The sequence below is a fragment of the Sinimarinibacterium thermocellulolyticum genome (assembly GCF_040327995.1).
Taxonomy (GTDB): domain Bacteria; phylum Pseudomonadota; class Gammaproteobacteria; order Nevskiales; family Nevskiaceae; genus Solimonas; species Solimonas thermocellulolyticum.
On the sequence record NZ_JBEPIJ010000004.1, the window covers coordinates 167,093 to 222,935 of the forward strand.

General features: G+C 67.2%; 57 protein-coding genes and 3 tRNA genes (2 of these 60 cut by a window edge). 50 read left to right on the top strand and 10 right to left on the bottom strand.

Annotated features, from left to right (window positions below; all coding sequences use genetic code 11):
• The 3 genes in view from ileS to ispH are tightly spaced (each overlapping or abutting the next) and all read left to right on the top strand, a layout consistent with a single transcriptional unit that may run on beyond the window.
• Nucleotides 1-305, top strand: the end of a protein-coding gene (ileS, locus tag ABSH63_RS05300) for an isoleucine--tRNA ligase (RefSeq protein ID WP_352888078.1). The gene continues 2,509 nt to the left of window position 1, outside the view; the window shows 305 of its 2,814 coding nt (coding positions 2,510-2,814); its start codon lies off the left edge, out of view; it ends in the stop codon at nt 303-305.
• Nucleotides 305-805, top strand: coding sequence for a signal peptidase II (gene lspA / locus ABSH63_RS05305; protein WP_352888080.1), 501 nt, complete (start codon nt 305-307; stop codon nt 803-805). The genes ileS and lspA overlap by 1 nt, the downstream gene beginning before the upstream one ends.
• Nucleotides 805-1,767, top strand: a complete 963-nt coding sequence (ispH, locus tag ABSH63_RS05310; protein ID WP_352888081.1) for a 4-hydroxy-3-methylbut-2-enyl diphosphate reductase — start codon at nt 805-807, stop codon at nt 1,765-1,767. Before lspA ends, ispH begins: the two co-directional genes overlap by 1 nt.
• 81 nt (nt 1,768-1,848) lie before the next feature.
• Here ispH and ABSH63_RS05315 read toward each other — a convergent pair.
• The 3 genes from ABSH63_RS05315 to ABSH63_RS05325 all read right to left on the bottom strand — a co-directional run bounded on the left by ABSH63_RS05315 (nt 1,849) and on the right by ABSH63_RS05325 (nt 5,052).
• Nucleotides 1,849-1,924: transfer RNA gene (locus tag ABSH63_RS05315), tRNA-Thr, on the bottom strand.
• A 70-nt stretch (nt 1,925-1,994) separates the two neighbouring features.
• Nucleotides 1,995-2,636: a response regulator gene (locus ABSH63_RS05320; protein ID WP_352888082.1), complete on the bottom strand. Its 642-nt coding sequence runs from the start codon at nt 2,634-2,636 to the stop codon at nt 1,995-1,997.
• Between the two features lie 334 nt (nt 2,637-2,970).
• Nucleotides 2,971-5,052, bottom strand: coding sequence for a hypothetical protein (locus tag ABSH63_RS05325; RefSeq protein ID WP_352888084.1), 2,082 nt, complete (start codon nt 5,050-5,052; stop codon nt 2,971-2,973).
• Between the two features lie 217 nt (nt 5,053-5,269).
• Here ABSH63_RS05325 and ABSH63_RS05330 point away from each other — a divergent pair, with 217 nt between their 5' ends.
• From ABSH63_RS05330 to ABSH63_RS05340, 3 genes are all read left to right on the top strand, one after another.
• Nucleotides 5,270-7,426 (top strand): dihydrolipoyl dehydrogenase family protein, encoded by a 2,157-nt coding sequence (locus ABSH63_RS05330; protein WP_352888087.1) that lies wholly within the window; start codon nt 5,270-5,272, stop codon nt 7,424-7,426.
• Between the two features lie 122 nt (nt 7,427-7,548).
• A complete protein-coding gene (locus ABSH63_RS05335; RefSeq protein WP_434223250.1) occupies nt 7,549-8,193 on the top strand; it encodes a TIGR04283 family arsenosugar biosynthesis glycosyltransferase in 645 nt (214 codons plus the stop codon).
• On the top strand, nt 8,130-8,804 hold the full coding sequence (locus tag ABSH63_RS05340; RefSeq protein ID WP_352888088.1) for a TIGR04282 family arsenosugar biosynthesis glycosyltransferase: 675 nt from the start codon (nt 8,130-8,132) through the stop codon (nt 8,802-8,804). Before ABSH63_RS05335 ends, ABSH63_RS05340 begins: the two co-directional genes overlap by 64 nt.
• A 138-nt stretch (nt 8,805-8,942) precedes the next feature.
• Here ABSH63_RS05340 and folD read toward each other — a convergent pair whose 3' ends face one another.
• Nucleotides 8,943-9,800 (bottom strand): bifunctional methylenetetrahydrofolate dehydrogenase/methenyltetrahydrofolate cyclohydrolase FolD, encoded by an 858-nt coding sequence (folD, locus tag ABSH63_RS05345; protein WP_352888090.1) that lies wholly within the window; start codon nt 9,798-9,800, stop codon nt 8,943-8,945.
• 112 nt (nt 9,801-9,912) lie between these two features.
• Here folD and ccmA point away from each other — a divergent pair, with 112 nt between their 5' ends.
• The 33 genes from ccmA (at nt 9,913) to ABSH63_RS05510 (ending at nt 37,554) form a co-directional block, all read left to right on the top strand.
• Nucleotides 9,913-10,512: a heme ABC exporter ATP-binding protein CcmA gene (gene ccmA, locus ABSH63_RS05350; protein WP_352888092.1), complete on the top strand. Its 600-nt coding sequence runs from the start codon at nt 9,913-9,915 to the stop codon at nt 10,510-10,512.
• Nucleotides 10,509-11,174 (top strand): heme exporter protein CcmB, encoded by a 666-nt coding sequence (gene ccmB, locus ABSH63_RS05355; protein WP_352888095.1) that lies wholly within the window; start codon nt 10,509-10,511, stop codon nt 11,172-11,174. Before ccmA ends, ccmB begins: the two co-directional genes overlap by 4 nt.
• Before the next feature lie 15 nt (nt 11,175-11,189).
• Complete coding sequence (gene ccmC, locus ABSH63_RS05360) at nt 11,190-11,921, top strand: heme ABC transporter permease CcmC (protein WP_352888097.1); 732 nt, start codon at nt 11,190-11,192, stop codon at nt 11,919-11,921.
• Nucleotides 11,922-11,966: 45 nt separating this feature from the next.
• Nucleotides 11,967-12,122, top strand: a complete 156-nt coding sequence (gene ccmD, locus ABSH63_RS05365; protein WP_352888099.1) for a heme exporter protein CcmD — start codon at nt 11,967-11,969, stop codon at nt 12,120-12,122.
• On the top strand, nt 12,119-12,592 hold the full coding sequence (gene ccmE / locus ABSH63_RS05370) for a cytochrome c maturation protein CcmE (protein WP_352888102.1): 474 nt from the start codon (nt 12,119-12,121) through the stop codon (nt 12,590-12,592). The genes ccmD and ccmE overlap by 4 nt, the downstream gene beginning before the upstream one ends.
• Nucleotides 12,589-14,556: a heme lyase CcmF/NrfE family subunit gene (locus ABSH63_RS05375; protein WP_352888103.1), complete on the top strand. Its 1,968-nt coding sequence runs from the start codon at nt 12,589-12,591 to the stop codon at nt 14,554-14,556. The genes ccmE and ABSH63_RS05375 overlap by 4 nt, the downstream gene beginning before the upstream one ends.
• Nucleotides 14,553-15,077, top strand: a complete 525-nt coding sequence (locus ABSH63_RS05380; protein ID WP_434223251.1) for a DsbE family thiol:disulfide interchange protein — start codon at nt 14,553-14,555, stop codon at nt 15,075-15,077. Before ABSH63_RS05375 ends, ABSH63_RS05380 begins: the two co-directional genes overlap by 4 nt.
• A gap of 5 nt (nt 15,078-15,082) precedes the next feature.
• The gene (locus ABSH63_RS05385; RefSeq protein ID WP_352888108.1) at nt 15,083-15,529 is read left to right on the top strand and encodes a cytochrome c-type biogenesis protein; all 447 of its coding nucleotides are present in this window, start codon (nt 15,083-15,085) and stop codon (nt 15,527-15,529) included.
• Nucleotides 15,530-15,551: 22 nt separating this feature from the next.
• Complete coding sequence (ccmI, locus tag ABSH63_RS05390) at nt 15,552-16,787, top strand: c-type cytochrome biogenesis protein CcmI (RefSeq protein ID WP_352888111.1); 1,236 nt, start codon at nt 15,552-15,554, stop codon at nt 16,785-16,787.
• Between the two features lie 44 nt (nt 16,788-16,831).
• The gene (locus ABSH63_RS05395; protein WP_352888114.1) at nt 16,832-17,680 is read left to right on the top strand and encodes a MaoC/PaaZ C-terminal domain-containing protein; all 849 of its coding nucleotides are present in this window, start codon (nt 16,832-16,834) and stop codon (nt 17,678-17,680) included.
• 36 nt (nt 17,681-17,716) lie between these two features.
• Entirely contained in the window at nt 17,717-18,619 is a 903-nt protein-coding gene (galU, locus tag ABSH63_RS05400; protein WP_352888117.1) for a UTP--glucose-1-phosphate uridylyltransferase GalU, read from the top strand.
• A gap of 106 nt (nt 18,620-18,725) precedes the next feature.
• Entirely contained in the window at nt 18,726-21,578 is a 2,853-nt protein-coding gene (locus tag ABSH63_RS05405) for a 2-oxoglutarate dehydrogenase E1 component (RefSeq protein ID WP_352888119.1), read from the top strand.
• A gap of 93 nt (nt 21,579-21,671) precedes the next feature.
• Nucleotides 21,672-22,898 carry a 2-oxoglutarate dehydrogenase complex dihydrolipoyllysine-residue succinyltransferase gene (odhB, locus tag ABSH63_RS05410; protein WP_352888122.1) on the top strand — a complete coding sequence of 409 codons (1,227 nt, stop codon included), beginning with the start codon at nt 21,672-21,674 and terminating at the stop codon, nt 22,896-22,898.
• A gap of 88 nt (nt 22,899-22,986) precedes the next feature.
• Nucleotides 22,987-23,154 (top strand): hypothetical protein, encoded by a 168-nt coding sequence (locus tag ABSH63_RS05415; RefSeq protein ID WP_352888124.1) that lies wholly within the window; start codon nt 22,987-22,989, stop codon nt 23,152-23,154.
• A 20-nt stretch (nt 23,155-23,174) separates the two neighbouring features.
• Nucleotides 23,175-24,197 (top strand): AraC family transcriptional regulator ligand-binding domain-containing protein, encoded by a 1,023-nt coding sequence (locus tag ABSH63_RS05420; protein ID WP_352888127.1) that lies wholly within the window; start codon nt 23,175-23,177, stop codon nt 24,195-24,197.
• 186 nt (nt 24,198-24,383) lie between these two features.
• On the top strand, nt 24,384-25,259 hold the full coding sequence (locus ABSH63_RS05425) for a metal-dependent hydrolase (RefSeq protein WP_352888130.1): 876 nt from the start codon (nt 24,384-24,386) through the stop codon (nt 25,257-25,259).
• Nucleotides 25,260-25,366: 107 nt separating this feature from the next.
• A complete protein-coding gene (lpdA, locus tag ABSH63_RS05430; protein WP_352888133.1) occupies nt 25,367-26,803 on the top strand; it encodes a dihydrolipoyl dehydrogenase in 1,437 nt (478 codons plus the stop codon).
• Between the two features lie 36 nt (nt 26,804-26,839).
• Nucleotides 26,840-27,418 (top strand): YfaZ family outer membrane protein, encoded by a 579-nt coding sequence (locus ABSH63_RS05435; RefSeq protein ID WP_352888136.1) that lies wholly within the window; start codon nt 26,840-26,842, stop codon nt 27,416-27,418.
• A gap of 7 nt (nt 27,419-27,425) precedes the next feature.
• Nucleotides 27,426-28,151: a YebC/PmpR family DNA-binding transcriptional regulator gene (locus ABSH63_RS05440; RefSeq protein WP_352888138.1), complete on the top strand. Its 726-nt coding sequence runs from the start codon at nt 27,426-27,428 to the stop codon at nt 28,149-28,151.
• Nucleotides 28,148-28,666, top strand: coding sequence for a crossover junction endodeoxyribonuclease RuvC (gene ruvC / locus ABSH63_RS05445; protein ID WP_352888141.1), 519 nt, complete (start codon nt 28,148-28,150; stop codon nt 28,664-28,666). Before ABSH63_RS05440 ends, ruvC begins: the two co-directional genes overlap by 4 nt.
• Complete coding sequence (gene ruvA / locus ABSH63_RS05450) at nt 28,663-29,256, top strand: Holliday junction branch migration protein RuvA (RefSeq protein WP_352888143.1); 594 nt, start codon at nt 28,663-28,665, stop codon at nt 29,254-29,256. Before ruvC ends, ruvA begins: the two co-directional genes overlap by 4 nt.
• The gene (gene ruvB, locus ABSH63_RS05455; protein ID WP_352888145.1) at nt 29,253-30,287 is read left to right on the top strand and encodes a Holliday junction branch migration DNA helicase RuvB; all 1,035 of its coding nucleotides are present in this window, start codon (nt 29,253-29,255) and stop codon (nt 30,285-30,287) included. The genes ruvA and ruvB overlap by 4 nt, the downstream gene beginning before the upstream one ends.
• The gene (gene ybgC / locus ABSH63_RS05460; RefSeq protein WP_352888148.1) at nt 30,284-30,709 is read left to right on the top strand and encodes a tol-pal system-associated acyl-CoA thioesterase; all 426 of its coding nucleotides are present in this window, start codon (nt 30,284-30,286) and stop codon (nt 30,707-30,709) included. Before ruvB ends, ybgC begins: the two co-directional genes overlap by 4 nt.
• Nucleotides 30,710-30,905: 196 nt before the next feature.
• Nucleotides 30,906-31,595: a protein TolQ gene (tolQ, locus tag ABSH63_RS05465; protein ID WP_352888149.1), complete on the top strand. Its 690-nt coding sequence runs from the start codon at nt 30,906-30,908 to the stop codon at nt 31,593-31,595.
• A gap of 12 nt (nt 31,596-31,607) precedes the next feature.
• Nucleotides 31,608-32,024 (top strand): protein TolR, encoded by a 417-nt coding sequence (gene tolR, locus ABSH63_RS05470; protein ID WP_352888151.1) that lies wholly within the window; start codon nt 31,608-31,610, stop codon nt 32,022-32,024.
• A 6-nt stretch (nt 32,025-32,030) separates the two neighbouring features.
• Complete coding sequence (gene tolA, locus ABSH63_RS05475) at nt 32,031-32,999, top strand: cell envelope integrity protein TolA (RefSeq protein WP_352888153.1); 969 nt, start codon at nt 32,031-32,033, stop codon at nt 32,997-32,999.
• A 66-nt stretch (nt 33,000-33,065) separates the two neighbouring features.
• Nucleotides 33,066-34,349 (top strand): Tol-Pal system beta propeller repeat protein TolB, encoded by a 1,284-nt coding sequence (gene tolB, locus ABSH63_RS05480; protein WP_352888156.1) that lies wholly within the window; start codon nt 33,066-33,068, stop codon nt 34,347-34,349.
• Between the two features lie 57 nt (nt 34,350-34,406).
• Nucleotides 34,407-34,940 carry a peptidoglycan-associated lipoprotein Pal gene (gene pal, locus ABSH63_RS05485; protein WP_352888159.1) on the top strand — a complete coding sequence of 178 codons (534 nt, stop codon included), beginning with the start codon at nt 34,407-34,409 and terminating at the stop codon, nt 34,938-34,940.
• Nucleotides 34,941-34,982: 42 nt separating this feature from the next.
• The gene (ybgF, locus tag ABSH63_RS05490; RefSeq protein ID WP_352888161.1) at nt 34,983-35,876 is read left to right on the top strand and encodes a tol-pal system protein YbgF; all 894 of its coding nucleotides are present in this window, start codon (nt 34,983-34,985) and stop codon (nt 35,874-35,876) included.
• The gene (gene queE, locus ABSH63_RS05495; protein WP_352888163.1) at nt 35,873-36,565 is read left to right on the top strand and encodes a 7-carboxy-7-deazaguanine synthase QueE; all 693 of its coding nucleotides are present in this window, start codon (nt 35,873-35,875) and stop codon (nt 36,563-36,565) included. The genes ybgF and queE overlap by 4 nt, the downstream gene beginning before the upstream one ends.
• A gap of 4 nt (nt 36,566-36,569) precedes the next feature.
• Nucleotides 36,570-37,262 carry a 7-cyano-7-deazaguanine synthase QueC gene (queC, locus tag ABSH63_RS05500; RefSeq protein WP_352888165.1) on the top strand — a complete coding sequence of 231 codons (693 nt, stop codon included), beginning with the start codon at nt 36,570-36,572 and terminating at the stop codon, nt 37,260-37,262.
• A 113-nt stretch (nt 37,263-37,375) separates the two neighbouring features.
• Nucleotides 37,376-37,451 (top strand) — tRNA-Lys (locus tag ABSH63_RS05505).
• A 26-nt stretch (nt 37,452-37,477) separates the two neighbouring features.
• Nucleotides 37,478-37,554 (top strand) — tRNA-Pro (locus ABSH63_RS05510).
• 185 nt (nt 37,555-37,739) lie between these two features.
• Here ABSH63_RS05510 and ABSH63_RS05515 read toward each other — a convergent pair.
• Nucleotides 37,740-39,611, bottom strand: coding sequence for an ATP-binding cassette domain-containing protein (locus ABSH63_RS05515; RefSeq protein ID WP_352888168.1), 1,872 nt, complete (start codon nt 39,609-39,611; stop codon nt 37,740-37,742).
• A 96-nt stretch (nt 39,612-39,707) separates the two neighbouring features.
• On the opposite strand from ABSH63_RS05515, the gene ABSH63_RS05520 reads away from it, so the two are divergent.
• On the top strand, nt 39,708-40,991 hold the full coding sequence (locus ABSH63_RS05520; RefSeq protein ID WP_352888170.1) for an adenylate/guanylate cyclase domain-containing protein: 1,284 nt from the start codon (nt 39,708-39,710) through the stop codon (nt 40,989-40,991).
• Here the strand turns inward: ABSH63_RS05520 and ABSH63_RS05525 are convergent.
• The 3 genes from ABSH63_RS05525 to ABSH63_RS05535 all read right to left on the bottom strand — a co-directional run bounded on the left by ABSH63_RS05525 (nt 40,967) and on the right by ABSH63_RS05535 (nt 42,844).
• A complete protein-coding gene (locus tag ABSH63_RS05525) occupies nt 40,967-41,140 on the bottom strand; it encodes a hypothetical protein (protein WP_352888234.1) in 174 nt (57 codons plus the stop codon). The genes ABSH63_RS05520 and ABSH63_RS05525 overlap by 25 nt on opposite strands.
• Nucleotides 41,124-41,888: an SDR family oxidoreductase gene (locus ABSH63_RS05530; RefSeq protein ID WP_352888173.1), complete on the bottom strand. Its 765-nt coding sequence runs from the start codon at nt 41,886-41,888 to the stop codon at nt 41,124-41,126. Before ABSH63_RS05530 ends, ABSH63_RS05525 begins: the two co-directional genes overlap by 17 nt.
• Before the next feature lie 137 nt (nt 41,889-42,025).
• A complete protein-coding gene (locus ABSH63_RS05535; protein WP_352888176.1) occupies nt 42,026-42,844 on the bottom strand; it encodes a hypothetical protein in 819 nt (272 codons plus the stop codon).
• Nucleotides 42,845-43,149: 305 nt separating this feature from the next.
• On the opposite strand from ABSH63_RS05535, the gene ABSH63_RS05540 reads away from it, so the two are divergent.
• The 7 genes from ABSH63_RS05540 to ABSH63_RS05570 all read left to right on the top strand — a co-directional run bounded on the left by ABSH63_RS05540 (nt 43,150) and on the right by ABSH63_RS05570 (nt 50,354).
• The gene (locus tag ABSH63_RS05540; protein ID WP_352888178.1) at nt 43,150-44,559 is read left to right on the top strand and encodes a 3-oxoacyl-ACP reductase; all 1,410 of its coding nucleotides are present in this window, start codon (nt 43,150-43,152) and stop codon (nt 44,557-44,559) included.
• A gap of 109 nt (nt 44,560-44,668) precedes the next feature.
• Nucleotides 44,669-45,283 carry a GTP cyclohydrolase II gene (gene ribA, locus ABSH63_RS05545; RefSeq protein WP_434223248.1) on the top strand — a complete coding sequence of 205 codons (615 nt, stop codon included), beginning with the start codon at nt 44,669-44,671 and terminating at the stop codon, nt 45,281-45,283.
• A 2-nt stretch (nt 45,284-45,285) separates the two neighbouring features.
• Nucleotides 45,286-47,256, top strand: a complete 1,971-nt coding sequence (locus ABSH63_RS05550; protein ID WP_352888181.1) for an ABC1 kinase family protein — start codon at nt 45,286-45,288, stop codon at nt 47,254-47,256.
• A 4-nt stretch (nt 47,257-47,260) separates the two neighbouring features.
• Nucleotides 47,261-48,280: a quinone-dependent dihydroorotate dehydrogenase gene (locus ABSH63_RS05555; RefSeq protein ID WP_352888183.1), complete on the top strand. Its 1,020-nt coding sequence runs from the start codon at nt 47,261-47,263 to the stop codon at nt 48,278-48,280.
• A 76-nt stretch (nt 48,281-48,356) separates the two neighbouring features.
• Complete coding sequence (locus ABSH63_RS05560; RefSeq protein WP_352888186.1) at nt 48,357-49,571, top strand: OmpA family protein; 1,215 nt, start codon at nt 48,357-48,359, stop codon at nt 49,569-49,571.
• A gap of 67 nt (nt 49,572-49,638) precedes the next feature.
• Nucleotides 49,639-49,884, top strand: a complete 246-nt coding sequence (locus ABSH63_RS05565; protein ID WP_352888189.1) for a DUF1289 domain-containing protein — start codon at nt 49,639-49,641, stop codon at nt 49,882-49,884.
• Between the two features lie 26 nt (nt 49,885-49,910).
• Nucleotides 49,911-50,354, top strand: coding sequence for an acyl-CoA thioesterase (locus tag ABSH63_RS05570; protein ID WP_352888192.1), 444 nt, complete (start codon nt 49,911-49,913; stop codon nt 50,352-50,354).
• Here the strand turns inward: ABSH63_RS05570 and ABSH63_RS05575 are convergent.
• Nucleotides 50,351-50,824, bottom strand: a complete 474-nt coding sequence (locus tag ABSH63_RS05575) for a DUF7931 domain-containing protein (protein WP_352888195.1) — start codon at nt 50,822-50,824, stop codon at nt 50,351-50,353. The two genes, ABSH63_RS05570 and ABSH63_RS05575, sit on opposite strands and share 4 nt — an antisense overlap.
• A 22-nt stretch (nt 50,825-50,846) precedes the next feature.
• Nucleotides 50,847-52,214 carry an adenylosuccinate lyase gene (purB, locus tag ABSH63_RS05580; RefSeq protein ID WP_352888197.1) on the bottom strand — a complete coding sequence of 456 codons (1,368 nt, stop codon included), beginning with the start codon at nt 52,212-52,214 and terminating at the stop codon, nt 50,847-50,849.
• 93 nt (nt 52,215-52,307) lie between these two features.
• Between purB and ABSH63_RS05585 the strand changes: the two genes are divergently transcribed.
• The 3 genes from ABSH63_RS05585 to ABSH63_RS05595 form a co-directional block, all read left to right on the top strand.
• On the top strand, nt 52,308-53,741 hold the full coding sequence (locus ABSH63_RS05585) for a class II fumarate hydratase (protein WP_352888199.1): 1,434 nt from the start codon (nt 52,308-52,310) through the stop codon (nt 53,739-53,741).
• Nucleotides 53,742-53,838: 97 nt separating this feature from the next.
• On the top strand, nt 53,839-55,200 hold the full coding sequence (locus ABSH63_RS05590; RefSeq protein WP_352888201.1) for a sigma 54-interacting transcriptional regulator: 1,362 nt from the start codon (nt 53,839-53,841) through the stop codon (nt 55,198-55,200).
• Between the two features lie 79 nt (nt 55,201-55,279).
• Nucleotides 55,280-55,843 carry the 5' portion of a fumarate hydratase gene (locus tag ABSH63_RS05595; RefSeq protein ID WP_352888203.1) on the top strand. It continues 969 nt past the right edge of the window, so only the first 564 of its 1,533 coding nucleotides appear in the window; the start codon lies at nt 55,280-55,282; its stop codon lies off the right edge, out of view.

Genomic DNA, 55,843 nt, shown 5'->3' on the forward strand with positions numbered 1-55,843 from the left:
CCCTCTATGCGGACGGCGAACTTGCCGAACTGCTCGCGCGCATCGGCGACGAGCTGCGCTTCTGGTTCATCACCTCCGACGTCCAGGTTCTGGCCGCCGCGCGCAAGAGCCCCGCCGCTGCTGGCTTCAAACTGCGTGACGGCGTTGATCTCGCAGTCGAGGCCGCGCCGAGTCCGCATGCGCGTTGCGAGCGCTGCTGGCACCAGCGGCCGGAAGTCGGGCAGCGCGATGCGCATCCGACGCTGTGCGACCGCTGCATCGACAACATCTCGGCCGAAGGCGGCGAGACCCGGGTCTACATCTGATGTCCTTCCAGTACAAGAACGTTTACCTGTTGTGGCTGTCGGTGGTCGTCATCGTGCTCGACCAGGTCACCAAGCAGCTGATCGTCCGCCATCTCGACTGGTACGACGTGGTCCCGGTGGTGCCGCACTTGAATCTCGTGCACATGAAGAACACCGGCGCAGCGTTCTCGATGCTGTCCAACGCGCCGCCGGCCTTCTTCGTGCTGCTGGGCACGGCGGTGAGCATCGGCATCCTCTGGTGGCTGCGGCGCAACCCGCGCGGGCAGACCCTGCTGGCGACCGCGCTGTCGCTCGTCATGGGCGGCGCGATGGGTAACGTGATCGACCGCGTCACCCGCGGGCACGTGGTCGACTTCATCGACTTCTACGTCGGTGGCTGGCATTTCGCGGCGTTCAACGTCGCCGACATCGCGATCTCGATCGGCACCGCCTTGCTGATCCTCGACATGCTGCTCGACTGGCGACACGAGCGTAACGCCGGCAAGGCAGGGACGAGCTGATGGAGATTCTGCTCGCCAATCCACGCGGCTTTTGCGCCGGCGTCGATCGCGCGATCGAGATCGTCGAGCGCGCGCTCGAGGCCCTGGGCGCGCCGATCTACGTGCGCCACGAAGTCGTGCACAACCGCTTCGTCGTCGACGATCTGCGCGCCAAGGGCGCGGTCTTCGTCGAGGAAGTCGACGAGATTCCGGACGGCGCCACCTGCATCTTCTCCGCGCACGGTGTTTCCAAGGCGGTGCGGCAGGCGGCGCTCGCGCGCGGCCTGACGGTGTTCGACGCGACCTGTCCGCTGGTCACCAAAGTCCACATCGAAGTGCAGCGCTACTCGCGCGAAGGGCGCGAGGTGGTGCTCATCGGCCACGCCGGACATCCCGAGGTCGAGGGGACGATGGGACAGTTCGACCCCTCGCACGGCGGCGCGATCTACCTGGTGGAGACACCCGAGGATGTGGCGCGCCTGCCGATCCGCGATCCGAGCCGTCTGGCCTTCGTCACCCAGACCACGCTGTCGATGGACGACACCGCGCGGGTCATCGACGCCCTGCGCGCGCGCTTCTCCGAAATCCACGGCCCGCGCAAGGACGACATCTGCTACGCCACCCAGAACCGTCAGGATGCCGTCAAGGACCTCGCCAGCCGCTGCGACGTGGTGCTCGTCGTCGGTTCGCGCAACAGCTCCAACTCCAACCGGCTACGCGAACTCGCCGAGCAGCGCGGCGTCCATGCGTACCTGATCGATGGTCCAGACGACATCCGCGAGGAATGGATCGCCGGCAAGTCGCGCGTCGGCGTGACCGCCGGGGCCTCGGCGCCCGAGGTGCTCGTGCGTGCAGTGGTGCGGCGACTGCAGGCGCTCGGCGGCACCGTGGTGCGCGAGCTGCCCGGACGGGCGGAAAACGTCGTGTTCTCCCTGCCGCCTGCGCTGCGACGCATCATGCAGTCGTCCCGAGATGGGCTCTGAGCGTTTCGGCAGGGCATGACCCTGGCTCGATCACCAGCACCGATTGCTGGGCCGGAGATTTCGAGACGTGGCGGGATGTCGTGGTGCCGGGAACAGGAATCGAACCTGCGACCTACTGATTACGAATCAGTCGCTCTACCGACTGAGCTATCCCGGCGTCGGGGCGCGCATTATAGGGTGAGGTCTGGATCGCGACAATCAAACACGGCGAGCGCCGCATAGCTGCCTCATCGGTGCGGATCGACCAGACCCATACGCGCCGCCTCGAGCGTGGCTTCGGCGCGGCTGGAGATGTCGAGCTTGCGATAGATGGCCTTGATGAAGCCGGCCGCCGTGTTGCGACTGACGCCGAGCTGACTGGCGACTTCGGGCAGGCGATAGCCCTTGGCGATCAGCACCAGGGTCTCGCGTTCGCGATTCGAGAGTTTGGCGCTCCCGTCGTCCGCACCGCCGACGGCACCCCCGAAGAAGCGCAACAGCCGCTGGGCGATCACCGGCGACAGCGGCGGTTCGCCGGAAACGATGCCGCGCAGCGCTCGAACCACCTTGTCCGTCGGCTGGTCCTTGAGCAGATAGCCGCTGGCACCCGCACGCAGCGCCGGGAATAGGTGTCGGTCGTCTGCATAGATGGTGGTGACGACGCACTGGCATTGATGCGGCGTCAGTTCGCGGATCAGTTCCACGCCCGAGCCGTCGGGCAGGCCCAGATCGATCAACGCGATGTCGGGCACGTATGCGCGCAGGAGCCCGCGCGCCGCAGCCAGCGAGCCGGCATGGTGAACCGTAAGCCCCGGAAATGCCGCGGCCAGAATGTCCTGCAGCCACTGCGCCGGCGCGCTCAGATCCTCGACTACCCAACCGATGCGCACGTCGGTTCGCCCACTCAGCTCAGCTGTAGCAGCCTAACGCAAATCCGCCGCCGCGGTCGATCGTCGCGCAGCCTGCTCGATTCGCCCGCAGTGCTCTCGGATGGATCGAGCGATGGTCCTTTGTCGAGGATGGTTAGCGGCACGTAGATGGATGGTAAGAAACCGGTCAATATTGCATCGGTTGAGGCAGGCCCGAGCCGATGACATCGCGGACAGGGCAGCGCCGCTCCGCTTCTCGATCTGCGTGATCCCTCGTGTTGCGGACCATCGTGAACCTCTCGACTCACGCCGGCACGAGCTCGAGGATCGAAGGCGACCCAGTCTGACCTGTGGGTCAGTCACAGGTCGGTTCGATTAGCAGCAGGTCGAGTCTGAGATCGAGCCTATGCGGCGGTTCGTAGGTCACGACCAGCGCGCAATCGAGTCCTTGGGCACGTTGTTGCAGCGCGTGCAGGGTGAGCTCGGCGGCGACGACGGCCGGAGTCAGACGTGCCTCGACGCACAGTCGGCCGTTGGCAGCGGTGAGTTGGACGCTGAGTGTGCCTTGCGCCTCGCCGGCGAGGGTGACCAGCTCGCGCAGGCAGCGATGCAGCAGCAGGGCCTGATGGCCTTCCAGGCTCGCCATCGGCAGCGGCTCGACCGGATGCCAGTGCAAGGTCACGTCGGCTGCATCCGCGTGTTCACGCAAATCGCCGCGACACCAGCCGAGGATGTCGTCGAGCCTTTGGCCATGCGCCGCCAGCCCCTGTAACACGAGGCGCAGCTCCGCGAGGGCATGCCGGGCCAGGTCCTGAGTCGGGCCGCTGCTTCGGTGGAGCAGGTCGAGCACGGCCGCACCGACGTCGTCGTGCAGTGCGCGCGCGATCCGTTCGCGTTCTCGCTGCGCGCCTTGCTCGATCGCGTGGCGCCACGCGTGCATGCGCTCGACGATGCGGTGCGCAGCGCGGGCATTGCGCAAGTCATCGTTGCAGAACAAACGTCGGCCGTGGTCGGGGAACTCCAACCGTAGCCCCGCCTTGCCACCGACGTCGGGCAGCAACAGGGTGGCGCCGTCATTCGACAGTGTCGGTTGCGCGGGGGGCGTTGGCAGTTCGTGGATTTGCAGCGGCGTAAAAAGGGCGCTCGCGGCCTGGCGCCAGACGGCGCCGGCGCTTGCAGGGTTTGCGGTACCCAGTACCGAAAGCACCGAGTCGAGGCACGCCCGACGGCCCCGGCTGTGTTGCCACAGCCAGGTCCGAAGCGGTAGATACAGCCAGGAAACGATCAGCAGCGAGGCCAGCATCGCATCCTCGTAGGCCATGCCGAGCCAATGCAAAATGCAGAGATCGATGAGGATAAAAAGCGGGCCGCCGGTGGCCACGGTCCAGGCCGTAAACCACCAGCGGTCGAGATCGAACAGGCGGTAGCGCAGCACGCCGAGCGCAAGACCGCCGTAGATTATTAGGAACAAGGCGAAGGCGTATGCTTGATGGGCGCCGGCGTCATGCCCGAGCAGCGCTGGAACGAAGATCACCGCGAGAAAGGTGCCGCCGCCGCCGAGCCAGGCCAACAGAAACCAGGTCAGCGCGGCACGCTCGAGTGGACGGCCGCGCGAGCGCCGCCATTGCAGTGCGGCGAAGACGGCCGTCAAAAAAAAGCCGGCCAGTACTGGCAGGCGCAGGGCGATATCGAAGTCGGACAGAACGCCGGCCGCGTATAGGGCGACGATCGAGCCATAGACGAGCAGCAGCAAGCGTCCGGCCGGTGCTCGACCGAGCCGCTGCGGGTAATGCCACAGCGTCGCCGTGAACGCCGCGCAAAACAGCAGTGTGCAGGCACCGTTGAGCAGGTGCAGGCTGCGGAACCATGCGCCGTCCAGCGCCAGTTCGCGGCTGCTGTAGACCGCGGCCGTCCCTGCGCTGGCCAACAGCGCCAGTCCGGACAGGCCGACGTGGGCGGCCGCCCGGTCGGAGCGCCGAAACGCCCACACGCCGGCGCCGACGAGCGCCCCGGCGCCGCCCACCAGCAGCTGTAACCAGAATGTCACCGGTAGTGTCGACAGCGGGCGCCGCGGGGCCGGCGTCAGACACCAGCGCTGGCCGTCCACGCTCTGGATGCATACACAGGTGCTGGCGAGCCGCTTCGCCAGCGCATCCTGACGCTGCAGGAAGCGATCGAAGTCGGCGCGTTCGACGAAACGCGTGTCGGGTTCGGGCGTCAGGTCGGCTGCCTCGAGCGGCAGCCAGTGCCGACCGCAGCCGATGCGATCCACCCGCGTGCCGGCCGGAATCTGCGCCGCAGGTCCGCGGGCACGTTCCACGACGAGACCGGGGCCGCTGCCGTCGCCGCGCAGTTGAAGACCGGTCCAGGGCGTCTGCCGCGCGATGGTGATCAAGCCCAGGATCACGATCAGCACGAGCACGAGCGCTGCCGTCATCCACGGCATCGGGGCCCGGGGCGGTGTGTATCGGTGATCGTCGGAATGTGCCACGATCCCAGCATAGCCCGCCGCTGCCGTCGCCGCGCCCCCGAATCAGGGTGGGGCTCGGGTCACAATCGCGCAGGGGCCACCGACGCGCGGGGATTTGCCCGCCGTGGACGGCACGGCGTCGTCGGAGCGGGACACTCATGTCGATCCCAGCGCCGGTGCCAAGGTGAAACCGTCCAAGATTCTGCTGTTCATCGCGACCGCGACCGCGATCGGCCTGTTCTTTTACGTCGACGGGGGGCGGTGGTTGAGTTTCGCGGCGCTGAAGACGCAGCTGACCGAGATCCAGGCCTGGCGGGCATCGCAACCGCTTTTGGCGACGGCCGTGTTCTTCATGGTCTACGTCTTGGTGACGGCGCTGTCCTTGCCGGGTGCGGCGGCGATGACCCTGGCAGCCGGGGCGGTGTTCGGACTGGTCTGGGGCAGCGTGCTCGTCTCGTTCGCCTCCAGCATCGGGGCGCTGCTGGCTTTCTTGCTGGCGCGCTACTTGTTCCGGGATGTCATCGAGGCGCGGTGGTCGCAGCGGCTCGGCACGATCAACGAGGGGCTCGATCGTGACGGCGCTTTCTATCTGTTCACGCTGCGGCTGGTCCCGGTCATCCCGTTTTTCCTGATCAACCTCTTGCTCGGGTTGACCAGGATGCCGGCGCGCACGTTCTACTGGGTCAGCCAGGCGGGCATGCTGCCGGGCACGTTGGTGTACGTGAACGCGGGTACCCGGCTCGCCGAGATCGACGCTCCACTGGACCTGCTCTCCGTGACCGTGCTCGGCGCGTTCGCATTGCTGGCCGCGTTTCCGTGGATCACCCGCATCGCGCTGCGCGGGTTGGATCGGCGCCGGCGGTACGCGCGCTGGCGAAGGCCGGCGCGCTCCGATCGCAATCTGATCGTGATCGGTGCCGGTGCCGCCGGTCTGGTTACCGCGTACATCGCCGCCGCAGTCAAGGCCAGGGTCACCTTGATCGAGTCCCACGCGATGGGCGGCGACTGCCTCAACTCCGGCTGTGTGCCGAGCAAGGCGCTGATCCAATGCGCAAAGCTCGCGCATCGGATGCGGCAGGCGGGCCGCTGGGGACTGGACCCGGTGACGCCGTCGTTCTCGTTCAAAGCGGTGATGGCGCGGGTTCATGCCGTGATCGCCGCCATCGCCCCCCACGACAGCGTCGAGCGCTATACCGCGCTCGGCGTCGAGGTCCGCCGTGGGCACGCACGCCTGGTGGATCCGTGGACGGTCGAAGTCCGCGATGCGCAAGGCAACCGCGAGCGCCTGAGCGCCCGCAGCATCGTGCTGGCCACTGGCGCGCGTCCTAGCGTGCCGGCGTTACCGGGACTCGAAAGCGTGGACTACCTCACTTCGGAGAATCTATGGGATCGGCTCAAGGATCGGGAGCAAGCGCCGCAGCGGCTCCTCGTGCTCGGCGGCGGGCCGATCGGCTGTGAGCTCGCGCAGGGCTTCGCCCGCCTGGGCGTGCAGGTGACGCAGGTCGAGATGATGCCGCAACTGATGGGGCGCGAGGACGAGGAAGTCTGCGACTTCGTCCGTCGCACCTTGGAGGCGGAGGGCGTGCAGGTGCTCGTCGGCCAGCGCGCGGTGCGGGTCGAGCGTGACGGGGAGCGCAAGTGGCTGGTCGTCGCCGGATCGGCCGGCGAGCAGCGCCTTTTGTTCGACGAGATCCTGGTCGCGGTCGGCCGGCAGGCGCGGCTGGAAGGCTATGGCCTGGAGGAGCTCGGCATTCCGGCGCAACGCACGATCCAGACCAACGACTACCTGGAGACCGTCTACCCGAACATCTACGTGGCCGGGGACGCGGCGGGACCCTACCAGTTCACCCACGCCGCCGCGCACCAGGCCTGGTATGCCGCCGTCAACGCGCTGTTCGGTCGCTTCAAGCGCTTCAAGGTGGACCATTCGCTGATCCCCGCGGTGACCTTCGTCGATCCCGAAGTGGCCCGCGTCGGCGTCAACGAGCGAGAGGCCCGAGAACGGGGGCTGGCGTACGAAGTCACCCGCTATGACCTCCGTGACCTCGATCGCGCGATCGCCGAAGGTCACGCCGAAGGCTGGATCAAGCTGCTCACCGTGCCGGGCAGGGATCGCATTCTGGGCGTGACCATCGTTGGCGAACGCGCAGGCGACATGCTCGCCGAGTTCGTGCTGGCCATGAAGCACGGCCTGGGGCTAAAGAAGATCCTGGCGACGATCCACCCGTACCCGACCTGGGCCGAGGCGAACAAGCTTGCATCGGGGGCGTGGCAGCGCACGCGCATGCCGCCCGCCCTGCTGCGCTGGCTGCGGGTCTATCACGACTGGATGAGGACGTGATGTCGAGAAGGGGGGGACGGAACTCGGCGCCACTGGCGCGCGAAGGGCGCATCGGCCTTCACCGTGTATCCGGCCCACAGGGCGACGGCAAAGGGACGGTGACGCTCGGCATCGTCATTCCAATGTTGAACGAGGCCGCGCAATTGCCGAGCTTGCTGGAGCATCTCTTGCCTTTCGTGCGTCGGGGCACCGAGGTGGTGCTGGTCGATGGCGGCAGTGACGATGACTCCGTTGCGCTGGCGCGCGCGGCCGGTTTCACGGTGCTGGAGAGCGCGCCGGGGCGGGCGCGGCAGATGAACCTCGGTGCGCGCGCGAGCCGCGGCGAGGCGCTGCTGTTCTTGCACGCCGACACCCGCTTGCCAGCGGATGCGCTGGCCGCCGTCGACACCGCCTTGCGTCATCACGTGTGGGGGCGCTTCGACGTCAGCATCGCCGGTCGATCACCGCTGTTGCCGATGGTGGCCATGCTGATGAACCTGCGCTCGCGCCTGAGCGGCATCGCCACCGGCGACCAGGCGATCTTCATGACACGCCGGGCCTTCGACGCGGTGGGCGGCTTTCCCGACCAGCCGCTGATGGAAGACCTGGCCATCTGCCAGTCGCTCAAGCGCCTGGGTCGGCCGGCCTGTCTGAAGCTGCGCGTGACCACGTCGGGACGCCGCTGGGACACGCGCGGCGTATGGCGCACCATCGCGCTGATGTGGTGGCTGCGCTGGCGGTATTGGCGCGGCGCATCTCCCGAAGCGCTGGCCAAAGCCTATCGATGATCTCCGTGCGCACCATCGTGTTCGCCAAGGCCCCGCAGCCGGGTCTGGTCAAGACCCGGCTCATTCCGGCCCTCGGCGCCGAGGGCGCGGCGCGTTTGGCCGCGCGCATGCTCCGGCACACCGTGACCCAGGCACTGGCGGCGAATGCCGGAGCGGTCGAGCTGTGCGTGGCGCCGGAGCCGGACGCGCCGATCTGGCGCCCCTACCACGCGCACGCGTGGCGCGTCGATTGGCGATCGCAAGGCGAGGGCGATCTCGGCGTGCGGCTCGCGCGTGCCGCCCGACGCGCCATCGATGCCGGCGAACCCGTACTGCTCATCGGCACGGATTGTCCGGCACTCGATGCGATACGGCTGCGCGAGGCCGCGCGACGACTGGCCCGCCACGACGCGGTGATCGTCCCCAGCGCCGACGGTGGTTACGTTCTGCTGGGCTTGCGGCGTTTCCACGACAGTCTGTTTCACGCCATGGCATGGAGTACGGACCGCGTGGCCTGCGAAACCCTGAAGCGGCTGCGCGCGCTCGGCTGGTCGGTCGCACGACGGCCAGGGCTGCGGGACATCGACACACCGGCGGACCTCGTGGCCTTGCCGGGCGACTGGCGGGAGTGATGCGCAAGGGCATCGGCCCGGCGAGCCGGTGTTCGAGGGTGTCGATGTTCGAGGCGGCGGGCGCGCTCGATGACCGATCGACGCCGGGCGTATGGCGTGACGCGTTCCGACCAGTTGCGCTACTGCACCGGACCCTGCCTATTGATCGACCCGATCGTCCGCGGCCTGCAACGTGTTGTGCATCAACATCGCGACGGTCATCGGGCCGACGCCGCCGGGTACCGGCGTGATCGCACGTGCGCGCGTGCGCGCCACATCGAACTCCACATCGCCGACCAGGCGGCCGTCGGCGAGGCGGTTGATGCCGACGTCGATGACGATCGCGCCGGGCTTGATCCACTCGCCCTTGACCATCGCCGGCTTGCCGACGGCGACGACGAGAATGTCGGCGCGCGCGACCTCGGCGGCGACGTCGGCGGTGAAGCGGTGGCAGCACACGGCGGTGGCACCGGCGAGCATCAGTTCGAGCATCATCGGCCGGCCGACGTGGTTGCTGGCGCCGACGACCACCGCGGTGCGGCCCTTGAAGGTCTCGCCGGCGCTGCGCAGAAGCTCCATCACGCCAAATGGCGTGCATGGCCGCAGCGCCGGGCGCCGCTGCGCGAGGCGGCCGATGTTGTACGGATGAAAGCCGTCCACATCCTTGCCCGGCAGGATGCGTTCGGTGATCGCGGTGGCGTCGAGCTGCGCCGGCAGCGGCAGTTGCACGAGGATGCCGTCGATGTCGGCATCGGCATTGAGCGCGTCGACCGCGGCCAGCAATTCGGCCTGAGTGACGGTGGCATCGAAGTGCAGCGGTACCGAGCGGATGCCGAGCTTCTCGCAGGTCAGGCGCTTGTTGCGCACGTAGACCTCGGAAGCCGGGTCGTTGCCGACCAGCACCGTGGCCAGCGCCGGCGGACGCAGGCCGCGCGCCAGACGCGCCTGGATCCTGCGGCGCACGCGGTCATGCACGAGGGCGGCGACGGCCTTGCCGTCGATCAGTTGAGCGCTCAAGGCGGCGGACATCCAGCGGCGGGCGGGCGCGCATTGTAAGCCGTCGGCGCGAGGCGCCACGCCGACGATGGCGTAAACTCCGCGCCTCGTGAAGCCGCCTGCGCCCAAGTCCGTGCTAAAGATCGACCGCCTCTCGCTAAGCCGCGGCGATCGCGTGCTGTTCAGCGGCCTGAGCCTGAGTCTGAGTGCCGGCGAACTGCTGCACGTGCGCGGCGCCAACGGCTGTGGCAAGACCAGTCTGCTCGAAGCGCTCGCCGGTTTGCGCCGCGTCGCATCGGGCGTGATCCGCACGCAGCCCGATCCGCTGCCGCTGCACTGGATCGGCCATCGCAATGCGCTGTCTGCGTCCTTGTCGCCGCTGCAGAACCTTGAATTCTGGGCCGGACTCCATGGCGCGGATGCCGCCGCGGCCGATGCGGCGCTCGCAGCGGTCGGGCTCAAGCCGGCGGTGCGCAAACGCGCCGTGCGCAGCTTGTCGGCCGGGCAGAAGCGGCGCTGCGCGCTGGCGCGCCTGCTGCTGCAGGTACGCGCGCTGTGGCTGCTCGACGAGCCGCTCGACGGCCTCGACGCGGACGGCATCGCGCTGATGGCGGACCTGCTGCGCGCGCACCTCGACGGCGGCGGGTTGGTCGTGATGACCAGCCACCAGATGCTGCCGGCAGCGTTGCCCGGCGTGCGCGAGCTGGCGCTCGACCGGCTGGGGTCGTCATGAGGGCGCTGGTCGCAGTGATGTGCCGCGAACTGCGCCTGGCCGCGCGTGCGCGCAGCGACTGGCTGATGCCGCCGTTCTTCCTGCTCGTGGTCGTGACCGTCTTTGGCTTTGGCGCCGAACCGAATGACCCGCGCCTGTCCGCGTTCGCGCCGGCGATCCTCTGGGTCGCGAGTCTGCTCGCGGCACTGCTGACGCTCGAACGCCTGTTCCGCGCCGACTACGAGGACGGCACGCTCGAACAGATGATGCTCGCGCCGCTGCCGCTGTACCTGTCGGCTGCCGGCAAGCTGATCGCGCACTGGGTATTGACCGGCCTGCCGCTGGTGCTGCTGTCGGCGCCGCTCGGTGTGGCGCTCGGACTCGACGGCGCGGACGTGCGCGTGCTGGTCGCCGGTCTGGCGCTGGGCACGCCGTGCATCAGCGCGATCGGCGGCTTCGTCGCCGCGCTGACCGTCGGCCTGCCGCGTGCCGGCCTGCTGCTGCCGGTGCTGGTGCTGCCGCTGATCGTGCCGGTGGTGATCTTCGGTGCCGGCGCGGTGCGCAGCGCACAGCAGGGTCTGCCGGTGGATGCTCCGTTATACTTTCTGGCCGCGATACTCGCCGTGTGCCTGACCCTCGTGCCCTGGGTCTTGAGCGCAGCCTTACGCAACGCCGTCGACTGACCCGCGAACGATCCGATGTGGACCTGGTTCCATCGTCTTGCCTCGCCGCCGCATTTCTTCCGGCTGGCCGAGCGTTGGCTGCCGTGGGTCGGTGTCACTGCGCTGGCCTTGCTGGCCTGGGGCTGGATCGGTGGCCTGGTGTTCGCGCCGCCGGATTATCAGCAGAAGGACGCTTTTCGCATCATCTACGTGCACGTGCCGACGGCGGCGGCGTCGCTGTCGCTGTACACGCTGATGGCGGTCGCCGGGGCGGTCGCGCTGATCTGGCGCATGAAGCTCGCCGAGTGTGTGCTCGTCGCCACCGCGCCGGTCGGCGCCGGCATGACCGTGGTCGCGCTGGTCACCGGCATGCTCTGGGGCAAACCGATGTGGGGCACTTACTGGGTCTGGGATGCGCGCCTGACCTCCGAGCTGGTGCTGCTGTTTCTCTATCTGGGCGTGATCGGTCTGCAACAGGCTTTCGAAGACGCGCGCGCCGCGGCGCGCGCCTGCGCGCTGCTGGCGATCGTCGGCGTGATCAACGTGCCGATCGTGAAGTACTCGGTGGAGTGGTGGAACTCGTTGCACCAGACTTCGACGATCCTCAAGCTCGGCAAGCCGACGATCACGATGGACATGGCCGTGCCGCTGTACGCCGCGCTCGTGGGCACCTTTTTGCTGTGCGCCTACGCGATCCTGCGCCGCGTGCAGAACGAGCTGCTGTGGCGCGAACGCCGCAGCGGCTGGGTCGCGGAACTGCTGCGCTGAAGCGGGGTCTGCGCATGAATCCACTGCAGCCGGCGAGCTGATTCGATGGACACGCACTTCTGGCAGATGAGTGGTTACGCGGTCTACGTCTGGGGCAGCTTCGGCGTGGCGGCGCTGGTCTTCGCCTGGGCCTGGCTCGCACCGCTGCGGCGGCGGCGTGCGCTGCTGGACGCGATCCGCGAAGCCGCGGAGGACGCATGACCCGGCGACAGCAGCGCATGGTGGCGGTCGGCGCCCTGGTGATCGGCCTGGGTCTGGCGGCGGCGCTCGGCTTCACCGCGATGCGCAAGAACATGATGTACTTCTACACGCCCAGCGATGTCGCCGCCGAGCCGCCGTCGGCGGACGCCTTGATCCGTCTCGGCGGGCTGGTCGTCGCCGGCAGCGTCGAGCGCGGCGAGGGTCTCAAAGTCCGCTTCACCCTCGCCGACTGCGAGTCCGAGCTGCCGGTGCGCTACGAGGGCATCCTGCCCGACCTGTTCCGCGAAGGGCAGGGCATCGTCGCCACCGGGCGTGTCGGCAGCGACGGCGTGTTCACTGCGCAGGAAGTGCTCGCCAAGCACGACGAGCAATACATGCCGCCGGAACTCGCCGAGAAGCTGACCGATGACAGCGGCAAGCATTCCTGCGCCGAGTTCAAGCCCGTGTACGGCGCAAAGCAGACCTCATGATCCCCGAGCTCGGTCATTTCGCGATGCTCGCGGCCTTGGCGGTCGCGCTGATCCAGTTCGTCGTGCCGTTCGTCGGTGCCTGGAAGCGCGAGCCGCGCTGGATGGCGGTGGGCGCATCCGCGGCGCAGACCCAGTTTGTGCTGATCCTCATCGCCTACGCCTGCCTGACCTGGGCCTTCGTCGAGCGCGACTGGTCGGTGGTCTATGTGGCCGCCAACGCGCATTCGCAGTTGCCGCTGATGTATCGCATCAGCGCCGTCTGGGGCGCACACGAGGGCTCGATGTTGCTGTGGATGCTGATGCTCACCGGCTGGGGCGCGGCGGTGTCGGTGTTCAGCCGCAGCCTGCCGCGCGAGGTGCAGGCGCAGGTGCTCGCGGTGATGGGCGCGCTGTGCGTCGGCTTTCTGCTGTTCATGCTGCTGACCTCGAACCCCTTCGAGCGTCACTTCCCGGTGCCCGAGGACGGACGCGATCTCAATCCGCTGCTGCAGGACCCGGGCCTGATCGTGCATCCGCCGCTGCTGTACATGGGCTATGTCGGCTTCTCGGTGGCTTTTGCGTTCGCGATTGCGGCGCTGATCGGCGGGCGGCTCGACGCGGCCTGGGCGCGCTGGACGCGGCCGTGGACGACCTCGGCCTGGCTGTTCCTGACGCTGGGCATCACCCTCGGGTCCTGGTGGGCCTACCACGAACTCGGCTGGGGCGGCTGGTGGTTCTGGGACCCGGTGGAGAACGCCTCGTTCCTGCCGTGGTTGGTCGGCACCGCACTGATCCATTCGCTGGCGGTCAGCGAGAAGCGCGGTCTGCTCAAGTCGTGGACGGTGCTGCTCGCGATCCTCGCGTTCGCGCTGTCGCTGCTCGGCACCTTTCTCGTGCGCTCCGGCATCCTCGTGTCCGTGCACGCTTTCGCCACCGATCCGGCGCGTGGCGTGTTCATCCTCGCCTTTCTCGGCGTCGTGCTCGGTGTCGCTTTTGCGCTGTATGCCTGGCGCGCGCAGCGTTTCGTCGCGGACGGCGAGCTCGCGCTGTTCTCGCGTGAGGGCTTGTTGCTGCTGAACAATGTCTTTCTGGTGATCGCGGCGGCAGCGGTGCTGATCGGTACGCTGTATCCGCTGATCGTCGACGCCCTCGGCCTCGGCAAGATCTCGGTCGGCCCGCCGTACTTCAATGCCGTGTTCTTGCCGCTGACGGCGCCGCTGGTGGTGCTGATCGGCCTGGCGTCGGTGATCGGCTGGAAGCGCGCGAACGCGGCGGACGCGCTGCGCCGCCTGCGCTGGCCGGCGCTGATCGCCTTCGTCGGTGGCCTCGCGCTGCCGTGGCTGATACAGCAAAAGCTGCTGCTGATCAGTGTCGGCGGCAGCATGCTGGCGCTCTGGACCATGATCATGGCCCTTGAAGAACCGTGGCGGCGCTGGCGCACGCGCGGCCTTGGCGGTCTGACGCAGATCTCGCGCAGCGTCTGGGGCATGACGCTGGCGCACTTGGGCATCGGCATCTGGGTGCTCGGCGTGAGCTTCGTCAGCCTGTACAGCATCGAGCGGGACGTGCGCCTCGGCCCGGGGCAGGCCACCGAGTTGGCCGGCTACCGCTTCGAGCTCGAACGCATCGAGCACTTTGCCGGCCCGAACTACGATGCCGACCGCGCCATCGTCACGGTCACTCATAACGACGAGCCCATCGCCGAGCTGTATCCGCAGAGGCGGCTATACCGCGCACAGGGCAGCGTTATGACCGAAGCCAGCGTCGATCACAATCCGCTGCGCGATCTGTACGTCGCACTCGCCGAGCCGCTCGATAACGGCGAATGGGCGATGCGCGTCTACGTCAAGCCGATGATGCGGCTGGTGTGGTTCGGCGGCGTGCTGATGGCGCTCGGCGGCGCGCTCGCGGCGAGCGATCGCCGCTACCGCCTGGCGCGGATGCTGCGGGAGAAGGCACCGATTCCCGGCGGAGTGACCGCCTGATGCGTCTGCGCTATCTGCTGCCCGCGGCGGTGCTGGTGGTGCTGATCGTGCTGTTCGCATTCGGCCTGCAACACGATCCACGCGCGGTGCCGTCGCCGCTGATCGGCAAGCCGGCGCCGGATTTTTCGCTGCGCGTGGTCGGCGCGGACACACCATTCACCCGCGACGATCTACTCGGTCGCCCGCTGCTGGTGAACTTCTGGGCGAGCTGGTGCGTGGCCTGCCGCGTCGAGCATCCGCTGCTGATGGAGCTGGCGCGTCAGGGCGTCGAGATCGTCGGCATCGACTACAAGGACACCGATGCCGAAGGCCTGCGCTGGCTACAGCGCCACGGCAATCCGTACCGCCACGTCGTCGCCGACACGCAGGGCACGGCCGGACTCGACTGGGGGGTCTACGGCGTGCCCGAGACCTTCGTGCTCGACGCCAAGGGCATCATCGTCCACAAGCACATCGGCCCGCTCGACGAAGACGCCTGGCGCAGCACGATCGCACCACTGCTGGCGGGTACCCAGGGTTGACGACGATGCGGATATCCTTGCTGCCGTGCGCCCTGCTGCTCACCGCCATCACGCTGCGTGCAGCGGCGCAGCCCGGCGAGCTCACGCCGCAGCAGGCCGCGCGCTATCAGGCGCTGGTGAGCGAGCTGCGCTGCCTGGTGTGCCAGAACCAGTCGATCGCCGACTCGAATGCGCCGCTCGCCGCCGACCTGCGCGAGCAGGTCCGCAGCCAGATCCTCGCCGGCCGCAGCGACGAGGCGATCCGCGACTACGTCACCGCGCGCTACGGCGATTTCGTGCTGTACCGGCCGCCGTTCAAGCCGTCGACGTGGATGCTCTGGGTCGGACCGTTCCTGCTGCTGGCGGCCGCGCTGGCGTTCACGCTGCGCTTCGTGCGCCGCAGCCCGCGTGCATCTGCCGCGCCGGTCGATCCGAACCGACTACAGCGTCTGCTCGACGAGGAATCGAAGTGAAGGCCGTGACGCGGGTGACCCCATGATCGGGGTATGGATGGCGGCGATCGTGCTGATCGCGGTGGGGCTCGCGCTGTGGCCACTGTGGGCCGGCCGGCCCGGCCTGGGGCCGCGGCGGCGCACGCTCAACGTCGCCGGTTATCGCGGTCGGCTCACCGAAATCGACGCCGAGCTGGCCGCCGGGACCATCACCGCGGAAGCGGCGCAGGCGCTGCGCGAGGAAGCCGCGGCACGCCTTTTGGCGGACGCCGAGGAAGCCGCCGAGCCGAGGCACGACGCGGGTTCCGACGCCCGCGCCTGGGGGCTGTTCGCCGCCGCGGCGCTGCTGATCGTGCTGGTCAGCGGCCTCGGCTACTGGTTCGGTGACAGCCGCGAACTGGCGCAATGGATCGAACAGTCGCGCCGCGATCCCGCCGGCGCGCAGCGGCTGTCGATCGAGAGCATGGTGGCGCGGATGGAACGGCGCCTCGAGGACGAGCCGCAGGACGCCGAGGGCTGGGCCATGCTCGGGCGCTCGTACTTCGTCATCGGCCGGCACGAGGACGCGGCGGTCGCCTTCGATCGCGCCAACCGCCTGACCGCCGCCGCGCCGCGCGCCGACTGGCTGGCCAGCGAAGCCGAGGTGCACGTGATGCTGCAGGGCCACGATTTCCGCGGACTGCCGCGGCAGTTGTTCGAGCGCGCGCTGGCGATCGAGCCGGGCCATCCGAAAGCGCTGTGGTACGCCGGCCTTGCCGCCGCACAGGCCGGCGAGTTCGCGCTGGCCGTCGAGCGTTGGCAAGCGCTGCGCGAGGGCGAGCTGCCGGATGAGTTCCGGGCGGTGCTCGACGAGCGGCTGCAGGAGCTGGCACAGCTCGCGGCAAAGCCGGCGCCGGTCGCCTCCGCAGCGGCGAGCGCCGATCCGGCGCCCGAGCCGCGTCTGGTGCTCGAGATCGAGCTCGCCGACGAGCTTGCCAACAGTGTCGGCGCCAGCGACGTACTGTTCGTGATTGCGCGCCGCCCGGATGCTCCGGGCCCGCCGCTCGCCGTGCGTCGGCTGTCGGCCGGCATGCTGCCGACCCGCGTCGTGCTGGACGACAGCCACGCGATGGCACCGGGCATGAAGCTTTCGCTCGCCGACGAATGGGAAGTCGTCGCCCGCATCAGCCGCGACGGTACGCCGCAGGCCAAGTCCGGCGATTTCGAGGGCCGTCTGCGTCTCGGCCGCGGCGATGCCGGCAAGCCGGTCGCGCTGCGCATCGACCGCCGGCTACCGTGAGCGGCGGCCGCACCCAAATTGCTTAGTCACCCGAGGTTCGATTCATGACCGAAGTGCTCAGAGAGATTCCAGATGCCTCGCGGCTATATCTCAAGGCCGCCGGTACGCTGACCAAGAAGCCCAAGGACACGCCGACGCTGCCGACGTCGTCGGTGCGGGTCGAGCGCGTCAGCGCCGACGCCGGGCACCTGGCCGAGTACGCGGCGATCTGCGGCTTCGAAGAAACCACGCATCTGCCGATCACCTTTCCGCACGTGATGGCCGGTGCCTTACATCTTTACCTGATGACGCAGAAGCCGTTTCCGTTTCCGCTCCTGGGTCTCGTGCACATCCGCAACGAGATTCGCCAGCACCAGGCGCTGACGGCGGACGGTGTGTTCGACTTGCAGGTGCGCATCGGCGAGGCGCGTTCGGTGCGCCAGGGCATTGAATTCGATCTGTTGACCGAGGCCCTGCGCGACGGCGAGGCGCTGTGGAGCGAAACCAGCACCATCCTGCATCGCCGGCCGGCGCCCAAGTCGGCAGTGGCGCCGCGCCCACAGCCGCCGGCGTCGTTGGCCGAATATCGCAGCTTCAGTGCGCCCGCCGACATCGGCCGGCGTTACGCCAAGGTCGGCCGTGACTACAACCCGATCCATCTGGCGCCGTGGACCGCGAGACTGTTCGGCTTCAAGCGCCACATCGCCCACGGCATGTGGTCGGCGGCGCGCTGCGCGGCCGTGCTCGAGCGTGAGCTCGGCCGCGCGCCCAAGGAGCTGTCCGTGCAGTTCAAGCAGCCGCTGTTCCTGCCGGGCAAGGTCGCACTCAAGTTCGTCCGCGGACGAGACGGTATCGACTTCTCGCTGCTGTCGGCACGCTCGGACAAGACCCATCTGACGGGGGTGCTGCGTTAGACTAAGCATCCGCCGAAGAACGAGAAGGAACGCCTCATGCGCATCCGCAAAGCGGTCTTTCCGGTGGCTGGACTGGGGACGCGGTTTCTGCCCGCGACCAAGGCCAGCGCCAAGGAAATGCTGCCCGTCGTCGACAAGCCGCTGATCCAGTATGCCGTGCAGGAGGCGATCAGCGCGGGCGCCCAGGAGCTGATCTTCATCACCGGCCGCTCGAAGAACTCCATCATGGATCACTTCGACAAGGCCTACGAACTCGAAGCCGAGCTGCAGGGCCGCGGCAAGGAAAAGCTGCTCGCGGCAGTGCAGGACATCGTGCCGCCGGGCGTGACCTGCATCTTCATCCGCCAGGCCGAAGCCTTAGGTCTGGGCCACGCCGTGCTGTGCGCATGGCCGGCCGTCGGCGACGAGGACTTCTACGTGATCCTTGCCGACGACCTGATCGACGGCCGCCTGCAACCGGCGCTGGCACAGATGCATCGCGTGTATCAGCAGTACGGCACCAGCGTACTCGCGGTGCAGCGCGTGCCCAAGGACGAGGTCAGCAGCTACGGCATCGTCGACACCCAGCCGGTGGGGCCGGGGCTCTCGGAGATCCGGCGCATGGTCGAAAAACCCAAGCCCGAGGACGCGCCGAGCAATCTCGCCGTGGTCGGTCGCTATATTCTCACGCCGCGCATCTTCAAGTTGCTCGAACGCACCCAGCGCGGCGCCGGCGGCGAGATCCAGCTCACCGATGCGATCAGCGCGATGCTGCAGGAGCAGACCGTGCTGGCCTACGAGTTCGAGGGCACGCGCTACGACTGCGGCTCCAAGCTCGGCTACCTGCGCGCGAACGTCGAGTATGGACTCAAGCACCCCGAACTGGCCGACGAGTTTCGCGCCTACCTCGAAGCACTGACCGCCGACTGGAAGCCCGGCGCGAAGAAGGCACGAGCCTAGCCGGCATGTGTCGAGCATGACGGATCAGACCGAACAGCCCTCGCGGAGACTGCCCCCGCAGCGGCGCCACCCGCAGCGGACCTAGGCCTGCACAGGACCTTGGCAAATGACGACGAGCAAGTATCGTAGCTTCATCGAGTCTTCCTCCATCCAGGGCGCCAATGCGTCCTACGTCGAAGCGTATTACGAACGGTTTCTGGAGGACCCGGACTCGGTCGATCCGGCGTGGCGGGCTTACTTCAGGCTGATCCAGGATCAGAACGCGCCGCGCGAGACGGCGCATAGCGAGGTCGTCGCCCGCTTCGAGCGGCTGGCGCGTGAGCCGCGCCGGGTCGTCGCCGCAGAGGCCGGCTTCGATGCGCGCGCCGCGGAGAAGCAGGCCGGCGTGCTGCGCCTGATCAACTACTACCGTGTGCGCGGCCATCAGGCGGCCAAACTCGATCCGCTGGGGCTGGCGCCGATCACGCGCGTACCGGATCTCGATCCGGACTTTCATGGCCTCGGGCCACAGGACATGGACACGGTGTTCAACACCGGTTCGCTGGCGGTGGGCCAGGACCGCCTGCCGCTCAAGGACATCATCCGCATCCTCAAAAGCGTGTACACCGACACCATCGGTGCGGAGTACATGTACCTGACCGAGACCGAGGAGAAACGCTGGATCCAGCGCAGACTCGAAGGCATGGCCTTCCAGCCCAGACTGACGAGCGAGCGCAAACTCGAAGTGCTGCGCCAGCTCGTCGCCGCCGAAGGTCTGGAACGCTATCTGCACAAGAAGTACGTCGGCCAGAAACGCTTTTCGCTCGAAGGCGGCGATGCGCTGATCCCGGCGCTCGACGAGGTGCTGCACGCCTGCGCTGCGCGCGACGTCGAAGAAATCGTCATCGGCATGGCCCATCGCGGCCGCCTCAACGTGCTGGTCAACATCCTCGGCAAGTCACCCAAGGAGCTGTTCGCCGAGTTCGAGGGCAAGTACAGCGCCGAGGACCTGAAGAAGGCAGGCGACGTGAAGTACCACATGGGCTTCTCCACCGACGTCGAGGTCGGCGGCAAGCGTCTGCACCTGGTGCTGGCGTTCAATCCCTCGCACCTGGAGATCGTCAATCCGGTGGTCGAGGGGTCGGTCAAGGCACGCCAGGTCCTGCGCGACGACGCCGTCGGTCAGCGCATAGTGCCGGTGCTGATCCACGGCGACGCCGCCTTCGCCGGCCAGGGCGTGGTCATGGAAACGCTGCAACTCTCCGAGGCGGCCGGCTACAGTACCGGCGGCACGGTGCACGTCATCGTTAACAACCAGATCGGCTTTACCACGCCCAACCCGATCGAAGCCAAGCCGGGCCGCGAGGCGCGCACCTCGCGCTACTGCACGGATCTGGCGAAGATGCTCGAAGCGCCGGTGTTCCACGTCAACGGCGACGATCCCGAGGCCGTGGTCTTCGTCACCCGTCTGGCGATGGACTTCCGCAACGAGTTCCACAAGGACGTCATCGTCGATATCTGCTGCTATCGACGTTGGGGCCACAACGAGGCCGACGAGCCTTCGGTGACCTCGCCGCTGATGTACGAGGCGATCAAGCAGCACCCGTCGACGCTGACGCTGTACGCGCGCAAGCTCGAGGAAGAAGGGGTGCTGCCCAAAGGCGAGGTCGAGGGCTTGACGCAACAATATCGCGAAGGCCTGGACCGCGGCGAGAACATCGCGCGCACGACGCTCGGCCTGGTCGGCAACAAGCATACGGTGGACTGGCGCAAGTACCAGCACGGCGAGTGGGATAGCCCAGTCGACACCACGATCACCGCCGAGGCCGTGCGCAACCTCAGCGCGAAGCTGCTCGCCATCCCCGAAGGCTTTACCCTGCATCCGCGCGTGCAAAAGATTTTCGAAGACCGCGCGAAGATGGCCACCGGCGAGCTGCCGATGGACTGGGGTTTTGCCGAGACGATGGCCTATGCGGCCCTGATCAACGAGGGCTTCTCCGTGCGCCTGTCCGGCCAGGATTCGCGGCGCGGCACGTTTTTTCATCGTCACGCCACCGTGCACGACGTCAAGACCGGTACGCGCTACACCCCCCTGGAGCAGGTGGGTCGGGGACGCGCGCGCTTTACCGTCAACGATACGCTGCTGTCGGAGGCCGGTGTGCTCGGCTTCGAGTACGGCTATTCGACGACGGATCCCGAGACCCTGGTGATCTGGGAGGCGCAGTTCGGGGATTTCGCCAACGGAGCGCAGGTTCTGTTCGACCAGTTCATCTCCTCCGGCCAGGCCAAGTGGGGCCGGCTCTGCGGATTGACGGTGTTTCTGCCGCACGGCTACGAAGGGCAGGGGCCGGAGCACTCCTCGGCGCGCTTGGAGCGCTATCTGCAGCTGTGCGCCGAGAACAATCAGCAGGTCTGCGTGCCGTCGACACCGGCACAGATGTTCCACATGCTGCGTCGGCAGATGAAGCGCGCCGGACGTCTGCCGCTGATCGTGATGACGCCCAAGTCGCTGTTGCGTCATCCACTGTCGGTTTCCGACGTCGGCGAGCTCACCTCTGGCCGTTTCCAACCGGTGATCGGCGAGATCGATCCCATCGATCCGGCGCAAGTGACGCGCGTCGTGTTCTGCGCCGGCAAGGTCTATTTCGATTTGTATCAGGCGCGGCAAAAGCAGGGGCTGAACCACGTCGCGCTGGTGCGCATCGAGCAGCTCTATCCCTTCCCGCGGCAAGGCTACGAGGCGGCGCTGGATGCCTTCCCCAAGGCCACGGAGATCGTCTGGTGCCAAGAGGAGCCCGAGAACCAGGGCGCGTGGTATCAGATCAAGCACCGTCTGCACGCCTACCTGCGCCCACGGCACCAGATGCTCTACGCCACGCGCAAGGGCTCGGCAACCACCGCCGTCGGCTACCTCAAGGTGCACCAGGTGCAGCAGGAGCAAGTCGTGCAGGCCGGCCTGACCGGCGGTGTGCGCACGTGAGCGGGCGTGCCGTGTGCCGACGTCCCGACAAACCCCAATAACGACCCCAGACACGACCCATGACGGTCGCAGAAAAAAGGAAGACGCTTCACCATGGCGATTGAAATCAAGGTTCCCAACCTGCCGGAGTCGGTGTCCTCGGCCACGGTCGCGACCTGGCACGTCAAGCAGGGCGATGCGGTCGCGCGTGAGCAGAACCTGCTGGATCTCGAAACCGACAAGGTGATGCTCGAAGTCCCGGCCGTCGACAGCGGCGTGCTCAAGGAAATCCGCGTGCAAGCCGGTGCCACCGTGCAGGCCGGCGACGTGCTCGGTGTGATCGAGACCGGCGCCACCGCGGCGCCGGTCGCCGATGGCGCGCAGGCGGCCAAGAGCGAAGTGCCGGCCACGGCCGCGACGGCACCGAGCGCCGCGGCGGACAACGAGTCGCAGAGCCCGGCGGTGCGCAAGCTGCTGTCCGAACTGGGCCTGTCCGCCAGCCAGATCAGCGGCTCGGGCCGTGGCGGGCGCCTGACCGTCGAGGACGTCAAAGCCTATGCCGAGGCGCGCAAGGCAGCGTCGGGTGCAGCGGCTGCGGCCAAGACCGCCGCGCCGGGGCCGGTACGGCTCGCACCCGGCACGCGCGAGGAGCAGCGCGTGCCGATGACCCGCATCCGCGCGCGTATCGCCGAACGCCTGCTCGAGGCCAAGAACAGTACGGCGATGCTGACGACCTTCAACGAGGTCGATCTCAAGGCCGTCTCCGAGCTGCGTGCCAAGTACAAGGACAGCTTCGAGAAGACACACGGCGTCAAGCTCGGCTTCATGTCGTTCTTCGTGCGCGCGGCGATCGAGGCGCTGAAGAAGTATCCGGTGCTGAACGCCTCGGTGGACGGCAACGACATCGTCTACCACGGCTATTACGACATCGGCATCGCCGTCTCCAGCGAGCGTGGGCTGGTCGTGCCGATCCTGCGTGACGCCGACCTGATGTCGATGGCGGAGATCGAGAAAACCATCGTCGACTTCGGTCAGCGCGCCCGCGCCAACAAGCTGACGATGGAAGATCTCACCGGCGGCACCTTCTCGATCACCAACGGCGGCGTGTTCGGCTCGATGCTGTCGACGCCGATCCTCAACCCGCCGCAGTCGGCGATCCTGGGCATGCACGGCATCACCGAGCGGCCGGTGGTCGTCGATGGCCAGATCGTGATCCGGCCGATGATGTATCTGGCGCTGTCCTACGACCACCGCATCATCGACGGCCGGGAGGCCGTGCTCGGCCTGCGCACGATCAAGGAATGCCTCGAGGATCCGGCGAAGATCCTGCTGCAGCTATGAAGCCGATGTCCGCCTGCCCGCTGTGCGCGGGCAGGCGGACCGAGTCGTTCGCCACCGTGGACGGCCGCGGCTGCTGGCGCTGTGCGACGTGTGCGCGCAGACCGACAATGCGCGCTTCGCCGGCTGGCATGACCGGCGCGATCCGACGCACGTGGCGTTTTACCGCGCCGCGGCCTTGCTCTGGATCGCGCGGCGGCACCGCTGGCACTGCGAGATTCCGGCCATGGACATCGCGCTGCTGCACAAGGCGCGATAGCGCGCGGCATACTGCCGCGCATGCCGGCACCGCTGCACTCCGACCCGATCCCGTTCATCACCTTGCCCAACTGGGTCAAGGCCGCAACCGTCTGCGGCTTCAACATCGAGCCGATCTTCGCCCGGCTCGGCATCCAGACCGACTTGTTGCATCTGGAGGATGCGACCATCTCGGCGCCGGTGCTCGGACAGGTGATGGAGGCCTGCGTCGCCGCATCGCGTACCCAGCACTTTCCGTTCGTGCTCGGCGAGACCTTCGCCTTCGACTATCTGCCGGACATCGGCACCTTCTTGGCGACGGCACCGACGCTGCGCGATGCGACGCGCGTATTCGAATGGGTGCGCGAGCTGATCAATCCGATGATCGACATCCGCATCGAGGAGTCGGGCGACCGCGCCGCATTGACGCTGGCCGGGCAGGGCACAGTGACCGGCCAGGATCGCTATTTCGTCGAATCGCTGTTCGCTGCCGTGGTGAAGTTCGGTCGCATGCTCGCATCCGAGGTCGAGGCCGAGGCGCGGCTGCAGTTTCGATACGCGCCGCCGCCGTACGCGGCCGCCTACGAGGCGTACTTCCGCATTCCGGTGCGTTTCGGCGAGCCGCGCAACGCGCTGGAGATTCCGCGGGCGCGACTCGACGCACCGCTCGAGGGCGGCTTTGCCAAGCTGCACGCGCAGGCGCGTGTGCGCGTCGAACAGCGCCTCGCCGAGATGCCGCGGCGCACCGGATTGATCGCGCTGTTGGAGTCGCGCTTCGAGGACCGGCCGCGCCTGCTCGGTGAGAGCCTCAAGACCGTCGCGGCGCATCTTTGCCTGCACCCGCGTACGCTGCAGCGGCGTCTGCGCGACGAGGGCGAAACCTATGCGGGCGTGGTCGACCGCGTGCGTTACCGGCTCGCCTTGCGCGCCCTGCAGCAGGCCGACATCGACCTCGAAACTTTGAGCGAGCAGATCGGTTTTTCCGACCGGCGCAGCTTCACACGTGCATTCAAACGCTGGGCCGGCGTGAGTCCGAGCAGCTTTCGTCAGCGGCGGGAGTTGTAACGACCGTCGCCGCGTGGCCTTGCCGTCCCTGAGCCTCATGGCGCGGCGGCAGGGCATGCCATTGCGTCATGCCATGAAAAACGCCCGCCGCGCCTGTCGCCGAAAGTTCCCTTGCGTCGCCGCCGGTCATAGCCTCGCGTCGACGGCGGACTTACAGTGTTTTCAAGCACTTTGACGGAGCGGGACATGGACGGCGGCAGACAGGGCATCACGCCTCGGCAGGCACCGGACTTCGGCCTCGACGGCGACATTCCGAAGTACTGGTTCGGCAACGATCCGTTCAAGACACGATTCTTCGACGCGATGTCGCTGCTGTTTCCGGAAGGCGAGAAGTTCTTCATTGCCTGTGTGCGCGATTTTCGCGACCGCATCACCGATCCCGAGCTGCAGGCTCAGGTCAAGGACTTCATCTACCAGGAGGGCCAGCACGGGATGGTGCATACCAAGTTCAACAATCGCCTGAAGGCGCAGGGCATCGCCGTGGATGAGATCCTGCGCCGGCAGAACGAGATCATGTTCGGCTTTTTCCGCAAGCGCTTCTCCGCGGCCTATACGCTCGGCCAGACCGCGGCCGCCGAGCACATGACCGCACTGATGGCGCATGGCTTCTTCGGCAACGGCATGTTCGCCGATGCCGATCCGCGCATTCGCGCGATGTACGCCTGGCACGCGGTCGAGGAGATCGAACACAAGGCGGTGGCCTTCGACGTCTACGACAAGGTGGCCAGGGGCGGCTACTGGCGGCGCGTGCTGTCGATGCTGCAGGTGTCGCTGACCTTCCCGCTGCACGTGTTCATGATCATGAACCACATGTTCAAGGTCGACGGCCTGAAGAACCGCTTCCGCCTGTGGGTACGCGGGCTGTGGTGGCTGTATGGACCTGGGGGACTGTACCCACGCTTGTTGCCGCACTACCTGAGCTACTTCAAGCCCGGCTTTCATCCGTGGAAGCACGGGGACATGCGCGTCTACCGGCAGTGGGTCGATGCCTTCGACGCGCGCGGCGGCGACGCCATCGCCGCTTCCAACGAGGTGATGGCGCGCACGCTCGCGGCGGCCTGAGGCCGGGGCTCACTCTCCGCGGTGTTCATGGCGGCCCCCGAGCGGGGCCGTTAGAATGCTCGCCATCATTCGCGCAGCAAGCCGGCTGCGCGCCGCCAAGGAGAGTCATGAGCAACGCGTACGATGTGGTCGTGATCGGGGGGGGGCCCGCCGGTTATCCCTGCGCGATTCGCGCCGCCCAATTGGGCTTCAAGACCGCCTGTATCGATGCCTGGCTCAATCGCGACAACACCCCGGCTTTCGGTGGCACCTGCCTGAATGCCGGCTGCATTCCCTCCAAGGCCTTGCTCGAGTCCTCGGAGCTGTACCACCGCATGCAGCACGAGGCGGCGGCGCACGGCATCGGCACCGGCAAGCTGGAGCTGGACTTGGCGAAGATGCAGGCGCGCAAGGACGCGATCTCCAAGCAGCTCACCGGGGGCATCAAGCAGCTCTTCGCGGCCAACAAGGTCACCGGACTACAAGGCTTCGGTCGGCTGCTCGGCAACGGCCAGGTCGAGTTCAAGGCCCATGACGGCAAGACCGAGGTACTCAAGGCCAAGCACATCGTCATCGCCACCGGTTCGGAGCCGGTCAGTCTCAAGATCGCGCCCTTCGACGGCGAGCGCATCGTCGATTCCTGGGGGGCGCTCGAGTTCACCGAGGTCCCCAAGACCCTGGGCGTGATCGGCGCCGGCGTCATCGGCGTCGAGCTCGGCAGCGTCTGGAACCGCTTGGGCGCCAAGACCGTGATTCTCGAAGCGCTGCCGAACTTCCTGCCGATGGTCGATCAGCAGATCGCCAAAGAGGCCCTGCGCCACTTCACCAAGCAGGGGCTCGACATCCGCCTTGGCGCCAAGGTGCTGTCGGCCAAATCCGGCAAGAAGAACGTCACCGTCGAATACGAGGTCGGCGGCGAATCGAGGACCGAGACCTTCGACAAGCTGATCGTCGCCGTCGGGCGCAAGCCGTACACCAAGGACTTGGGTGCGGACGTCGCCGGTGTCGCGCTCGACGAGCGCGGCTTCGTCAAGGTCGATGCGCATTACAAGACCAGCGCGCCCGGCATCTATGCGGTGGGCGACGTGATCGGCGGCGCGATGCTCGCGCACAAGGGCATCGAAGAGGGTGTGGCGCTGGCCGAACAGCTCGCCGGCCACCACACGCAAGTGAACTACAAGGCTGTGCCGAGCGTGATCTACACCGCGCCGGAGGTGGCCTGGGTCGGCCTGTCCGAAGAACAGGCCAGGGAAAAGGGACACGAGGTCAAGACCGGCGTCGGTCCGTTCGCGGCCAACGGCCGCGCCAAGGCCATGGAGCAGGCCGCCGGCTCGATCAAGATCATTGCCGACGCAAAGACCGATCGCATCCTCGGCGTACACATGGTCGGGCCCTACGTTTCGGAGCTGCTCGCCGAAGCGGTGCTGGCGCTGGAGTTCGCGGCCACCTGTGAGGACCTCGCGCTGACGATGCACGGACATCCGACGCTGTCGGAGAACTTGCACGAAGCGGTGCTGCTCGTCGACGGTCGTGCCGTGCATGCGGTCAACAAGCCGAAGAAGTAACCATCACGCGTGAACACGATTCGGGGGACGAGGTCCATGAACAAACGCATCCTATGGCTGAGCATCGTGCTGCTGTCCTCGGCGAGCACGGCCCATGCCGAGCGCTTCGATCTATCGATCGGCGACGACAGCTACCGAGTGGCGCTCAACGGTCCGCTGTCGCGCTTGTTCGCCGAGACCACCGGTCAATACGACGTGGGAGCCGTGGTGCGGCCGAAGCGTCGCGACGACCTGCTGGTGGCTCACGTCGGCGCCATGCTCACCGGGGATGCCGGCGCGCGCAGCTTCGAATCGGCCGCGGGTCTGGGGGTTCGCGCCGTGTACATCGGACGCGACGATGACCCGGGCGGTGCGATCGCGCCGGGCGGCCAGTTCGAGGCGCGCTTTCCCGGCTATGAGCGCATCGGGTTCTCGTTCTACGGATACTATGGTCCCGAAGTGCTGAGCTTCGGCGATTTCGATGAGTACTACGAGATCGGCACGGCAATCGACTATCAAGTGCTGCGCGACGCCTCGCTGTATCTGGGTTACCGTAACGTGAACGTGCGCGTCGAGGACGGCCCGCGCATCACCGCGGACAACGGCCTGCACGCCGGTATGCGCCTTAGCTTCTGATCGGGGTATGGGACGAGGTCCGAGTATCGCTGCGCGCAAGGGTGCCGAAGACGCGCGCCGCGGCAAACTGTTCACCAAACTCATCCGTGAAATCACCGTTGCCGCGCGCACTGGCGGCGGCGATCCGCGCAGCAATGCACGCCTACGTCTGGCGCTGGCGAAGGCCTTCGACGCCAACATGCCCAAGGACACCGCAGAGCGCGCGATCAAGCGCGGCTCCGGTGAGCTCGGCGATGCGCAGTACGAGGAGATCCGCTACGAGGGCTATGGCCCCGGCGGCGTCGCGATCATGGTCGACTGCATGACCGACAATCCGACCCGCACCGTCGCCGACGTGCGTCACGCCTTCAGCAAGAACGGCGGCAATCTCGGCAGCAGCGGCTCGGTGGCGTATTTGTTCAGCGAGATCGGCCAGATCTTCCTTGCGCAGGATCCGGCAAAGGAAGAGCAGATACTCGAAGTGGCGCTCGAAGCCGGTGCCGACGACGTCATCAGCGACGCCGGTTACATCGAGGTTCTGTCCGCGCCGACGGCATTCGAGGCGGTCAAGAACGCGCTGATCGCCAAGGGCTTCGAGCTACTGCAGGCCGATGTGACGATGCGACCGGCGACGATGGTGCAGGTCACCGGCGAGCAGGCCGAGGCCGTCGAACGCATCATCGAGATGCTCGAAGATCTCGACGACGTGCAGAAGGTCTATTCCAACGCCGATCTGAGCGGCCGCCGAGAGTGACGCGCATCCTCGGCATCGATCCGGGCTCGCGCTACACGGGCTATGGCGTGATCGACACCGAGCGCGGGCAGAGTCGATTGGTGGTTTGCGGTCGCATCGTCGCCGGTACCGGCGCGATGCCGGACCGGCTGGTCGCGATCGAGCGCGAACTCGCCGGCATCGTCCATGAGCATGCGCCGCAAGAGGCCGCCTTCGAGGAGGTGTTCGTCGATCGCAATGTGCGCAGCGCGCTGGTGCTCGGCCAGGCCCGCGGGGTGGCACTGTGCGTGGTCGCACGCACCGGCCTGCCGATCGCCGAGTACGCACCGGCGCAGGTGAAAATGGCGCTGACCGGCAACGGTCGCGCCGACAAGGAGCAGGTGCAGCACATGGTCAAGCTGTTGCTCAAGCTGCATGGGCGGCTGGTTGCCGACGCCGCCGACGCGCTCGCGGTGGCACTGACCCATGCCCAGGTGCGCGGCGTGCGTCAGCGCAGCGCCGTTTCGCTCGCGGGCAGCGGAAGGAAACACCGATGATCGGACGTCTGCACGGCAAGCTCGCGCTCAAGCAGCCACCGTGGCTACTGGTCGAGGTCAACGGCGTCGGCTACGAAGTCGAGGCGCCGATGTCGACCTTCTACAAGCTGCCCGGTGTCGGCGAGACGGTGACGCTGCATACGCACCTTTGCGTGCGCGAGGACGCGCACCTGCTGTTCGGATTTGCCAGCCTCACCGAGAAGACCCTGTTCCGCGAGCTGATCCGCGTCTCCGGCGTGGGGCCGAAGCTGGCGCTCGCGGTGCTGTCCGGCGTCGGTGTCGATGAGTTTTGGATCACGGTGCGCGCCGGCGATGCGCCGCGCCTGTCCAAGCTGCCGGGCATCGGTCGCAAGACCGCCGAGCGCCTGATCGTGGAGATGCGCGACCGCGCCGCCTCGGCAGATGCGCCGACTGCGGTGCAGGCCGCGATCGGCAACGCCGATCCATCGCCGCTACAGGACGCGCGTCAGGCGATGGCAGCGCTGGGCTACAAGCCGGCCGAGGTTCAGCGTTACACCGAGGCCGTGTATAAGGACGGCATGAGCACCGAGCAGATCATCCAGGAGGCGCTGCGGCGCGCGGTCCGGTGAGCGAGCCCGAGCGTCTGATATCGGCCGCCGCCAGCGGCGAGGACGAGCGCATCGAGCGCGCGATCCGGCCGCAGCGGCTCGCCGAGTACGTCGGCCAGCCGGCGGTGCGCGAGCAGATGGGCATCGCCATCGAGGCGGCACGCCGGCGCGGCGAGGCGCTCGATCACGTGCTGATCTTTGGTCCGCCGGGCCTGGGCAAGACCACGCTAGCGCACATCCTCGCCGCCGAAATGGGCGTCAACCTGCGCCAGACCTCGGGTCCGGTGCTCGAACGACCCGGTGATCTGGCAGCCCTGTTGACCAATCTCGAGCCGCGCGACTTGCTGTTCGTCGACGAGATCCATCGCCTGAGTCCGATCGTCGAGGAAGTGCTGTATCCGGCGATGGAGGACTATCAGCTCGACATCGTCATCGGCGAAGGTCCGGCCGCGCGCTCGATCCGCATCGACCTGCCACCGTTCACACTGGTCGGCGCAACCACGCGTGCCGGTGCGCTGACCAGTCCGCTGCGTGACCGTTTCGGGCTGGTGCAGCGCCTGGAGTTCTACTCGGTGGCCGACCTGACCCAGATCGTGTTACGCAGTGCCCGCATCCTCAAGGCGCAGATCGACGAGGGCGGGGCCAGCGAGATCGCACGCCGCTCGCGTGGCACGCCACGCATCGCCAATCGTCTGCTGCGGCGCGCCCGCGACTACGCCGAGGTGCGCGCAGACGGCGTCATCACCCGTGCGACCGCGAGCGAGGCCATGCGCCTGCTCAGCGTCGACACCAATGGCTTCGACCTGATGGACCGGCGCCTGCTGCTGACGCTGATCGAACGCTTCGACGGTGGACCGGCCGGACTCGACAATCTCGCCGCGGCGATCGGCGAGGCGCGCGACACCATCGAAGACGTGATCGAGCCCTACCTGATCCAACAGGGCTATCTGATGCGCACACCGCGCGGTCGCGTCGCCGGCCGTGCCGCCTACGAGCACTACGGCCTGAAGGCGCCCGAGCGTCTGGCCACACCGGATCTGTTCGCGCCATGAGCTTACCGGTGTTCGTCTGGCCGCTGCGTGTCTACTACGAGGACACCGACGCCAGCGGCGTCGCCTACCACGCCAACTACTTGCGCTGGTTCGAGCGCGCGCGCACCGAGTGGCTGCGCGCGCTCGGCTTCGAGCAGACGCGTCTGCACGACGAGCTTGGCATCGTCTTCACCGTCGCCAGCCTCGACGTGCGCTACCGCCGTCCGGCGCGGCTCGACGACGAGGTCACGGTGGAGGTGCGCGTGCCGGTCGTGCGCGCGGCCAGCCTGCAGTTCGAGCAGCGTCTGCTGCGCAGCGTCGACGGCGCCGTGCTCGCCGAGTTGTCGGCCAAGGTCGGCTGTGTGGCGGCTCCCGGCTTTCGCCCGACGGCACTGCCCGAGGCCCTGCGCGCGGCGGTGGCCGCCGCGACCGGTACCGCGTAGCGGTTTACGACCCAAGCCGGCGGGCGCTTGCACTCGTCGCGGTCGCGAGCGCGTCCGGCACCTACATGTCTGCCGTAGGGGCGCTGTGATAATGTTCGCCGCCCGATGAAACCTGCGCCCAAAGGCGCCGGTCTATGCGCTTCCCCCGCTTTTGTGTTCCCGGTATCGGCTGTCCGAACCTCCAACCTTCGAGCCCATGAACAACGCAGACATGTCCTTCACCCATCTGATCCTGCAGGCGAGCCTGCTGGCGCAGTTGGTTCTCCTGGTGCTGGTCGCCGCCTCGGTCTTGTCCTGGGCCATCATCCTCAAGAAGCGCAAGCAGCTCGCGGCGGCCAATCTGGAAGCCGAGCGTTTCGAGGACCGTTTCTGGAGCGGCGGCAATCTGTCCGATCTGTATGAGCAGCAGCGCCGCACCGCGGACAACCGGGGCTTGGCGGCGATCTTCATCGCCGGCTACGAGGAATACACACGGCAGCAGACCGGCGGACACACCGATCACGATGATGTCATTGCCGCGGTGCAGCGGCAGATGCGCGTGACCCAGGTGCGCGAGGTCGAGCATCTGGAAGAGGGCGTCGCGCTGCTGGCCACGATCGGCTCGACCAGCCCCTACGTGGGCCTGTTCGGCACGGTCTGGGGCATCATGAACGCCTTCATCGCCATCGGTAACCAGAACCAGGCCTCGCTGGCGACGGTGGCGCCGGGCATCGCCGAGGCGCTGATCGCCACCGCGATGGGTCTGTTCGCGGCGATCCCGGCGGTCATCGCCTACAACTTCTTCACGCGTGGCGTCGAGAAGATGGAGAGCCGCTTCCACACCTTTACCGAAGAGATGATCGGCATCGTCGACCGCGGCCTACGCCACGGCTCGGCCAAGCACTAAAGGAGCCGGCCGATGGCCAAGCGCAAGCTGTCGTCGGACATCAACGTCGTGCCGTACATCGACGTGATGCTGGTGCTGCTGATCATCTTCATGGTCACCGCGCCGCTACTGGTGCAGGGCATCCAGGTCGATCTTCCTGAGGCCAATGCCGAGTCGATGAGCTCGCAGCAGAACGAGGTCTACATGTCCGTCGACAGGGACGGCCAGTTGTTCCTCACCGTCGGCGAGAACCAGGCGCAGCCCTTGAGCGACGAGCAACTGATCGAGCAGGTGACCAAGCTGGTGCAGACCAATCCCGATCAGTTGATCTACGTCGAAGGCGATAGCAAGGCCGATTACGGCCATGTCGCGCGCGGCATGGCACTGCTGCAGCAGGCGGGCGCACGCAAGATCGGGTTCGTCACCAAGCCCGTCGAGAACGCGAAGTAGCCCCCGATGGTCGTCGAGCGTCGCTATCTCTTGACGGCGGTCGCAGGGCACGTCGTGCTGTTCGCGCTGCTGTTCGCAAGCGCCCTGTTCCACCGCAGGATCGAGACGCCGCGGGTCATCGAGGTCGCGTTGGTCCAGGATCCGCGGCTGCAACGCCAGGCCGAGATCGAGCGCGAGCTCGAAACGCAGCGCCAGCGCGAGCTCGAAGAACAGCGCCGTCAGCAAGAGCAGAAGCAGCGCGAGGCGGCCGAGCAGCAGCGGCTGGAACAGCAGCGCCGGGCCGAAGAGCAAAAGCGGATCGCCGAAGAAGAGCGCAGAAAGCAAGAAGAGACGCGCCGCAAGCTCGAAGAAGAACAGCGCAGAAAGCGCGAAGAACTCGAACTCAAAGCCGAGGCGGAGCGCAAGCGCATCGAGCAAGAAAAGCGCAAGCTCGAAGAGGAGAAGCGCCGCCAGGACGAGATCCGCCGCCTCGAAGAGGAAGAGAAGCGCCGCCAAGAGGAGGCGCGCAAGCGCCGCGAGGAGGAGCAAAAGCGCCTGCTCGAAGAGGAACGCCAGCGCCAGCTCGCCGAGGCCGCGGCCGAGGCGGAGCGCATCCGCAAGCAGCGCGAGGCCGAAGAGAGGCGCCGTCGCGAAGAATTGGCCCGCATCCTCGCCGAGGAAGAGGCCGCACGGCTGGCTGCCGAACGCGCGGCCGCGCAGGCCCCCTGGGCCGCGATGATCGCCGAGAAGATTCGCCGCAACTGGATCCGGCCACCCGGCACCAGCGACGACTTCACCTGCGTGGTGGAGATCGAACAAATTCCCGGCGGCGAAGTGGTGAGCGCGCGCATCGTGCGCAGTTGCGGCAACGAGACCCTGGATCGCTCGGTCGAAAACGCCGTGCGCAAGGCCAGCCCACTGCCGCCGCCACCGGACCCGTCATTGTTCGAACGGCGCATCCGCTCGACCTTTTGCCCGCGTGTAGGCGGGTGTTAAGGTGACGGCCGCCTGCAATCCGGGTTCAGCGAGGCTTCATCGAATTCACGTAAAGATGTCGTTTTTATGAAAACTTTTCGTTGGCTGTTCGCCCTGTTACTGGCCGTCGGTGGCACCGCCCGCGCGGAACTCGAGATCACGGTGCAGGGCGGTCTCGAGCAGGCGCTGCCGATCGCCATCGTCCCGTTCAGTCAGGTCAGCGAGGTCACGCTCGACGTCGCGCAAGTGGTCGAGGACGATCTGGTACGCAGCGGTCGCTTCCGGGCCCTGCCACGGCGTGACATGCTGCAGAAGCCCAATGCGCCGGCGCAGGTCACGCCGGGCACTTGGCGTGCACAGGGCATCGACTATGTGGTCGTCGGTCAGGTGGCGAAGACTGACCAGGGCTATTTCGCCCGCTTCTTTCTGGTGGACAGCGTCGGCGGTCAGCAGCTGCTCGGCTACGACATTCCGGCGCGCAGCGTCGATCAGATGCGCTACGTCGCGCACCAGATCGCCGATCTGATCTACGAGAAGCTGCTCGGCATGCCCGGCTACTTCAACACCAAGATCGCTTATGTCTCGGCCAAGGGCATCGGCTACCAGCGCAGCTTCGAGCTGATCGTGGCTGACGCCGACGGCTGGAATCCGCGCGTCGTCGCGACATCGCGTGAGCCGCTGTTGTCGCCGGCATGGTCGCCGGACCGCAAGCAGCTCGCCTACGTCGGCTTCGAACGCGGACGCTCGGCCGTCTACCTGCACACCCTGGCCACCGGCGAAGTCAAGCGGCTCGTCTCGGAGCGCGGCATCAATGGTTCGCCCACGTTCTCGCCGGACGGCCGCTTCCTGGCGCTGACGCTGTCGTTCGAGAACAACCCGGATATCTACGTCCTCGACCTCAAGACCGGCAACCGTCGGCGCCTGACCGACCATTACGGCATCGACACCGAGCCGGCCTGGTCGCCCGACGGCAGCAAGCTCGTGTTCACGTCGGATCGCGGCGGCCAGCCGCAGATCTACGAGATTCCGGTCAGCGGTGGCGATCCGCGACGCCTAACCTTCGAAGGCCGGCAGAACCTGCGTGCCAGTTACTCACCCGACGGGCGCTCGCTGGTCCTCGTCAACAACGCTGACGGGCGTTATCGCATCGCCCTGCTCGACCTGGGTTCGGGCGAGATGCGCGTGCTCAGCAACGGCCCGCTGGACGAAAGCCCGAGCTTCGCTCCTGGCGGCGCCGTGGTGATCTATGCGACCCAAGGCGCCAAGGGCGCCGAACTGGCGACCGTGTCGGTCGACGGCAACGTCCGCCAGAGTCTGCGCCAGTCCGGCGGCGATGTGCGCGAACCGGCATGGTCCCCCTTGATTCGCTAGCCCCCAATCACCAATCTGCCCCACCTCTTCAGCGGTTGTACTTCAGGAGCGCGACCCATGGACAAGAAAATCTGGCTGCCCGCGGTACTGGGCTTGGCACTGGCGGTGCAGGGATGTGGATCGAACAAAGCGCGTAGCGCATCGGAAGGTGGCTACGGATCGACCGCGCAGACCGGCGAGCCATACACCGACCGTATCGCGCCGCAGCCGGCACCGCTCGAAGACAGTCGCTTCGACACCGCAGCGGCGGCCGAGCGAGCGCTGTCCACCAATTTGATCTATTTCGATTTCGACGACACCACGATCCGCCCCGAGTACATGGGCGTGATCGAAACCTATGCGCGCTATCTACAGGACAATCCGTCGGCACGCGTGCGTCTGGAGGGGCATGCCGACGAGCGCGGCACACGCGAGTACAATTTAGGGCTCGGCGAACGTCGAGCGCTCTCGGTCGAGTCGGCCTTGGTCAGTCGGGGTGTGAGCCGCGAGCAGATCTCGGTGGTCAGCTACGGCGAAGAGCGTCCGGCGGTGTCGGGACATGACGAGTCGGCCTGGGCCAAGAATCGTCGTGTGCAAATCATTCGACAGTAATCCGAGCGGCGCTGCACGGCGCCAACATCGAGGACATGCGCGATGAACTGGCTGCGACTCACCGCAATCGTCTGTCTCAGTGGCACGATCTCGGCTTGTGCGAGTAGTGATTTCGGCGGGCCGATCTCCGGCGGTTCGACCGACAAGCTGTCGCCGACCGAACGACGGCTTCAGGCGATGGAGTCGCGGGTCGCCGAGCTGTCACGCCGGCTGGATGCCGTGAATCTGACCGGGATGGATCAGGAGAATCTTCGCCTGCGCGACGATCTGCGTTCGCTGCGCGGTGAGGTCGAGCGGATGCGCTACGACTTCGACCAGATGCAAAAGCGCGGTCGCGACCAGTACATAGATCTCGATCGTCGCCTGCAACGCCTCGAGGGCGGTGCGCCGCCGTCGATCGGGACCGGCGGCAATTTTGCGCCACTGCCGTCCACCGGTGCGCGCGTAGAGGCCAGCGGCACATTGACCACGCCGCCGGTCGCGGCCGGGGCGTCCGCACCGACCGTGGCCGGCCCCGACGCCGTCGCCGCCCCGGTGACGATCTCGGCGGGTTCCGGTGCCTCGCCGGAGGAGGAAGGGGCCTACCTGGCCGCCTTCGACGCGCTCAAGAACGGCAAGTACGACGAGGCCATCCGCGGCTTCCGCAGCCTGCTCGAACGCTGGCCGCAGGGCCGCTATGCCGACAATGCGCTGTACTGGAGCGGCGAGGCCTATTACGTCAAGCGTGACTACCGCGCGGCGCTCGGCGCATTCCAGGCCCTTTTGCAACGCTTCCCGAACAGCCCCAAGGGGCCCGATGCGATGCTCAAGGTCGGTCTTTCGCAGATCGAGCTGAACCAGCCAGCCGAAGGCCGGGCGACGCTGCAAAGACTGATCGACACCTATCCGCAGTCCAGCGCGGCGCGGCTGGCTCAGCAGCGACTGACTCCGGGTTGAAGGCGGCGCACGACTCATCCGAGGCCGGCGCGGCGGCGAGCGAGGCGCAGGCGCGGCTGAAGATCACCGAGATCTTCCGCTCGCTGCAGGGCGAGGGGTCGTCGGTCGGCTGGCCGACTGCATTCGTGCGTCTCACCGGCTGTCCGCTGCGCTGCCAGTACTGCGACACCGCGTATGCGTTCCACGGCGGCCGCTGGATGTCACTGGCGTCCATCCTCGACGCGGTGCGCGCCTGCGAGACCCGGCATGTGTGCGTCACGGGCGGTGAGCCGCTGGCGCAGAAGAACTGTGCGGCGCTGCTGCGTGCACTGTGCGACGGTGGTTGGCGCGTCTGCGTCGAAACCAGCGGCGCGATGGACATCGGTCCGCTGGATCCGCGCGTGGTCCGCGTGATGGACCTCAAGACGCCGGGTTCCGGCGAGGTGCACCGGAATCTGTGGAGCAACCTCGACAAGCTGCGCGCAGAGGACGAGGTCAAGTTCGTGATCTGCAACCGCGCCGACTACGAGTGGGCGCGCGGCATCGTGCGTGAGCACCGGCTCGATCGCCGCTGCACCGTGCTGTTCTCGCCGAGTCAGTCCGAGCTCGGTGCGCGCGAGCTGGCCGACTGGCTGCTCGCCGACCGCCTGCCGGTGCGCTTCCAGTTGCAGTTACACAAGATCCTTTGGGGCAATACGCCAGGACGTTGAAGCGGTGACCTGCGAACGCAAGAAAGCCGTCGTGCTGTTGTCCGGCGGCCTCGATTCGGCCACGGTGCTCGCGCTCGCGCGCGAGCAGGGCTATGCGCTGTATGCCTTGAGCGTGGCTTATGGTCAGCGCCACGACGCCGAGCTCGCCGCCGCACGTCAACTCGCAGCGGATGCCGGGGTGGTCGAACACCGGGTGATACGGGTCGATCTCGACAGCTTCGGCGGCTCGGCGCTGACCGATGCGTCGATCGCGGTGCCGGAAACCCCCGGTGACGGTATTCCGATCACCTACGTGCCGGCACGCAACACACTATTCCTGTCGCTGGCGCTGGGCTGGGCCGAAGTACTGGATGCGCGTGACATCTTCATCGGCGTCAATGCGGTGGACTATTCCGGTTACCCGGATTGCCGGCCGGCGTTCATCGCGGCTTTCGAGCGGCTCGCGCGCATCGCGACCAAGGCCGGCGTCGAAGGCACCAGCTTCACCGTGCACGCGCCCTTGATCCACATGAGCAAGGCCGAGATCGTGCAAACCGGTACGCGTCTGGGTGTCGACTATGCGCGCACGGTGTCGTGCTACCAGGCCGATGCCGAGGGCCTTGCCTGCGGCCGCTGCGATGCCTGCCGCCTGCGTCGCGACGGCTTCGCCGCGGCGGGTCTTGCCGATCCGACACGCTACGCGGCAAGGGGCGGTTAGGAGCAGGCCGAGGTTTCCGGTATCATGCGCGCCCCTGTGCAGCCCGGCCACGGGCGCGCCGGTGGGGGTGGTGTCCGCCGCGCGATCATGCGTGATAGATGGCTGCACGATGCGGGTCGTTAGCTCAGCCGGTAGAGCAGCTGGCTTTTAACCAGTTGGTCGTTGGTTCGAATCCAACACGACCCACCATCCACATCCGCTGCGGGCAATCGAGACGGGGCGTAGCTCAGCTTGGTAGAGCGCCTGCTTTGGGAGCAGGAAGTCGCAGGTTCGAATCCTGTCGCCCCGACCATGGCGAAGGCGCGCGCGGGCCGTCCCTGGCGCGACGCTGCGCCGATCTGCGGGCACCGGCCCGCACGTCCCTGTGCGGGCGTTCGCCAGCGTGAACGTCCACCGGACGTTCACGACAGCCCCGGCTCACCCTGTCGCCCCGACCATGGCGAAGGCGCGCGCGGGCCGTCCCTGGCGCGACGTCGGCTACCGCAAGGTTTCCAGCGCTTCCCAGCGTGCGTAAGCGACGGTGAGTTGTTCGTCGATTTCGCGCAGTCGCTGCTCGACTCTGTCGATCTGCTCGCGCGCACGCCGGTAGAAACCGGGCTCGTTCATCTGCGCAGCCAGCATCGACTGCTCGGTCTCGAGCGCTTCGATGCGCTGCGGCAAGGCATCGAGTTCGCGCCGCTCTCGGCTGTCGAGCCGCGCCTTCGGCTGCTGGATCGACGGTGCTCGAGATGCGCTTGCGACCGCAGCGGCGCTGCGCTCCAGCGCAGTGGGCGGACGCTGCCGCAGCCAGTCCGCATAGCCGCCGACGTAGTCGCCGACCACACCATTGCCTTCGAATACGAGACTGCGCGTGACGACGTTGTCGAGAAATTCGCGATCGTGGCTGACCAGCAGCACGGTACCCTTGTAGTCGATCAGCTGCTCTTCGAGCAGGTCGAGTGTCTCCATATCCAGATCGTTGGTTGGCTCGTCGAGCACCAGCAGGTTGGACGGCTTGCTGAAGAGCTGTGCCAGCATCAGGCGCGCGCGCTCGCCGCCCGAGAGCACGCGCACCGGCACGCGTGCGCGATCCGGCGTGAACAGAAAGTCCTGCAGGTAGCTGATGACGTGACGGCGGCTACCGTCGATCTCGACGTACTCGCGACCGCCACCCACCGCGTCGATGGCCGTCATCTCCTCGTCGCGCAGCGCGTCGCGCAATTGATCGAAGTAGGCGACTTCGAGCTTGCTGCCCAGGCGCACCGATCCGGCATCCGGCTGTAGCTTGCCGAGCAGAAGCGCCAGGAGCGTGGTCTTGCCTGCGCCATTGGGGCCGATGATGCCGATTTTGTCGCCGCGCAGAATCGTGGTCGACAGCCGGCGGATCAGTGGCTCGCCGCCAAAGCCGTGCGTGACTGCGTCGAGCCGGGCGACCAGACGTCCGGAGCGCTCGGCTTCCTGCACCACGAGCTTGACGTCGCCCTCGCGCTTGCGCCGCTGCTGGAGATGCTCGCGCATCTGTAGCAGAGCCTTGACGCGCCCGGCGCTGCGCGTGCGCCTGGCCTCGACGCCTTTGCGGATCCAGGCTTCCTCCTGTGCGAGCTTCTTGTCGAACAGCGCCTGTTCGATCGCCTCGGCGTGCAAGGCCTCGGCCTTACCGCGCAGGTAGGCATCCCAGCCGCCGGTCCAGTTACTCAACCGACCGCGATCGAGATCGCAGACGCGCGTGGCAAGCCTGCGCACGAAGGCACGGTCGTGGCTGACGAAGATCAGCGATCCGGCAAACTCGTGCAGCAGCGTTTCGAGCGCGTCGATGCTGGGAATGTCGAGGTGGTTGGTCGGTTCGTCGAGCAGCAGTACATCGGGTTCCGAGACCAGCGCACGACCGAGCAGGACGCGGCGCTTCTGGCCACCGGACAGCTCGGCAAACGCCGCATCCGCGGGCAGTTCGAGCCGCGTGACGATCGCCTCGACGCGCGCCTCGACGTTCCACGCATCATGCGCTTCGATCTCGGCCTGCACGGCGGCGAGCCGATCGAGGTCCGGCTGCGCCGCGTGCGCGAGCTGGTGGTAGCGCGCACTGAGCCGGCCGATCTCGCCGAGGCCGTCGGCGACGACGTCGTAGACGCTACCATCGGTGTCGGCCGGCACGTCCTGCTGCAGTCGCGCAAGCCGGATGCCTTGCGCACAAATCCGTTCGCCGGCGTCGAGCGCTTGGTCGCCGGCGATCACACGCAGCAGCGTCGATTTGCCGGCGCCGTTGCGGCCGACGAGGCACACACGCTCGCCGGCCTCGAGGGAGAAGTCGACGGCGTCGAGCAGGACCGTATCGGCGATTCGCAGGCTGGCGTTCTTCAGGCCGAGCAACATGGCACGACGGCAACGGGGAGGGCGTGACAGTGTAGCGATGGCATCGGCGGCGCCTACGCCGGCTACAGTATGCGTCGTTGTACTCATGGTTCGAACGTGAACAGCGCATACGAAGTCGTCGCCCTCATCGCTCTGGGCATGGGCCTGGTGTTCTGGGGCACGGATCGCGCCAGCCCGACCAGTCGCTCCCTGGCGCTGTGTCTGGGTCTGCTCGGCGTGGCGATCTATGCCAATGCGCAGGTGATCGAGTACAGCCTCGAGGTACCGCTGCCGGGCTGGGCGCGCGCCGTCGGCCTGCTCGATGCGGCGGTATTCATCGCCGGCTGTGAGTGGGGCCTGCGTGTCGCCAAGACCGTGCGCGATGCCGAGCACGATCAGCGGCGCGACCACCTGATCCGTATCGCCCAGGCCTTGAGCCTGGTGTATGCACTGCTGGTCGCGGTCCAGCCGGAGCTGCGCTATCACGAGCTGGCGATCGCCATGCGCGAACGGCGCTTGCCGCCGCCGGGCACCCTGATGTTCGCGGTGCCATCGCTGCTCGCCGGCGCACTGGTGCTGACGGCTGGCCTGCGGTTGCTGCGTCGGCGCCCGGATCAGGCCGAGCAGGTGCGCATCTTTGCTGCGCTGGCGGCGATGCCGGTGCTCACCGTGGCGCTGGTATTGCCGGCACGCATCGCACCACTGGCGCTGGCGCTCGGTGAGCTGATCTTTCTGTACGGTGCGCTGCGCTACTACATGATCCTCGGCGCGCGCGGCATGTTCATGTCGCAGTTCCTGTCGCCGCAGGTCGCGCAACTGGTGCGCGAGCGCGGCCTGCGCCACGCGATGGCGCGCAAGCGCACCGAGGTCGCGATCGTCTGCTGCGACATCCGCCGCTTCACCGCCTACGCGCAGGCGCATTCGCCGGAGCAGGTGATGCAACTGCTGCGCGCGTACTACGCCGCGGTGGCCGCCGCCGCCCAGGAATATGGCGGCACGGTCAAGGACCTGGCCGGCGACGGCGCGCTGATCCTGATCGGCGCACCGGTCGAGTACGCGGATCGCAACGCGCGCGCGATCGGACTGGCGCGACGCCTGCAGGCTTGCGTGCGGCCGGGGCTCAAGCGCTTCTCGCCGGAGCTGGGGCTGGGCGTCGGCGTCGCCAGCGGCACGGTCGCGGTGGGCATCGTCGGCGAGGGCGGCCGCTACGAGTACATGGCCGTGGGTCCTGCGGTGAATCTCGCATCACGGCTGTGCGACAAGGCCGCCGACGGCGAAATTCACATCGACGAGCCGACGCTCGCCGGCAGCGGCGAAGCGCTGCCGACGCGGCGGCGACGTCGCTACGTGCGCGGCATCGGGCTGCTGGTGCCGACCTACGTGCTCGAAGACGAGAGCTGAGCCACCGTCGGCACTAACCGCATCGGCAGCGCGAAACCGTAGGGTCGCATGCCGTGCAGCGCGATCGCGTACTGATAACTCGGGTGGTCGTGCACCTCGGGCAGGACTTCAGCGCCGTGTTCGGCGTCGGCCCTAGGACAGATAGCCACCGTCGACGGTCAGCGTCGTGCCAGTGACGTAGCTGGCGGCATCCGAGACCAGGAACAGGATCGCCGGCGCGATCTCCTCGGGCTGGGCGATGCGGCCGAGCGGGATCTGCGGCAGGAACATGTCGAGCATCTGCTTGTTCTGCGTCAGCGCGGACGCGAACTTGGTCTCGGTGAGGCCCGGTAGCACCGCGTTGACGCGCACCTTCCACTGCGCGCATTCCTTGGCGAAGGATTTGGTCATGTTGATCACCGCGCCCTTGGTGATCGAGTAAATGCCCTGGTACCAGCCGGGCTTGACGCCGTTGATGCTGGCGACGTTGACGATGGCACCACCGCCGTTCTGTTTCATCAGCTTCGACGCCAGCGCCGACAATTCGAAGTAGCCGCGCACGTTCACTTGCAGGGTCTTGTCGACCATGCCTATGTCGGTGTCACAGATCTGGCCGAAATAGGGGTTGGTCGCAGCGTTGTTGACGAGGATGTCGAGGCGGCCGAGCGTGGCGCCGATGTCGGCGACGAGACGTTGGATGTCACTGCTGTTGCCGGCATGGGCGGGCATCACCACCGCCTTGCCGCCGTCGGCCTCGATCTGCGCGCGGACCTTTTCCAGATCCTCGGCCTTGCGCGACGACAGCACGACGGTGGCGCCGTGCTCGGCGAGCAGACGCGCCGTGGCGGCGCCGATGCCACGCGACGAGCCGGTGATGAGGGCGACGCGACCGTGCAGGTCGAACAGACGGGTGGGCATGCAGGCTCTCCTTGAGGGGTCGGCCCCTATGGAACCCGAACTCGCGGCACGAACTCAAGCGCGGCCACCGAGAACGCCAACGTAAAGGCCACCGTCAGCGGCGCCGCCGGTGGCCTTTGTGCGCGGCCTCGGCGGCGTTATTCCACCCGCACCGGACCCTGCATCTGCTTGCCGACGGTGCGGCCGCTTCGATCCGCAAGGCCGGGGCCGACGGTGACGGTATACAGGCCGGTGTGCGCAACCGGGAACAGCAGCATGCGACGGTTGTTCGCGCCGACCTCCCAAGTGCCCGCGACCAGCCTGCCAGCGGCATCGCGCACGCGCAGATGCGGCTGCGCCGAACGCGCGTCGTCGAATGCGCCGTTGAACAGCAGCACGATGGCGCGCGTGTAAGCTGCCGAGCCGGCGTACACCAGCGACAACTGCGTGTTGGACTCCGGTCCCCACCAGGGCGTGAGCCGCGGGACCGGCGTGCGCACCGGTGCCGGGCGCTGCGTCGGTCGCGGCGTCGCCGCCGGCGTTACCACGGGCGCCGGGCCCTGCATCGTCGCTGCTGCTCCGATTTCGGCCGCATCGTCGGCCATGTCTTCAACCGCGTCGGCAGGGGCGAGCGCCGCGTCGGCCTCGGTGCGGTCCTCGGCGGCCGGCGTTGCAGTGGGCTCGGGCTGGTCGGCGGCGAGCGACTCATCGGTCACTCGCAGATCCTCCTCGCTCGGCGCCATCGCCGCATCGAGCGCGCGATCCGCCGCGTCCGGCGTCTTTGCCGGCACGATCTCCGCCACCGCGGGGCCGGACTCGGCCGGCGCCGGCGCATTGCCGAACACGCTGTCCGGCGACACCACGCGCAGATCGCCATCACCGTTCTTCGACGGCGGATAGATCGTTTCCAGCGTGAAGTACGTGCCGGCAGCGACGACGACGGCCACCGCGGCCATGGACCAGCCTTTGACAGCCATGGTTTCTTCCGACCCTCCGGGAATGTGGTGTGCTGTATGACTATTCGCTGATGCTTGCGCTACCGCATTGTGCCCCGGCGGCACCCAGTGCGAGCGCTGCCGGACTCCCCCGTTCCGATACACGCCGTTTCGATACACGCGGCACGCCGCGCCGACGACGCGCGGCGGGCAGACTATCAGTCAGACGCGTGCATCCGTCAATGGCAGCGGCGGCGTGCGGCCGCTTGCGTTGCGCCGCGTCAGGGAAGGTGCTGCGCTGCGATAATCCGCACATCGTCAACACACTGCCTTTGCCTGGAATCTCGATGAACGACCGTTATCTCGACTTCACCCATTCGCCATTCGGCAAGACCCTGGCCTCGATGCTCGGCCTGCCGACACCGCCGCGCCTGCGTCGTGCCGACGCCGCCTGGGCCGCGCAGCCCTTCGCCGACGGCGCCATCCTCGTCGGCGGCGACAGCAAGGCGACACTGGCCGCGCCGCTGCTCGCCGCGCTCGGCGCAAGCGGCGCGCAACTGCGCATCGTGCCGGAGCACGCCGGGCTTGCGCCGCTGAAGGCCGCTGCGGCGAGCCTGGGACTCCAGCTGATCGGCAATCCCGCGCCGAGCGCCGGCGAGCGACCGAACCGCGCCATCGTGTTCGATGCCAGCGGTCTGTCGTCGCCGGCGCAGATGCGCGAGCTCTACGACTTCCTGCAGCCGCTGGTGCGCGGCCTGGTCCCCAACGGCCGCGTGTTGCTGCTGTCGCGCGCCGCCGACGCCTGCACCTCGGTCGGCGCCAAGACCATGTCGACGGCGCTGCGCGGCTTCATGCGTTCGCTGGCCAAGGAGATCGGCAAGAACGGCAATACCTGCAATCTGCTCGAAGTCGCCGAGAACGGTGAAGCGGCGCTGGCGGCACCGCTGCACTTTTTCCTGAGCGCACACTCGGCTTATGTCTCCGGCCAGACGCTGCGCATCACCACGAGCACGGCCAAGCCCGTCGAGCTGGCGGGCAGCCTCGCCGGCCGCAGCGCCTTGGTCACCGGCGCCGCACGCGGCATCGGCGCCGCGATCGCCGAAGTGCTCGCGCGCGAGGGGGCGCAGGTCATCGGCATCGATCACCCGTCGCAGGAGGGGGCGCTCGGCGAGACCATGGCCCGTATCGGCGGCCGCGGCCTGGCGCTCGATGTCACCGCAACGGATGCGGCGCAGCGCATCGCCGCCGAGGCGGGCGGTCTCGACGTGGTCGTCCACAACGCCGGCGTCACCCGCGACAAGATGCTGCGCAACATGAGCCCCCAGTACTGGGATCTGGTGCTGAACATCAACCTCGCGGCGATCATCGATATCAACGAAGGCCTGCTCAAGAGCGGCCTGAACGATGGCGCGCGCGTGGTCTGCATCTCCTCGATCGGCGGGATCGGCGGCAACGCCGGCCAGACCAACTACGCCTCGACCAAGGCCGGCGTGATCGGTTACGTCGACGCGATGGCGCCTACCTTTGCCAAGCGGGGTGGTGCGATCAACGCCGTGGCCCCGGGCTTCATCGAAACGCAGATGACCGCGGCGATGCCGCTGGGACCGCGTGAGATCGGGCGGCGCATCAACTCGCTGTCGCAAGGGGGGCTGCCGCAGGACGTCGCCGAGGCAGTGGCGTTCTTGGCCTCGCCGGCGGCCGCCGGCGTCAACGGCCAGACGCTGCGCGTCTGCGGCCAGAACTGGTTCGGTGCCTGATCCTAGCGTCTTAGGGCCCGCCGCTTTGCCTATTCGATGGCGGGGACCGGTAAACTGCGGTCCCCGCGCGTCGCTGCGCGGACCTTAAGAGGCCAATCACGAGAACGCCGTGTCCACCCCCACCTCCGACGCCGATGCCGATCTGGAGCTGATCGCCGAGTCGGCACTGCCGACGCGGCACGCCGAGTTCCGCATCGGCGTCTATCGCAGTGCCGATGGCAAGGAGCACGTCGTGCTGTCGCTCGGCGAACTCACCGGCGAGCCACCGCTGGTGCGCGTGCACTCCGAATGCCTGACCGGCGATGCGCTGTTCTCGCAGCGCTGCGACTGCGGCGCACAGCTCGAATCGGCGCTCGCGCAGATCGCGGCCGAGGGGCGCGGTGCGGTGCTGTACCTGCGCCAGGAAGGGCGGGGTATTGGTCTCGGCAACAAGATCCGCGCGTATGCCTTGCAGGATCGCGGTGCCGATACCGTCGAGGCCAATCACCAGCTCGGCTTTCCCGCCGACGCCCGCGAGTACAGCCTGGCCGTGCAGTTGCTGCGCAGGCTTGGCCTGCACCGCATCCGCCTGATGACCAACAACCCGCGCAAGCTCGACGCCCTGCGCGCCGATGGCATCGAGGTCGTCGAACGCGTCGCCGTCGAGACCGGCCGCAACCCCCACAACGAGAAATACCTCGCGGCCAAAGCGGCCAAGCTCGGGCATTGGTTGACGCTGCCCTGATGATGCGCCCGTCGCCATCGCCGTCGCAGACCGGCTTGTTGCGCGAGCTCGGCGCGCTGACGAGGTCGACCTATCGGTTGTCGCAGGGGTTCGTGCCCCTGCTGCGCCTGCTCGCCTCCGAAAACGACGTGACCCGTGACGAGCTCGCGCAGGCGATCGATCGCGCCTTCGAGGGTCTGTACCGGCACCCACTGCTGCGCCAAACCGAGCGGCTGACCCGCTACTTGCGTGCGCGTCGCCTGATTCCCAATGAACAGTCGACCGAGGACCTGATCCGCTTCGTGGTCGACCAGGCGGTCGCGCGCTCGCCGATGCAGGTGCCCGAGCAGATCGTCGAGGAGTTCTGGCAGTTCTTCGAGGAGCTGTTCGCGTCGCCCGAGCTCAAAGGGCTGGGCGAGCTGAGTCTGGACATGGTGCGGCTGGTGATCCGCACCTACGAGCCGCTACTGGTCGAGCTGATCAACATCCTCAAGGCCGGGCGTCGCTTCAACGCCTGGCAGTTGCAGGAGATCCTGCGCCGGGCCGCATTGATCCGCGGCGACGTGCTGATCGTGCGCAGACAGATCCGCGCGCTGCGCTACATCAAGCCGTTCTTCCAGACCGATCCCAAAGACTTCAAGACGCAGGCGCAGATCGTCGCGAGCATGGTGCGCGAGTTCGGGCCGTTCTTCGTCAAGATGGCCCAGGTCGCCGCCGCGAACGCCGACTTCCTGCCCGAGGAAATCGCGCGTGAGCTGGCCGTGTTCCACGAAGACGTGCCGCCGATGAGCGAGGACGAGGTGGTGCAGGCTTTCGTCGAGAGCTTTGGCAAGCCGCCGCACAAGCTCTATCTCGACTTCGATCCGGCCAAGCCGGTCAAGTCCGGTTCGATCGGCTCGGTGTACTTCGCCAAGAAGCCCTTCGTCGAGGACGGCCGCGAGGTGCTGCGGCCGGTGGTCATCAAGGTCGGCCGTCAGAACATCGACCGCGAGTTCGCGATCGGCAAGCTCGTACTCGGCCTGGCGATCATGTCCTCGCAGTACTGGGCGCCGCACTCGAAACTGACGCCGTTCCTGCGCGCGATGCAGGAGCAAGTCGACGAGTTCGTCGCCGGCTTCATGGCCGAGCTCGACTTCGATGCCGAAGCCGCAAATCACCTGCGCTTCGAACAGCGCAGCCTGCGTTCGAGGATGTGGCGCGTGCCGCAGCTCTACGGCCATTCGCGACGCATCATCGAGATGGAGTACCTGTCGGATGCCGCGAGCCTGACGCGCGCGCTGGCCGGCATGAGCGCGTCCGAGCGACGCCGCTTCCAGCGTGAGGTCTGCGAGCGCCTGTTGTACACATTGCTGCACCACGTGTTCGTGCACCAGGAGATCCACGGCGATCTACACCCGGGCAACATCATGGTCGATCGCGACGGCACGCTCTATTTGATCGACTGGGGCAACGTCGTCGGGCTCGATGGCAAGTGGGGCGCGGTCTGGGACTATCTCGCCGCCGCGGTCACCGCCGACACCGAGCTGCTCACTGAGGCGCTGATCCGCGTGAGCACCCAGCCCGAGGCCAACGCCGCCCGACGTGCGGAAATCAAGGCGGCACTCGACGAAACCCTGCGCAAGAAGGGCGTCGCGCCGCTGACGCGGCGCAACTTCGTCTCCGAGCTCAGGCGCGGTGGCTTCGATGGTCTGCACGCGCGCGGCCAGACGGTGCTGCATCTGTTGTCGAACACACAGCAGACCGGCCTGGTGATCAAGCGCGACTATCTGCATCTGTCGCGGGCGCTGTTCGCCGCCGCCGGCTCCTTCGGTTCGCTGTACGAGAACGACCCCAAGCGCCGGCTGGCCGCCGATCTGCTGCGCAGCCTGCTGCGCCTGCCGGTGACGCTGACCCAGGACCGCTTACACGAAGAACTCGGCCTGCTGCGGCGCCGCGCGGCACGCATGCTTCCGCGTGTGCTGCGTCCGCACCGGGCGGCCCTACCGTTGCACTAAAGCCATGGAATCGCTCTATCGCGCCGCCCGCGCAGCGCTGTTCCGGCTCGACGCCGAGCACGCGCACGAACTGACCCTCGGCCTGTTCAGGCGCTTGCCGGCACTGGCGACCGCGCCGTTTCGCGGCCCCGTGGTCGACGCACCGGTCGAACTGCTCGGACTGCGCTTTCGCAACCGCGTCGGCCTCGCCGCCGGACTCGACAAGAACGGCGAATGCCTGCGCGCCTGGCAGGCGCTGGGTTTCGGCTTCGTCGAAGTCGGCACGGTGACACCGCGGCCGCAGCCGGGCAATCCGAAACCGCGCCTGTTCCGCCTGCCGACGCAAGAGGCGCTGATCAACCGGCTGGGCTTCAACAACAAGGGGGTGGACCATCTGCTGCGATGCGTCGCCGAATCCGGCTATCAGGGCGTACTCGGCATCAACATCGGCAAGAACGTCGACACGCCGATCGAGCGGGCAGAGGACGACTACCTGCACGGTCTGCGCCGCGTTTACGCGACGGCCTCGTACGTGACGCTGAACATTTCATCGCCGAACACGAAGAACCTGCGCGACCTGCAGAACGAATCGCACCTACGCGGCTTGCTCACGCGCTTGAGCGCGCAAGGGCGCGCGCTCGCCCAACGGCACGGTAAGTACACGCCGATCCTGGTCAAGATCGCACCCGATGTCTCCGATGCACAACTCGACGGCATCGCGCTGGCGGCGCGCGAATGCGGCATCGACGGGCTGATCGCGACCAACACGACCATCTGCCGTCCGGGCTGCGAGGGCCTGCCGCTGGCGGACGAGACCGGCGGGCTGTCCGGTGCGCCGCTACGAGCATTGGCCGACGAAACCCTGCGCAAGCTGCGCATGCGCGTGGGCGCCGATTTTCCGCTGATCGGTGTCGGCGGCATCCATAGCGGCGCCGACGCCAAGGCCAAGCGCGCGGCCGGCGCCGACCTGGTGCAGATCTATACCGGCTTCATCTACCGCGGACCGGCGCTGATCGGCGAATGCGCTGCTGCCTTGTCGACCTGATGCGGTTGCCGGTTTCACGCCGAATCCAGTACAGTGCCGCCGCAATAACTTCGAACATTTCCTTGGGGGTCAGACGATGCGCAAGATGCTGATTCCGGCAGCCGCGGCCGCGCTGCTGTGGTCTGGCGTTTCACCCGCGGTGGCCGTGACGGATGACGGCATTCCGTATCTGGGTACGGGCTACCTGCACGAGTTCGGCGACGACAGTCGCGACTCGGACAATGGTGACGGTTTCGAGGTCCGTCTCGGCTGGCCGCTCGGCAAGTACGGCTACGACAATCTGTCGATCGAGGGTCTGTTCCACGCGTTGCGCCGTGATCGCGACATCGACGGCAACCCGGACTACCAGCGCGGCCTGATGGTCGACCTGGTCTATGACTTCGGCCTGTACGGCTGGGGCAGCGATGCCTCCACCAAGGCGCGCTTCAAGCCTTTCGTGCTCGCCGGTCTGGGTGTCGTGCAAGAAGACGTGCGCGGCGACGAGCACGAGCACTTCGGCATCAACCTCGGCGGCGGCTTGCTGATACCGCTGAACTGGCACGATCTCGCCGCGCGTTTCGAGGCACGTGTGCTGGCGCAGGACAACGACGACTCGGTCCAGGGTGAAGACCGGCTGATCGACTATCGTCTCGGGCTTGGCCTGCAGTTGCCGCTGAGCTTCCTGTTTCCGACGTCGGCGCCGGTGGTACCACCAGCCGACGAGTGCGCGATCGCCGTCGTCGATCCGATCACCGGCCGCAGCGACTGTGGCCTGGATTCCGACCGCGACGGCGTGCTCGACGGCCTCGACGAGTGTCCGGCGACGCCGAGCGGATCGGTCGTCGACGCCCGCGGCTGCACCCTGGACCTGGGCAGCGACGCCGACAATGACGGTGTCCCCAACGACGCCGACCGCTGTCCGGAAACCCCGGCAGGGGCGCAGGTCGATGCCCTTGGCTGCGTGGTCGCGCAGACGCTGGTACTGCGCGGCGTGAACTTCGAGAACGATTCCGCCGTGCTCACACCGGAGTCGCGGGAGATTCTCGACGGCGTCGCCGATTCCTTGAAGAGCCAGCCAAACCTGCGGGTCGAGATCGGCGGGCATACCGACAGCATCGGCAACGATACCTACAACGACATCCTGTCGAGGCAGCGTGCCGAGGCGGTGCGCCAGTACCTGATCGCGCGTGGCGTCGCCGCCGATCGCCTGGTCGCGATGGGCTACGGCGAGTTCAAACCGATTGACTCGAACGAGACTGCCGAAGGCCGCGCCAAGAACCGTCGCGTCGAGTTCAAGCTGATCGTCGAGTAATCGCCGCGCGCGGGCGCAGGCCGTCTCACCGACGCGGCCATCGGTAAGATGGCCGCGTTTTTCGTCGATGACGCAGCGTTTCGTGTCCGAGCCCGTGCCGTCCGAACATTTTGGCGATGTGCCATCGCCGTGCATCAAGGTGTGCACGCTCGACGCCCGCGGCCTGTGCACGGGCTGCCTGCGCCATATCGACGAGATCACGTGCTGGGGTGCGGCAACACCGGCGCAGCGGCGGGCCATCCTCGATCGCATCGCCCAGCGCCGGGCCGCACTCGCAGCGGCCTTGAACCGTGAGCAAGGGGCAGAAACTTGAACCACAGCGTTTCGCAGAAGACGGCCGTGCAACAGACTCTTTCGCAGCAAGATTTCGCTTTCACCTGCCGCGTGCCGACGCGTTGGTCGGATCTCGACATGCTCGGCCACGTCAACAACGCGCGCTTCTTCTCGTTCGACGAGAGCGCGCGACTCGAGTACTTCGGCGAGCTGATGCGCGGCGATCCAACGTTCTGGAAGGAGCGCGGCTTCATCCTTGCACGCATCGAGTGTGATTTTCTCGCCCAGCTCCATCACCCGGCGGTGGTCGACATCGGCTTTCGCATCGCGCGTATCGGGCGTAGCAGCATGAACACGCTCGCCGGCATGTTCGTCGACGGCAAGCCGGTGGCGGTCAGCCGCGGCGTCCTGGTGTGGTTCAACTACGAACTGCAAAAGCCGCAGCCGGTGCCCGACGATGTGCGCGCGCTGATCCGTGCGCGCGAGGTCATCGCGCCGGAGGAAAACTAGATCTTCAGCTCGCTGAACTCGCGCGCGGGCACGCCGCGCGCCCAGAGGTCGTCGAAATCCTTGAGGCGCAGCCGCGCGTCGAGCGGTGCATCGGCGTGGTAGCGCGCCTGGAGCGCCTCCGGCGAGGCGCGCTGCAGCAGACTGCGGCCGTCGGCGATGACCCATTCCTCGACCACACCGAGATCGGCCTCGTCGAGTTGACGGAACTGGATGCGGCTGGGCAACCTGCGCGCGAGCTCGACGAAGCGATGCGCGGAGCGCATCGCCAGCGCCGGCTGGTTCACCAGCACGCGAACGCGCGCACGCTCATGGGCGAGGCAGAAGTGTTTGATCCGTTCGACCAAGCCCTCGTCGCCGTAGATCGCCGCGTCGAAGCCGTGACTGAGTATCGCCAGCTCGTAGCGCGCCTGCGCGATCAGGCGCTGCAGCGCGGCGGCGTAGCCTGCGCGGCCGCTGACGGTTTCGGGCATACGGCCGCGCTCGTCCATCGCCTCACACCGCCTTGGCCTGATCGACGGCGTTGCCGATGTAGCTCGCCGGCGTCATCTGCAGCAGGCGCTGCTTCTCCGCTTCCGGCAGGTCGAGCGCGGAGACGAACGCGCGGATCGCGTCGCGGCCGATCCGCTGTCCGCGCGTCAGGCGCTTGAGCTGCTCGTAGGGCTCGGGCAGACCATAGCGGCGCATCACCGTCTGGATCGCCTCGCCGAGCACTTCCCAATTCTGGTCAAGGTCTTGCCCCATGCGCCAGGCGTCGGCTTCGAGCTTGCCGATCCCCTTGACGATCGCCTGGTAGGCGATCAGCGCATGGGCGGCACCGACGCCGAGGTTACGCAGTACGGTCGAGTCGGTGAGATCGCGCTGCCAGCGCGAGATCGGCAGCTTCTCGGCGAGATGCTGCAGTACCGCGTTGGACAGCCCCAGGTTGCCCTCGCCATTCTCGAAATCGATCGGATTGACCTTGTGCGGCATGGTCGAGCTGCCGACCTCACCGTCGACTGTCTTCTGACGGAAGTAGCCGACCGAGATATAGCCCCAGATGTCGCGGCAGAAGTCGATCAGGATGGTGTTGATGCGCGACAGCGCGTGGAAGTACTCGGCGATGTAGTCGTGCGGCTCGATCTGGGTGGTCGCCGGCGAGGCTTCGATGCCCAACGAAGTGAGGACTTCCCGGGTCAGCGCCGGCCAGTCGACGTCCGGGTAGGCCGCCAGGTGCGCGTTCCAGTTGCCGACTGCGCCGTTCATCTTGCCGAGGATCGCCACCTGCGCGAATTGTTCGCGCTGACGGCGCAAACGGTGCACGAACACGGCCATCTCCTTGCCCAGCGTCGTCGGCGATGCCGGCTGGCCGTGGGTGCGCGACAGCATCGGCTGTTCGGCATAGGCGTGTGCCAGGCCGCGGATGGACTTGATCACCTGGTCGATCGCCGGCAGCAGCACCTGTTCGCGCGCATCCTTGAGCATCAGCGCGTGCGCGAGGTTGTTGATGTCCTCGGAGGTGCAGGCGAAGTGAATGAACTCTTTGATGCCGCCGAGCTCGGGATGCGAGCTGATGCGCTCCTTGAGGTAGTACTCGACGGCCTTGACGTCGTGATTGGTCGTGTCCTCGATCGCCTTGACTCGCTGCGCCTCCTCGATCGTGAAGTTCTCGGCGATGCGGTCGAGCTTTTCGCGCGCCGCGGCCGAGAGCTTGGCCACCTCGGTGATCGACGGTTGCGCCGCCAGCGTCTCCAGCCAACGGATCTCGGCGAGCACGCGGTAACGCATCAGTCCGTACTCGCTGAAGATCGCGCGCAGCTTGACGGTCTTTTCGGCGTAACGGCCGTCGACGGGGGAGATGGCGGACAGCGAGGTCAGATTCATGTCGAGCAAAAGCGGGGTAGACGATGCCCGGCACATCGCGGGCAGGGGTCGTATTGTACGCCTACGATCTCGCCTGACCCTGAAAGACACGACATGACACACCGCCATACGACTTCGAACCGGCCCTCGCGTGGCTCGGCCTACCGCACCGAGCGTGACACGCTCGGCCTGATCCAGGTGCCGACGAAGGCGCTCTGGGGCGCACAGACGCAGCGCGCGATCGAGAACTTCCCGGTCAGCGGCCGCGGCATGCCGGCGAGGTTCATCCGCGCGCTCGGACTGATCAAGGCGGCAGCCGCCGATGCCAACGCCGCGCTCGGTCTGATCGAGCGGCCGATGGCCGAGGCCATCGCCAGGGCCGCGCTCGAAGTGGCCGAAGGTACGCACGATGATCAGTTTCCGGTGGACGTGTTCCAGACCGGTTCGGGCACGTCGAGCAACATGAACGCCAACGAGGTGATCGCCCGTCTGGCGAGCCGCACGCTCGGGCGCGCGGTGCATCCGAACGATCACGTCAACTGCAGCCAGTCGTCCAACGATGTCATCCCCAGCGCCATCCATCTTGCGGCCCTGCTCGCGCTGCGCGAGTCGTTGCTGCCGGCGCTGCACCATTTGGCGACGACGATCGAGCGCAAGGGGCGCAGCCTGCGGCACGTGACCAAAACCGGCCGCACGCACCTGATGGACGCGATGCCGTTACGTTTCGACCAGGAGCTGTCGGGTTGGGCACAGCAGATCCGTCACGCGCTCGCGCGTCTGCAAGCGACCGCGCCGCGTCTGCAACGGCTCGCGCTCGGCGGCACCGCGGTCGGCACTGGCGTCAACGCGCATCCACGCTTCGCCGCCATGGCTTGCCGGGCGTTGTCGCGGCGCCTGGGTGTGCGCTTGGCCCCGGCCGAGAACCATTTCGAGGCACTCGCCAGCCAGGACACCGCGGCGGAACTCTCGGGCCAACTCAAGGTTACCGCCTGCGCAATGATGAAGATCGCCAACGATCTGCGCTGGATGAACTCCGGCCCGCTGGCCGGACTCGGCGAGATCGAACTGCCGGCGCTGCAACCGGGTTCGTCGATCATGCCGGGCAAGGTCAATCCGGTGATTCCGGAATCGGTGTGCATGGTCGCGGCAGCGGTGATCGGCAACGACGCCGCGATCACGCTCGCTGCGCAATCCGGCAACTTCCAGCTCAACGTGATGCTGCCGCTGATCGCCGACCGGTTGCTCGACAGCTTGCATCTGTTGTCCGCCGGCGCCCGCTTGCTCGCCGACCGCGCGATCGCCGGCTTCACCGTGCACACACGCGCCATCGGCGAGAAACTGGCACGCAATCCGGTGTTGATCACGGCCGCGAATACGGTCATCGGGTACGAGCGTGGCGCGGCGATCGCCAAGCAGGCGTATCGCGAGGGGCGGCCGATACTCGATGTCGCGGTGGAGCTGACCGGCATGCCGCGCGGCGAACTGGCGCGCTTGCTCGATCCGCGGGCGCTGACGCGCGGCGGCCTGCCAGGGCGGCCCAGGTCGTGACCGCCTGCGCCCGACACCGTTGATCGGCGTTGGCCTACGGCCCGTCGGTCGCCGGATTCGTATTCTGCGGACGCTGCTTTAAGTTGCGGTGAAGCCCGTGAACGGTGATCCACCGATGTTCGACTTCAACTGGCGTAACGCCCGCCGCAAACCGCAGGACCCGCAGGCCGAGGGTGCCGAACGCCCAGTGCCGTTTCTCGCGGTCTACGCGCCGACCGAATGGGGGCTCGCCGATCCCGCCTGGCAGGATCTGTTACAGAAGGCGGTGCCCATCGGATGCCGCGTCGCGATGCGCGCCGTCGAACAGACACCGCCGGAGGTATCGGCGGCGCCGCTGGATGCTGAGTTCGCGCTGGGTCTGTTCGTGCCGCCGGCGGCGCTCGACCGGCTGGCCGACCGCGTACTCGCTGCCCGCGAAGCGGGTGCGGCGGCGACGCTGATCGTCGCCGTGCAAGGCCAGCAGCTCGCCGCGCTCGGACGCTGGCTGCAGTCGCGCGCGCACAAGGGGCGTCTGGTCGGCCTGCGCCTGATCCTGGCGCGCGACACCGAGGACGTACTGCGCCAGCTGCCGGAGCGTATGCGTCACGGCGTCGAGGACAACCTGATCCGCATGCCGGTATCGACCGAAATCGAAGATTCTCCGCACAAGAATTTCTTCGTCTTCAGTCCGGAACTGCAGTCGCTGGTCGGCCGTATCCGCGCGTATGCCCGCAACGGCATCTCGCGCGCCTACCTGCTCGGCGGACCCGGCAGCGGCAAGACCTCGCTGGCGTATTTTTACTATCTGGTCCGCAACAAGGGGCGCTTCGTGTCGGTGAACCTCGCCGCCGAGAACACCGGCGACAAGGCAGCCGTCAAATCCCTGCTTTGCGGCCATGTCATGGGCGCTTTTCCCGGCGCGGGCGCACGGCTGGGTGCCTTCACGGTGGCGCGCGACGGCGTCTGCTTCATCGACGAGGCGCACGGCGTGACCGGTGCGGTCATGGAAGTCTTGATGGAGGCGCTCGACAACGGCCAATACATGCCGTTCGGCGCCTCGGCCAAGCAGCCGCTCGATTGCGCGCTGCTGTTTGCCACCAACCGCAGCTGGGCCTCGCTGCAGGCCTCGGTCAACATCGACGAGTTCACGCGCCTGGGCGCGGCCGTGCTCGAAGTGCCCGAGTTGTACAAGCGCGAGGAAGACCTGATCGCGGTGGTGGCGACGACGCTGGCGCGCTTGGGTGCGAGCTGCACGACCTGGACCGCGCCCGAGGGCATCGACGAGGCGGCCTGGCGACGCATCCGCGAATGCCGCTGGCACGGCAACGTACGCGCACTGGTGCGCGTGATCGAGGCGGCTTTCGTCGAAACGGCGGCCAATGGCGCCACCACGTTGATCCCGGCCGCGGCGATCGAGGGCGGCATCGCGCTCTGGGAGCCGGCCCAGCATCACAGCCATCGCCTCTACGCGGCGGCGTGAGGCGCCCCTGGGCGCGGGCCGCGAGGCGCAAAACCGGGTAGGATGCGCGCCCGGTGATCTCTCCGAGCCGCGCAGCCGTATGACTACGATCCGCCAGGACGACTTCATCCAGTCCATCGCCGACGCCTTTCAGTACATCAGCTACTACCACCCGCTGGACTACATCCGCGCCCTCGGCGAGGCCTACGAGCGGGAAGAGAATCCCGCGGCCAAGGACGCGATCGCACAGATCCTGACCAATTCGCGCATGAGCGCGGAAGGTCACCGGCCGATCTGCCAGGACACCGGCATCGCCACGGTCTTCCTCAAGGTCGGCATGAACGTGCGCTGGGACGCCGCGCTCTCGGTCACCGACATGGTCAACGAGGGCGTGCGCCGCGCCTACAACCATCCGGACAACAAGCTGCGCGCCTCGGTGCTCGCCGATCCGGCCGGCAAGCGCATCAACACCCGCGACAACACCCCGGCCGTCATCCACTATGAAATCGTGCCGGGCGATCATGTCGAGGTGATCTGCGCTGCCAAGGGCGGCGGCTCGGAAGCCAAGGCCAAGATGGCGATGCTCAATCCGAGCGATTCGATCGTCGACTGGGTGCTCAAGACGGTGCCGACGATGGGCGCCGGCTGGTGTCCGCCGGGGATT

Excerpts from the sequence above, each read along its gene's own strand:
- lspA (WP_352888080.1), top strand. The coding sequence starts at position 305 with ATGTCCTTCCAGTACAAGAACGTTTACCTGTTGTGGCTGTCGGTGGTC.
- ispH (WP_352888081.1), top strand. The coding sequence starts at position 805 with ATGGAGATTCTGCTCGCCAATCCACGCGGCTTTTGCGCCGGCGTCGAT.
- ABSH63_RS05325 (WP_352888084.1), bottom strand. The coding sequence starts at position 5,052 with ATGACGGCAGCGCTCGTGCTCGTGCTGATCGTGATCCTGGGCTTGATC.
- ABSH63_RS05335 (WP_434223250.1), top strand. The coding sequence starts at position 7,549 with ATGTTGAACGAGGCCGCGCAATTGCCGAGCTTGCTGGAGCATCTCTTG.
- ccmB (WP_352888095.1), top strand. The coding sequence starts at position 10,509 with ATGAGGGCGCTGGTCGCAGTGATGTGCCGCGAACTGCGCCTGGCCGCG.
- ccmC (WP_352888097.1), top strand. The coding sequence starts at position 11,190 with ATGTGGACCTGGTTCCATCGTCTTGCCTCGCCGCCGCATTTCTTCCGG.
- ccmD (WP_352888099.1), top strand. The coding sequence starts at position 11,967 with ATGGACACGCACTTCTGGCAGATGAGTGGTTACGCGGTCTACGTCTGG.
- ccmE (WP_352888102.1), top strand. The coding sequence starts at position 12,119 with ATGACCCGGCGACAGCAGCGCATGGTGGCGGTCGGCGCCCTGGTGATC.
- ABSH63_RS05375 (WP_352888103.1), top strand. The coding sequence starts at position 12,589 with ATGATCCCCGAGCTCGGTCATTTCGCGATGCTCGCGGCCTTGGCGGTC.
- ABSH63_RS05385 (WP_352888108.1), top strand. The coding sequence starts at position 15,083 with ATGCGGATATCCTTGCTGCCGTGCGCCCTGCTGCTCACCGCCATCACG.
- ccmI (WP_352888111.1), top strand. The coding sequence starts at position 15,552 with ATGATCGGGGTATGGATGGCGGCGATCGTGCTGATCGCGGTGGGGCTC.
- ABSH63_RS05395 (WP_352888114.1), top strand. The coding sequence starts at position 16,832 with ATGACCGAAGTGCTCAGAGAGATTCCAGATGCCTCGCGGCTATATCTC.
- galU (WP_352888117.1), top strand. The coding sequence starts at position 17,717 with ATGCGCATCCGCAAAGCGGTCTTTCCGGTGGCTGGACTGGGGACGCGG.
- ABSH63_RS05405 (WP_352888119.1), top strand. The coding sequence starts at position 18,726 with ATGACGACGAGCAAGTATCGTAGCTTCATCGAGTCTTCCTCCATCCAG.
- odhB (WP_352888122.1), top strand. The coding sequence starts at position 21,672 with ATGGCGATTGAAATCAAGGTTCCCAACCTGCCGGAGTCGGTGTCCTCG.
- ABSH63_RS05420 (WP_352888127.1), top strand. The coding sequence starts at position 23,175 with ATGCCGGCACCGCTGCACTCCGACCCGATCCCGTTCATCACCTTGCCC.
- ABSH63_RS05425 (WP_352888130.1), top strand. The coding sequence starts at position 24,384 with ATGGACGGCGGCAGACAGGGCATCACGCCTCGGCAGGCACCGGACTTC.
- lpdA (WP_352888133.1), top strand. The coding sequence starts at position 25,367 with ATGAGCAACGCGTACGATGTGGTCGTGATCGGGGGGGGGCCCGCCGGT.
- ABSH63_RS05435 (WP_352888136.1), top strand. The coding sequence starts at position 26,840 with ATGAACAAACGCATCCTATGGCTGAGCATCGTGCTGCTGTCCTCGGCG.
- ABSH63_RS05440 (WP_352888138.1), top strand. The coding sequence starts at position 27,426 with ATGGGACGAGGTCCGAGTATCGCTGCGCGCAAGGGTGCCGAAGACGCG.
- ruvA (WP_352888143.1), top strand. The coding sequence starts at position 28,663 with ATGATCGGACGTCTGCACGGCAAGCTCGCGCTCAAGCAGCCACCGTGG.
- ybgC (WP_352888148.1), top strand. The coding sequence starts at position 30,284 with ATGAGCTTACCGGTGTTCGTCTGGCCGCTGCGTGTCTACTACGAGGAC.
- tolQ (WP_352888149.1), top strand. The coding sequence starts at position 30,906 with ATGAACAACGCAGACATGTCCTTCACCCATCTGATCCTGCAGGCGAGC.
- tolR (WP_352888151.1), top strand. The coding sequence starts at position 31,608 with ATGGCCAAGCGCAAGCTGTCGTCGGACATCAACGTCGTGCCGTACATC.
- tolA (WP_352888153.1), top strand. The coding sequence starts at position 32,031 with ATGGTCGTCGAGCGTCGCTATCTCTTGACGGCGGTCGCAGGGCACGTC.
- tolB (WP_352888156.1), top strand. The coding sequence starts at position 33,066 with ATGAAAACTTTTCGTTGGCTGTTCGCCCTGTTACTGGCCGTCGGTGGC.
- pal (WP_352888159.1), top strand. The coding sequence starts at position 34,407 with ATGGACAAGAAAATCTGGCTGCCCGCGGTACTGGGCTTGGCACTGGCG.
- ybgF (WP_352888161.1), top strand. The coding sequence starts at position 34,983 with ATGAACTGGCTGCGACTCACCGCAATCGTCTGTCTCAGTGGCACGATC.
- ABSH63_RS05515 (WP_352888168.1), bottom strand. The coding sequence starts at position 39,611 with ATGTTGCTCGGCCTGAAGAACGCCAGCCTGCGAATCGCCGATACGGTC.
- ABSH63_RS05530 (WP_352888173.1), bottom strand. The coding sequence starts at position 41,888 with ATGCCCACCCGTCTGTTCGACCTGCACGGTCGCGTCGCCCTCATCACC.
- ABSH63_RS05535 (WP_352888176.1), bottom strand. The coding sequence starts at position 42,844 with ATGGCTGTCAAAGGCTGGTCCATGGCCGCGGTGGCCGTCGTCGTCGCT.
- ABSH63_RS05540 (WP_352888178.1), top strand. The coding sequence starts at position 43,150 with ATGAACGACCGTTATCTCGACTTCACCCATTCGCCATTCGGCAAGACC.
- ABSH63_RS05550 (WP_352888181.1), top strand. The coding sequence starts at position 45,286 with ATGCGCCCGTCGCCATCGCCGTCGCAGACCGGCTTGTTGCGCGAGCTC.
- ABSH63_RS05555 (WP_352888183.1), top strand. The coding sequence starts at position 47,261 with ATGGAATCGCTCTATCGCGCCGCCCGCGCAGCGCTGTTCCGGCTCGAC.
- ABSH63_RS05560 (WP_352888186.1), top strand. The coding sequence starts at position 48,357 with ATGCGCAAGATGCTGATTCCGGCAGCCGCGGCCGCGCTGCTGTGGTCT.
- ABSH63_RS05565 (WP_352888189.1), top strand. The coding sequence starts at position 49,639 with ATGACGCAGCGTTTCGTGTCCGAGCCCGTGCCGTCCGAACATTTTGGC.
- ABSH63_RS05575 (WP_352888195.1), bottom strand. The coding sequence starts at position 50,824 with ATGCCCGAAACCGTCAGCGGCCGCGCAGGCTACGCCGCCGCGCTGCAG.
- purB (WP_352888197.1), bottom strand. The coding sequence starts at position 52,214 with ATGAATCTGACCTCGCTGTCCGCCATCTCCCCCGTCGACGGCCGTTAC.
- ABSH63_RS05585 (WP_352888199.1), top strand. The coding sequence starts at position 52,308 with ATGACACACCGCCATACGACTTCGAACCGGCCCTCGCGTGGCTCGGCC.